This is a genomic window from Deinococcus sp. AJ005 (assembly GCF_009017495.1).
Classification (GTDB): Bacteria; Deinococcota; Deinococci; order Deinococcales; family Deinococcaceae; genus Deinococcus.
Genome location: NZ_CP044990.1, coordinates 1 through 57,003 on the forward strand (window position 1 = coordinate 1; position 57,003 = coordinate 57,003).

The window sequence follows — 57,003 nt, forward strand, 5'->3', positions numbered from 1 at the left end:
ATCTCGCAGGAAATCTGGTCGGACGTGCTGGGGTACGTCCGCAAAAATATCTCGGAAGTCGAGTACCACACCTGGTTTGCCCCAGTCAAAAACCTGGGGGTCAAGGAAGGTTCGCTGGTGCTGGGCGTCCGCAACTCGTTTGCTCAGGAGTGGTTCCGCAAGCACTATCTGGAACTGCTCGAAGACGCCCTGCGCTCGCTGGGCGCGCAGAATCCGCAGGTCAGCTTTCAGGTGCTGCCCGCCTCGCAGGACACCCTCTTTTCACCCGCCGACCCGCCGCCTCCACCCAGCAGGCCGCCGCCCAGCGCACCCGGCGGCCCCTCAGCGCAGGATCAGGCCGAGAACCGCAAGCGGCTGAATCCCAAATACACCTTCGAGAATTTCGTGGTGGGGCCGAACAACAACCTGGCGCACGCGGCGGCGATGGGCGTGGCCGAATCTCCTGGCAAGGCGTACAACCCTCTGTTCATCTACGGCGACGTGGGTCTGGGCAAAACCCACCTGATGCACGCAGTGGGGCACTACATGTCCGAACGCTTTCCCGACAAGCGCATCGAATACGTGTCCACCGAGTCGTTCACCAATGACCTGATCAACGCCATTCGCGACGATAAGATGACTCTGTTCCGTAACCGCTACCGCAGCGTGGACCTGCTGCTGGTGGATGACATCCAGTTTCTGGCAGGCAAGGAGCGCACGCAGGAGGAGTTCTTCCATACCTTCAACGCGCTCTACGAAAACCACAAGCAGATCATCCTCAGCTCGGACCGTCCGCCCAAGGACATCCAGACGCTGGAAGGCCGTCTACGAAGCCGTTTCGAGTGGGGTCTGATCACCGATATCCAGTCGCCGGAGTATGAAACGCGCGTGGCGATTCTCAAGATGAACGCCGAGCACAACCGCATCGACATCCCGCAGGAAGTGCTGGAGCTTATTGCCCGACAGGTCACCAAGAACATCCGTGAACTGGAGGGGGCTTTGATGCGCGTGGTGGCCTTTTCCAGCCTGAACAACGTGCCGTTCTCGCGCGCCGTGGCCGCCAAGGCGCTGAGCAACGTCTTTGCGCCGCAGGAAGTCAAGGTGGAGATGATTGACGTGCTGCGTCAGGTGGCGGCCCATTACAACATGCCCCCAGACGTGATCCGTGGCGCGGGCCGGGTGCGCGAGGTGGTGGTGCCGCGTCAGGTGGCCCAGTACCTGATCCGCGACCTGACGGACCACTCGCTGCCGGAAATCGGGCAGTTTTTCGGCAAGGACCACTCCACGATCATGCACGGCATCAACAAGGTTACGGAGCAACTGGGCAAGGATCAGGAGGTCACGGCCTCCGTGGAGTTGCTGCGCCGCAAAATGCAAGGGCTGGATGAGGACGATTTTGATACATAATCCCGCCATCAGATTCTCCTGCCACTTAAATAAGTTCCAAAACCCGTTCCAAAATGGTGTGCGGAGTTTCACAAGCTGTGGATAAACCTGTGGATAACCTGTGGATAACCCCGTTTTTTCTGTGGATAAAATTGTGGATAACTCGGGCTTTTTCCACCCCTGTGGATAACCCCCCTTTTTATCCACAGGTTATCCACAGGCAAGTGCCACTTATCCACAATTTTATCCACAGGCCAAACGCGCGCCCAGTGCAGCCGCAAGGCACTTTTCCACAGTTTCCACAGGCCCTATTACTACTACTACTATCTTTTATAGTTATTTAAAGACAGGTAAGAGATAGGAGTTGGAAGCCAATCCAGAAAATCTTAGACCGAGACCAAAAAGTGAGACGTTGAAATGAGTCAGAATCCCCAGATGAAATCCGCGCAGAAAAAAGTCAAACTGCAAAAAACCAAAGCTCAAAAAATTGAGTTAGTCCCCCAAGAGGTCAGGGCATGAAAGCGCACGTCACTAAAAAAACCTTGAGCGAGGGCCTGGGTCTGCTGGAACGGGTGGTCCCCAGCCGCAGCAGCAACCCCCTCCTGACCTCGCTGAAGGTCGAGGCCAGTGAGGCCGGACTGACTCTAAGCGGCACGAATCTGGAAATTGACCTGTCGTGCTTCGTGCCCGCCGAGGTGCAAGAGCCGAAGGATTTTGTTGTCCCGGCGCATCTTTTCGCGCAAATTGTCCGCAACCTAGGCGGCGAACTGGTGGAGTTGGAACTGGTGGGGCAGGAGCTGGCGGTGCGTTCGGGCGGCTCGGATTTCAAGTTGCAGACCGGCGACACCGAGGCGTACCCGCCCCTGAGCTTCCCCAGCAACGCGGACCTGAGCTTGAACGCCGAGGAACTGGCCCGTGCCCTGGGCAGCGTGCGTTACGCCGCCAGCAACGAGGCTTTTCAGGCGGTCTTCCGGGGCATCAAGCTCGAACACCACGCGGATACCGGCTCGGCGCGCGTCGTTGCCTCGGACGGCTACCGGGTGGCAATCCGCGACTTTCCGGTCAGCGGTGACGGCAGAAACCTGATCATCCCGGCCCGCAGCGTCGATGAGCTGATCCGCGTGCTGAAGGACGGCGAGGTCCGCTTCACCTACGGCGAAGGCATGCTCAGCGTGACCACGGACCGCGTGCGGATGAACCTCAAACTGCTGGACGGCGACTTCCCCGATTACGAGCGCGTAATCCCCAAGGACATCAAGTTGCAGGTCACGCTGCCCGCCACCGCCCTCAAGGAAGCCGTGAACCGTGTGGCTGTGCTGGCCGACAAAAACGCCAATAACCGCGTGGAATTTCTGGTTTCCGAAGGGCAGTTGCGTCTGGCTGCCGAGGGGGACTATGGCCGCGCGCAGGACACCCTGACCGTCACGCAGGGCGGCGTGGAACCGGCCATGAGCCTGGCTTTCAACGCCCGGCATGTCCTCGACGCCCTGGGTCCGATCGAGGGTGAAGCCGAGCTTCTCTTCTCCGGCTCCACAAGCCCCGCCATCTTCCGTGCGAGTGGTGGAGGTGGCTATATGGCTGTCATGGTCACGCTGCGCGTTTAAGGGGCCAGTGGGGGCCGTTACGGGGCATGTCTGGATAGTCGTTGGAGGACAAAATGATTTAGCAGAGCAAAAGAGCATGGGCGATCCGCCTTCCGCCAAGAATCAGGATCGCCCAACAAGTCAGAAGATAAAGTGGTTTTGCGCCACGCCCTCTTCCGTGCGCCTACGTTACTCGCCTCCAGCTTTCATCTCAATGGCTGGGGCGAAGATTCGGGTGCGGATGCCGATTGGGAGAAGATTTTTGAATTCGTTTCTCTATCGCCTGTTGCTCGCTACTATCGCTCTAATCGCCTTGACTCTGGTCATTGTTGCCATCCCGACAACGGACAGGGGGGTTGAGGTCTGGACTGGGAGAAGCGCCCTGTTTGCCGCTGTAAGCGGCTTTTTCCTCTTGCTGCAAAAATTGAAATAGTTCAATTCTTAGCTGTCCACAAAGTTATCCACAGATATTTCGCCTGTGGATAACTTTTGTGGATAACTCTCGGTCCAGTGCGGGTTTTTTCAATTTTAAGTCCCGTCGATCCGGGTGGCCTGTGACCACACCACCTGCCAGCCGCCTGCGCGCCGTTCGTACAAATCCGTGTGCCAGTAGATGCCGGGCGGCCCGGCAGGAAGATCGTTAGCGACTTCCTGCGGCTCGCCTGAAATTACATCCAGCCTGGAGCGGTAACGGATGAATGCCGCGTCGCCGTAATAGCGGACTTCAATCTCTGAAATGGGTTCCCAGACGAGGTATTTCAACCGTCCGGCGGCGAGGGCATTCAGGTACTCATCCCTGGTCAGGCGTGAGCCGCTGGGCGTGATGAGTTCAAAGTCCGGGGCGTGAAGCTGGAACGCGGTTTTCATGTCGCCATAGACCAGCGCCTTAAGTCGGGTGCGTTCCAGTGCGCGAATTTCATCGGACATGAATCACTCTACGGACCGTTTGCCTGGAGTGTCCACCCGATTTAGACCGCCCTTACCCCTGCTGGCGTCTGGCGCTTATAGTGTCCGAGATACACCTACTCGCCCCGTGGATTCCAGATCGGGTGCAGGGGTGGCGTTCGGGAGGACTCGTCATGAACATTGAAAAAGTGATCGCCCGTGAAGTGCTGGACTCGCGCGGAAACCCCACCGTGGAAGCCGAAGTTCATCTGGACAGCGGTTACGTAGGCCGCGCCATCGTTCCCAGTGGGGCCAGCACCGGCACCCACGAGGCGCTGGAGTTGCGTGACGGCGGCAGTCGCTACGGCGGCAAGGGCGTGCAGAAGGCCGTCAAGAACGTCAACGAGGCGCTGGGGCCAGCCGTGGTGGGCCTGGACGCCAGCGATCAGGGCGCGGTGGACGCGGCCATGATGGAACTGGACGGCACCCCTAACAAGGGCAACATGGGCGGCAACGCCATTTTGGCCGTCAGCCTGGCCACTGCCCGCGCCGCCGCCGAGGAACTGGGCGTGCCGCTGTACCGCTACCTGGGCGGCAGCAACGCCAAGACGCTGCCCGTGCCGATGATGAACCTGATCAACGGTGGGATGCACGCCGACAACTCGGTGGATTTTCAGGAATTCATGGTCATGCCGGTGGGTGCGCCCAGCTTCCGCGAGGCGCTGCGCTACGGCACTGAGACCTTCCACAGCCTCAAGAAAGTCCTGAGCGGGCGCGGCTACAACACCAACGTCGGTGACGAGGGCGGCTTCGCGCCGGATCTCAAGAGCAACGAGGAAGCCCTGGAAGTGCTGCTGGAGGCCATCGAGAAGGCCGGGTACGAGGCGGGCAAGGACATCTGCATCGCGCTGGACCCCGCCGTCACCGAGCTTTACAAGGATGGCAAATACCACCTGGAAAGCGAGGGCCGCGTGCTGTCCACCGCCGAGTTGGTGGATTTCTGGGCCGACTGGGCTTCCCGTTACCCCATCGTGAGCATCGAGGACGGACTGGCCGAGGACGACTGGGACGGCTGGCAGGCGCTGACTGCCAAGATTGGCGACAAAGTGCAACTGGTGGGCGACGATCTGTTCGTGACCAATCCCGAACGCCTCCAGCGCGGCATCGATACCGGGGTGGGCAATGCGATTCTGGTCAAGGTCAACCAGATCGGCTCTCTAACTGAGAGTATGGACGCCATCGAGCTGGCCAAGCGTAACCGCTACGGCACCATCATCAGTCACCGTAGCGGCGAGTCCGAGGATTCGTTCATCGCCGATCTGGCGGTGGCCACTAATGCCGGGCAGATCAAGACCGGGTCGGCCAGCCGCTCGGACCGCATCGCCAAGTACAACCAGTTGCTGCGAATCGAGGACATGCTGGGTGACCGCGCGGTGTATCCGGGCCGCAAGGCGCTCAGGTAAGGCGAAAACACAGGCGGCGGACGCTGGAAGATCGAGAAAACTCCAGGGTCCGCTGCTTTCTTGAAATTCAATCCTCCAACTCTGACTGGAATCACTTCCAATTTCACCCGCACACTGGTTCGCTGAGGGTGCGGCAAAACGAGGCAATCACATGAAACATTTTGACCGAGCCACCAAGATCGTCGCCACCGTTGGGCCAGCCAGCCGCAGCCCGGAAGTGCTGGGCCGCATGATGGACGCCGGGATGAACGTCGTCCGCATGAACTTCAGTCACGGCGATCCCGAGGACCACCGCCAGACCTACAACATGGTCCGCGAGTTGGCCGCCCAGAAGGGCATCACTGTGGGCATTTTGCAGGATTTGCAGGGTCCCAAGATTCGCGTCGGGCGCTTTGCCGAAGGGTCCGTGACGCTGGCGGCGGGCGATCACTTCACCATCACGATGGACGATGTAGAGGGCGACGCCACGCGCGTTTCCACCACCTACAAAGACCTGATCCGCGACGTGCATCCCGGTATGGCCCTGCTGCTGGACGACGGCAACATGGCCCTGCGCGTGGAGAGCGTGCGCGGCAACGACATCCTGACCAGCGTGGTGATCGGCGGCGTCCTGAAGAACAACAAGGGCATCAACGTCCCCGAGGCCGATCTGAGCGTGCCTGCCCTGTCCGACAAGGACGTGTCCGACATGGAATTTGGCGCGGAACTGGGCGTGGACTGGGTGGCCCTGAGCTTCGTGCGTTCGCGTGACGATCTGCTGCTGGCCCGCCACTACCTGTCGCGCTTCGGCAGCCGCGCCAAGCTGATGGCCAAGATCGAGAAGCCGCAGGCGGTGGACCGTTTCGAGGACATCCTCAAGGAAGTGGACGGCATCATGGTGGCACGCGGCGACCTGGGTGTGGAAATGCGCGCCGAGCAGGTGCCGACCATCCAGAAACGCCTGATCCGGTTGTGCCGCGAGGCAGGCAAGCCAGTGATCACCGCCACGCAGATGCTGGAAAGCATGATCAGCCTGCCACGCCCCACCCGCGCCGAGGCCAGCGACGTGGCGAACGCCATCTACGATGGTACCGACGCCGTGATGCTCTCGGCAGAGTCTGCGGCGGGGCTGTACCCCGTGGAATCGGTGGCGATGATGGACCGCATTGCCCGCGAGGCCGAGTCCAGCGAGCATTACAGCATGCTCCAGCGCCAACTGGTGATCGACACCACGCTGGCTCAGGACTCGATTGCCTACTCGGCCTGCAACATTGGGGCCAAGCTGGGAGCGTCCGCCGTGGTGGCTTTTACCAGCACCGGGGGCGCGGCCCTGCGGATCGCCAAGAACCGTCCGCCGATGGCGATTCTGGCGCTGACCCCCAACGAGGTCACCCGCAACCAGTTGGCCCTGAGCTGGGGCGTCGTGCCCATGCTCAGCGAGGACCCGCGCAGCACCGACGACATGGTTCGCATTGCCAACAAGGAACTGAAGAAGAGCAGTCTGGCCGACATCGGGGACCGTTACGTGATCACGGCGGGCGTGCCCTTCGGCGTGCAGGGCACCACCAACATGCTGCGCGTGGAAGCCTTGCGAGATGAGGGCGTGGTTTCTCAGTTCTGATCGCTACTTTTAGCAACTGACTTCAAAGACCGACCCGCCCCGACTTCAAACGTCAGGGGCGGGTCAGATTTTTTATCCACAGGCACAGGGTTTATCCACACCTTGCCTGTGGATAAGTCCAGAACAGAACAAATACTTTTGATTGTCCAGGACATTCTCTACAGGGCCTGTGGTTATCCACACCAGCCTGTGCATAACTTTTAGATTTCTCCCCGATCCGCCTGACGTACAAGAGGTCCGTGAAGGCCCCGTGGAGCCTTCAGGTGAGTCAGGACTCCAGAATCAGTCGCGTGAACTTGTCTTTGCCCTTCTGAATGACCGCGCCGCCCTCTGCCGCCAGCTCGGCCCGCGTCAGTTGCCCCTGCGGATCGGTGTAGGTCTCGCCGTTCAGCTTCAGCCCCCTGTTCTGAATCAGCTTTTTGGCCGCGCCGTTGCTGGGTTCCAGGCCAGCCAGGACGACCAGTTTCGCCATGCTGATGCGGTCTGCGTCGATGCTGTCGTTCAGGCCCGCCGTGACGTTAATGGTGGGGATGTTGTCGGGGATGCCGCCCTTCGCCACACTCTTGAAGCGTTCCTCTGCTGCGTCCAGATCGGCGTCGGGAGAGAACCACGGCACCACGGCGCGGGCCAGTTCGCGGTGGGCGGCGACTGGATGTCCGGCCAGAAGCTCTGAAATCTCGGTCTTAGGCAGGTCAGTCAGCAACGTAAAGTAATTTTCTAGCAGTGCGTCCGGCACCTTCATCAGCTTAGCGAACATGACGTGCGGTTCGTCGGTCAGGCCGATGTAGTTGTCCAGACTCTTGGACATTTTCTCGGTGCCGTCCAAGCCCACCAGCAGCGGCAGGGTCATGACCACCTGCGCTTCCTGGCCGTAATCGCGTTGCAGGGCGCGGCCCACCAGATTGTTGAACAGTTGATCGGTGCCGCCCAGCTCCACATCGGCCTCCAGCGCCACCGAGTCGTAGCCCTGCGTGACCGGGTACAGCAGCTCGTGCAGGCTGATCGGGGTCTGGGCTTGCAGGCGTTTGGTGAAGTCGTCGCGCTCCAGAATGCGGGCCACGGTGTACTTGCTGGCGAGGCGGATCACGTCGGCGTAGCCCATCGGCTCCAGCCACTCGCCGTTGTAGCGGATTTCCAGCACCTCCGGCTCGCCGCGCAGGATCAGGCGGCACTGTTCCAGGTAGCTCTGTGCGTTGGCGCGGGTTTCTTCCAGCGTCAGCGGCGGGCGCGTTTTGCTCTTGCCGCTGGGATCACCGATCATGGCGGTGAAATCGCCGATCAGCATGATGACCTGATGGCCCAGATCCTGGAACTGGCGCATCTTGCGGAGGATCACCGCGTGGCCCAGATGCAGGTCCGGGCGGGTGGGATCCGCGCCCAGCTTGACGCGCAAGGGCTTGCCCGTTTTTAAACTCTGCTCCAGCTTGCGGCGCAGATCGTCTTCGGTCACCAGATCGACCACGCCGCGTTTGAGGATTTCAATCTGCTCGTCTACAGGTACATTCCGGCGAATTTCGTTCATATCGACTCCACAAAGAAAAGGCGGCGCAAACCGTTCTGGCTGCGCCGCTTGGGGATTTGGATTTCAGGCTAAGACTGACCTCCTACCGCTAGCGGCAGGGTGGATAGTGTTCTTCCAAAGGGGCACGTCGGGTCAAACGCCTCATGCTGGGCAGTGTAGCGGATAGCATGAGGGGCGTGAAGACCATTCAGGACCTCCGCACGACGTTTCCCCGCCCCGGACGGGTGGAGTGGCTTGGATTGCGCCCGGCCCGCCGCGTGACGCCTGTGCGTGTGCTGGAGGTAGAGGCTCATCCGCTCGTCGGCCTGATCGGGGACCACGGCAAAATGGCTCCTGCCCGTCTGACTGCGCTGTCTGGTGAGATAGAAGCGACGCCCAGACCCTCCAACCCATCCGTCCCCGGCGGTCCCGGCAAGCGGCAGGTCACGCTGATTCAGGCTGAACATCTGCCCGTGATTGCCGCGCTGGCCGGATTGGACGAGGTCACGCCGGAGCTGCTGCGCCGCAACATCGTCGTCTCTGGCGTGTCGCTGCTGGCCCTCAAGGACGCCCGTTTTCAGATCGGCGAGGTGGTGCTGGAAGGCACGGGCGAGTGCCATCCCTGCTCCCGCATGGAAGAGAATCTGGGCGAGGGCGGCTACAACGCGGTGCGTGGCCACGGCGGTCTGACGGCGCGCGTGATCGTCGGTGGCATGATCCGGGAGGGGGATACCGTGACCGCGCTGCTTCCCGAACCCACGGAAAAGGACTGATGGCGCAGAAGCAGGCAGCCCGCGCGGCCCGGATGCTGGGGCGGGCCTTCGGATTCACGCGGCTGATCGTGGAACTGGGCGTGTTCAGCTCGCTGGCCTTCAGTCTGGCGCTGTTCATCGTGGCGATTGTCCAGGCGTATCACACCATCGGCGACGCCTTCCGGCATCTGGGCGAACCCGAGACCACCAAGCACCTTCTGGTGGCCGCCGTGGAACAGGCCGACACGTTGCTGGTGGGGGTGGCCCTGCTGATCATCGGGCTGGGCTTGCAGGGGCTGTTCGTCGGGCGGCTCCAGAACGTGCCGGAGTGGCTGCACGTGGATTCGTTTGATGACCTGAAGCAAAAGCTGCTGGGCGTGGTGGTCACGGCGCTGGCGGTCAATTTCTTCGCGGTGGCGCTGGAGTGGACGGGCGACAACAGCATTCTGGTTTACGGCGCTGCCATTGCCGCCGTGATTCTGGCGGTGGGGGTCTACAGTTCGGTCCTGAGCCGTATTCACGGGCCACCTGCACACGCTGGGCCAGAGAAGCCAGATGCCGATGCCCACCCTTGACGCCCGTCTGGAAGCGGTGTTGGAGCTGATTCGCACGGACGTTCACGCCGACATCGGCAGCGATCACGCCCGCCTGCCTGTGCGCCTAATCCGCGAGGGCCGTGCCAGCCGCTGTATCGCCGTGGAACTGAATCCCGGCCCGCTGGAACAGGCGAGGCGCAGTGTCGCGCGGTCCAGACTGGAAGCCCAGATTGAAGTCCGCGAGGGCGATGGCTTCGGCCCCATTCTTCCCGGCGAAGTGGGCAGCGCCAGCCTGTGTGGCATGGGCGCGTACACCATTCGGGGCATTCTGGAGCGGGCGGGGGAGAGGTTGCCCCCAGCGCTAATCCTGCAACCCAATGACTCCGCCCTCCTAATCCGCCTGTGGGCGCGTGGGGCGGGCTATCACGTCCGTGCCGAACGCCTGATCGCCGGATACTGGCCTTACCCCGTGCTGCGGTTGGAGCGGGCCAATGGTGCAGACCCGGCATACGAGGGTGTGCCGCTGGACGCCGCGCTGAAATACGGGCCGCTGTTGCTACGTCTGGACGGTGAGGTGATTCGCCGTCAGATCAAGGCCGACGTCGCACGCCTGCAAATAGTCGCCGCGCCGGGGCGGGAATCCTGGGGCGAACTAGAAACAGCGAAAACGGCTCTGGCGGTGCTGGACAACGGGGTAAAATAAAAAGCCCGCCTTTCGGCGGTGATGTGAATAAGATAGCGCGGTATTCGGCAATTGTCAAATTTATGCGGCGGGTTTAAAAAATCGCCTGCTAGACGCTCTTTTTTAGCGTAGAGCTTGAAGGCAGATGTATAGCTGGGACTTTCGCAGTTTGATCCCGCTACCCAAAATACAAGGCAATAAAAAAGCCGCCTCGTTCGGCGGTGTTGATAAGAACTATAGCGCTCTATTCGGGTTTTGTCAATTTCATGCGCCTGATAAAAAAAATCCTGTCTGGGGCGGCGTTTTCCGGGTGACTGCAAGAAGCCATTTGCATAGCCCGAAGAGAAGCGGCGAACAGGAACAATCCCATTCGCCGCTCTTCCTGCCGCATCTTTACTCGCGTTCGCGCTCGCGCTCGGCGTTCAACTGGGCCTGAAGCTGGGCCTGACGCTGACGCACGTAGTCCTGATGAAAACGGCTCTCGTCCAGCAGATCGGTGCCCACCGTCAGTTGGCCGGTGGCCAGCTCGCGCATGGCCTGGGTGACCAGATTGCGGGTCCGCACGCGCTGCTCGACGGGCAATACGCTGGGCGCTCCAGCGCGCAGTTGCAGGGCGCGCTTGGCCGTGACGACGCTCAAGCGGTACTTGCTGTCCGTCATCGCGAGCAACTTGTCAATGTCTTTTTCTGCCATAATTCTTAAACCTCCAGTTCTGGCCCATGTTGCCCGGCCTCTTCAATGAGTCAGCTTAACCCCTGTACGTGGGCAGGAGGGGGCATCAGCTTGCAAATGTCGCTTCAGGCCAGCTTCTGCGCCGACTCAGCCGCTGCAAAGGCCGGAAGCCTCCATCGCTGGAAACCCCGGCCTGTGTGGGTGAAGGAGTTTAGGACTGCTCTTCTTCGGTCTTGGCGTCGTCGCTGCTCTCGGCGGCAGTGTCGTCGCCCGCATCGGAGACAGCGTCGGCCTTGGCTTCTTCCAGGGTGGCGTCGCCTTCCAGCACGGCAGCGGCAGCTTCCTCGGTCAGCTCGCCCGCAGCAACCAGACCGGCGATCTGGGCGGCCTGGGTTTCGGCCTCGGCTTCCTCGGTGGTCATGCGCGGAGGCAGCAGGCTAATGACAACCTGATCAGCGTCCACGTTCAGCTTGACGCCTTCGGGCAGGTTGATCTGTCCAGCGGTCACGTGGTCACCGATCTGGAGCTTGGACACGTCCACGATCAGTTCCTGCGGAATGCGGCGCGGGCCGGGGGCGATGATGGCGAGGTTGTGGATGACGGTATCCAGCAGGCCGCCCATGATCTCGCCCTGGCTCTTGCCCTTGGTATGCACGGGCACGGACACTTCAATGGCCTCGCCGTAAGTGACCATGTAGAAGTCCACATGGATTGGCACGCGGCGGCGCTTGTCCATCTGGATGGCCTTAACCAGTGCGGGAAAGGTTTCCTGGCCTTCGACGGTGATGTCGTACAGGCCGGTGGTGCTGGTCTGGCGGAAAGCCCGGTCGAACGCCTTGAGGTCCAGGGCGAAAGAAACGTTGTTTTCCTTGTTGTAGGCGACGGCGGGGATCATGCCTTCGGCCAGCTTTTCGCGGCTCTTGCGGGGTTGGGCGTTCAGTTCCATGTGCGTCTTTTCTCCTTGGCGCTTTCCGTCTTCTGCTTGAGCTTCCCCGCCGCTCGTCGGACCTTTTTTACAGGGACCGGGGGCGGGGGTGGACGGGCAACCCTAGCAGCATAGCAAACCCCAGCCTGAGAGGGGAAGGGCTGCGGGCACGGTCACATTCCACTTCTGCTAAACTGCTGGGCGGCACCGAGCGGCCCCCGCCACTTCTGGACACCAGAGGGGCAGAGGCGGCCCCGGTTGGCACAGCGTCTGAATCGCGCTTTCCAAAGCATTCAGACCTTCAAGGAGCAGACATGATCAGCGTTACCGAACTGAGAAACGGCACCAAGGTGGAAATGGACGGCGGGTTGTGGGAGTGCCTGGATTACTCTCACCTGAAGATGGGACGCGGTGGCGCAAAAGTGGTCACCAAGTTCCGCAACATGGAATCTGGCAGCATCGTGGACCGCACGTTTAACAGCACCGAAAAGTTGCAGGACATCTACGTGGAAGGCAAGACCATGCAGTACCTGTACAGGGACGGCGACGACTACATGTTCATGGACATGGAAACCTTCGAGCAGGTCACGCTGCCCCCCAGTCTGGTGGGCGACGCTTCCAAGTTCATGAAGGAAAACACCGAGGTCGACGTCGCCATGTACGGCGAGAAGGCCCTGAGCATCACCCTGCCCAATCAGGTGATTCTGAAGATCGTGGAAACTGATCCCGGCCTGCGCGGTGACACCGCGTCGGGCGGCACCAAGCCTGCCAAGCTGGAAACCGGCGCGATGGTGCAGGTGCCGCTGTTCGTAGAGCAGGACATCGACATCAAGGTGGATACCCGCACCGGCCAGTACCTCAGCCGCGCCTGAGCTTTGAATTAGGGTCGTCTCTGCCTCTGGGTGGGGGCGGCTTTTTTGATGGAAGAGATGTGCTGATGGGGGAGACATGCTGATCTGTACGGACGTGGATTACCGCCCAGATGGCACAGCGCGGGCTGCTGGCGTGCTGTTTCGGGAATGGACAGACGCTACCCCGACGTGGGAATTGGTCGTCCCTGTCCCGCAGGTGGAGCCGTATCAGCCCGGCGAGTTCTACAGACGGGAACTGCCGTGTCTGCTTGCGCTGCTGGAGGGGGCGGCCCAGGTACATACGCTGGACGCGGTGGTGATCGACGGGTACGTGACCCTGGACGCGGGCGGACGCGCTGGCCTGGGCGCACACCTGTTCGCGGCGCTGAACCAGCAAGTCCCGGTCATTGGCGTGGCGAAAACGGCCTTTCAAGGTTCGGGCCATGCGCTGGCCGTGACGCGTGGCGGCAGCCTCAATCCCCTGTTCGTCACGGCGGCGGGGACCGATATTGCCCAGGCGGCGGCACAGATCGCCCGGATGGCCGGGCCGCACCGCCTTCCTACACTGCTTAAACGCGCCGATACCCTTTGCCGCAGCAAGAAACTGCTGGAAAATGCCGGGGAAAGGTAGAGTTGATCCAATGCTTGCGCGACTCCTGCCCCCTGATCAGTTCTTGAATGCCCCATGCTCTGTGGTGGTCCGCGCTCCACTGGACCCCGCATGATTCCCTGGGTACCGCTGGCCCGCGCCGCCATTCCCGGCACCGATCAGGAGCTTTGCCTCTACCGCCGGGGCGAACAACTGGAGTTTTCCATCCAGATCTCGGGCTATATCAGCGAGCTGATGAACAGCCGCCAGCACGCTTCCGAGGACGCGCTGGCCGAGCTGGGCTGCGCGCCCATCGCGGGCCGCCCTGCGCCGCATGTGCTGGTGGGCGGCCTGGGCATGGGCTTTACGCTGGCCGCCGCCCTGAAGGCGTTGGGGCCGAGGGGCGTGGTCACGGTGGCCGAACTGGTGCCGGAGGTCGTGGAATGGAACAAAGGCCCGCTGGGCGCGTGCGCGGCCTTCCCCATTCGGGATTCCCGTACCCGCGTCCATGTGGGCGACGTGGCCGAGCTGCTGCGCCGTGGGCACGCCAACTACGACGCCGTGCTGCTGGACGTGGACAACGGCCCTGAGGGCATGACGCACCATGGCAACGACTGGCTGTACTCGCCGTCCGGGCTGGCGGCGGCACAACGGACCCTGCGCCCCGGCGGCGTGCTGGCCATCTGGTCCGCCACACCGGACACCCGCTTTACCCGGCGGCTGCAACAGGCCGGCTTCCGGGTAGAGGTCCAGACGGTGCGGGCGCGGCCCGGCAAGGGGACCCGCCACACCATCTGGCTGGCCCACCGCACGCAGGCGGCAGCCGTCGTCCCGGCCCGTGCCCCACAGCAGGAACGTCGGCAGCGACGCACCCAGCGCTGATGTACCTGTGATGAGGAATCGCCAGGCTCGTCCACCAGTCGGGGCATCCTGTTCTGTCGCTGTTCTGCCAGGTCAACGAATCTCAATGCCCGTCAAGAGTGTCTGGCACTGTGAGTTAGGCAGGAAGCCCGTTCCTTTTCTGCTAGATTAATGACGAGATTAAGGTCTTTCCATGAGATGGAGTTCAACGGTTCCCTGGCCCGAGCCGTAACTTCCCCGATTGACCTGCTGACATTGTGTGTCCGAATTCTGGGTCTGGAAAATAAAAAATAATATGAACGGAAAACGATGACAAGTGCCACGGGTAAATTCCTGCTCGATCTGCTCGCCTTCACACTGGCGGCGGTCCTGGCTTACGTTCTGCGCCTGGACGACGCGCTGGGAAGCGTGGACTTCTCAATTCTGATCTATGCCCTGGTCGGGTTGCCGCTGAAATGGCTGGCCCTGCGGTATTTCCGGGTCTCGCGGCACATCTGGCGCTACGTAACCTTCGAGGATCTCAGCCAGTTGGCGTATATGACCGGGCTGGTGACATTGGCCATGCTGTTGCTGACGCCTGTGCTGCGGCTGTGGATCTTCGTGCCGTGGTCTATTCCGCTGATCGAGGGTGTGCTGGCGCTGGGGTTGCTGTCTGGTCTGCGGCTGCTGATCCGCTGGCGGCTGGGTCGCCGCCGCCGCCGTCTGTCCACCCACGCGCAGGCTCCAGACCGGGTGCTGATCGCTGGAGCCGGGGATGCGGGCCGCCTGATGGCCGCCGAGCTGCTGAGATCGCCGGAAAAAGGCATGGAGCCGGTGGGCTTCATCGACGATTCGGCGGAGAAGACGGGCATGGTGCTGGTGGGGTTGCCTGTGCTGGGCACACTGTCACACCTGGGTCAGGCTGTGCAGGATACAGGGGCCACCCTGCTGGTGATTGCCATGCCCTCGGCGGGGGGGCAGGTCATCCGGCAATACGTCAACGCAGCGCGCACGGCGGGTTTGCAGGCGCGCACGGTGCCCGGGCTGTACGAGTTGATGGGCGGTCAGGTCACCACCAATCAGCTCCGCAGCGTCAGCGTCGAGGATCTGCTGCGCCGTGCCCCGGTGGACATCGATCAGGACAGTATTTCCCACTATCTCAATGGTCAGACGGTGCTGGTCACGGGTGCGGGCGGTTCCATCGGCTCGGAGCTGGTGCGGCAGCTCTCGCGCTTTCGCCCGGCCCGGCTGGTGCTGGTGGGGCGCGGTGAGAACAGTATTTTTGCTATCGAGCAGGAGATGAGGCGCGAACGGCCCGACATCCAGGTCACGGCCCTGATCGCCGACGTGCGGAATCCGTCGCGTCTGGAATTCATCTTCGAGACGTACCGGCCCGATGTGGTCTTTCACGCTGCTGCCCACAAACACGTTCCGTTGATGGAAGCCGCGCCCAGCGAGGCGGTTCATAACAATATCCTGGGCACCCGCAACGTGGCCGAACTGTGCCTGAAATACGGGGTCACGCGGCTGGTGAACATCTCCACCGACAAGGCGGTCAACCCCACATCGGTGATGGGGGCCAGCAAACGCATTGCCGAGATGGTGATTGCCGACGCCGCCTCACGCGCAGCAGCGGGGCAGGCGTTCGTATCGGTGCGCTTCGGCAACGTGCTGGGCAGCCGGGGCAGCGTGGTTCCCACCTTCTTGCAACAGATTCAACTGGGCGGCCCGGTGACCATCACCCACCCGGACATGACCCGTTATTTCATGACCATCCCGGAGGCCAGCCGTCTGGTGTTGCAGGCGGGCGGGCTGGCTGACAACGGCAGCGTCTATCTCTTGAACATGGGCGAGCCGGTCAAGATCGCCGATCTGGCCCGCGACGTGATCCGCCTGACCGGCGCGCAGGATATCGAGGTGGTCTTTAGCGGCATGCGCCCCGGCGAGAAGCTGTACGAGGAACTGCTGACGAGTGGGGAGGACGTGATTCCTACCCGCCACACCGAGATCTTCTCGGCCCGCTTGCAGCAGGTCCAGCCGGGACAGCTCGGGGGCCTGCTCGCGGATCTGAGCGCCGCCGCTGGACACGAGGATGCCCGCGCCATCCGCACCCTGCTGCATGGGGCCATCCACGAAAGTCAGATGCAGGTCTGAAGCGTGGAAGAGGCGGCGTGCCGGGCCAGCCCCCGAATCTGATTTCTGGGCCTGATACAAACTTCCGATTTGAGGATTTGGCATGGGCAGATATGACCCCCAGAACCTGTCCTTCTCTTTCTCGCATCCGCTTGGATTTCATCGTTTTTGCAAACGATTCAATCGGAGTCCGTATCGCCTCATCCACCGTGCGGTTCGCCCTGTTGGGCCGTGCATTCCACTCCAGTCCCAGCGGCAGCAGGACGTGCACATCCGCCCCTGTGACTCCAGAGTGGCACCGCTGAGGCTGCTGGTCCTGACACCAGTGCTGGAGTAAACAGCTAGGTCTACGCCGCGCGCGGGCAGCGGACGGTCGGCGGCGCGTCCCCGGTTCGCCAAGGCCAGCTTCATCAGTTCGCTCGCGTCGTCCATGCACATGGGGCAGATCGCGCACGCGCCCTGGGCCAGGGTCTCCAGGATGCCAGTTGAGCAGGCCCGGGTGGACCGGGCAACGCCGGCGCTGATCGCTAGATCCCAGGTGCCGAGCAGCATGTTTAGGTTGCCACGCAGCGCGCAGGTCCCGGCACTCTGGGCTTCCAGGCCGTACCACGCGCCCAAACGCTCCAGAAAAGCCGTGCGGGTGTCCAGCACCCGGCTGCGGGCGAAGTTGCGGTAGGCTCGGCGCGTCGCCGCGCATGGCCCGCAGCACAGCGTGGCTGCGCTGCGTCACGCCGAGGACTTCGGCGGCACTGGCCCCGTTCAGGGTGTCGATCAGCTCAGGGGTGGGCAGTGCGCCGGCAGCCAGGATCTCTCCCAGGACGCGGGTGGTGGGTACCAGAATTTGGCCTGGGGCCGTGTTGGGTCCCCTGGGCTTCATTGGCGGGCCTTGCAGTCAGGACAAAGACACCCTTGGCCACCCTCCACGCGTCTCTACCTCCAACGTTGCCTCTTCCTGCAAACTGCGCCACGCCACCTTGCCGGTCGCGCCGCGTGGCAAAGCGTCCACGAACCGGACCTCGCGGGGGGCCTTGTAGTGGGCCATGTGTTCGCGTGCCCAGCCGATCAGGGCTGCCTCGTCCGGGTGCTGGCCGGGGCGCGGCACGATGACCGCGCAGACCCGCTCGCCGGTCCGCGTGTCCGGCACCGCGATCACGCAGGCTTCCTGCACGGCGGGGTGGGCGTGCAGCAGCGCCTCCACCTCGGCGGGCCAGACCTTCATACCGCCCACGTTGACCATCCGCTTGAGCCGGTCGACGAAGAAGAAATACCCCTCGGCGTCTACATATCCCAAGTCCCCGGTGCGGAAAAAGTGCTGGCCGCCCAGCTCCAGAAACGCCTCCGCTGTCGCCTCCGGGCGGTTCCAGTAGCCCTGGAATACCTGCGGTCCGCGCGTCACGATCTCCCCCACCTCGCCCTGTGGGACTTCCTGTCCTGACTCCGGGTCCACGATGCGGGAGTCAACGTCGAAGACCGGCAGGCCCAGGCATTGCAGTTTGGGGCGGTTCATGGGATTGAAATGGCTCTGCGAGATGGTCTCGGTCAGGCCGTAGCCCTCCACGAAGGTCAGGCCGATCAGGTCACGCAGTTGCCGGGCCAGGGCTTCGGGCATGGCCGCGCCGCCGCCCACGATCATCCGCAGCGTGGGCATGTCGGCAGCCGACAAATCAGGCAGGCTCAGCAGGTCCACCACCAGCGTCGTGATGGCGAACCACACGGTCACGCCCTGGGTGCGCGTCAGCTCGCGGGCCAGCGCCTTGTCCCAGCGGGCCATCATGACCACCCGGTTGCCCAGGTACAGGCCCATCAGCATGTCGTGGACGAACGCCGAGACGTGAAACAATGGCAGGGTCATCAGCAACACGTCGGCGGGGTTCGCGCCGCGCATGACCGCGCTGCCGGTCACGTTGGCCTGCACGCTGCCGTGCGTGTGCATGGCCCCCTTGGGTTTGCCGGTGGTGCCGCTGGTGTAGGGCAGCGCCGCCAGATCCTGCGTACCCACTTCAGCCTCAGGTGCGGGGGAAGCGCGCAGGGCGGTCTGCCAGCTCACGTCCCCGGGCTGGAGTTCGGGACGGGTGTCCAGTCCGGTGGGCAGGGGCAGAGTGGTGCCTTCCGAGAGATCCGCGACGACGGCGTGTGCCAGCCCCGCTGCCTTGACGTCTGCGTACTGTTCGCCCCCCACCACACCAACGGTGACGCCTGCGTCCTCCAGAAAGTAGCGGTACTCGTCTGGTCTGAGCATGGGCGGCAGTGGCACCAGCACCGCGCCCAGCCGCCAGGTAGCGTGCGCCGCCGCCACCCACTGTGGGCTGTTCTGCATGGCGATCAGCACGCGGTCACCATGCCCGACGCCCGCTGCCGCCAGATGACCGCTCAGCGCATCGGCCTCGGCCAGCAGTTCGCGGTACAGCACCTCGCGTCCGTAGTACCACAGGGCCACCTTGTCGGGATAACGCTGGGCCGACACCCGCAGGTTGTCGTACAGACTGGTCTGCGGCACGTCCAGACTGAAGGGCTGTCCGGGCGGCCAGGAGCGGGTGCTGGGGCTGAGCGGCTGAGTAGGGCGGGCGGATGAGGACTGGGTCATGTGCTGTTCCCCCTGAACGGCCAGCGCGGACGGCAGCCGCTGCCACGAATTTTTGACGTTGAAGACGGTGTTCAATCTACCCTATGCCAGCAGAGAAGTTTGACGTGGGGGCGCGTGCCCGGCCATGATGGGTCATCTTCAATCCAGCTTCCCGCCAGATGGACGCGTCTGTCTGGCCGGTTCCTTCCCACCCTGTATCTCTGCCGCGCAAAGGAGTTCTGCATGACCGCACAGACCGTGACTGGCCCCATTTCCGCCGATCAGTTGGGCTTCACCCTGCCGCACGAACACGTCATCTTCGGCTATCCCGGCTATCAGGGGGACGTGACCCTGGGCGTGTTTGACCACGCCGCCGCGCTGGACGAGTGTGTGCGGGTGGCCGGGACCCTGCGCTCGCGTGGCGTGCAGACCGTCGTGGACGCCACGCCCAACGAGTGCGGACGCAACCCCGCCTTTCTGCGCGAGGTCAGTGAAAGATCCGGCCTGAATATCCTGTGTTCCAGCGGCTTTTACTATGAGGGCGAGGGGGCCACCGCCTATTTCAAGTTCCGTTTTTCGCTGACCGACGGCTTCTCTGAAGTCTACGAGATGATGCTGCGTGAGGTCACGGACGGCATCGGGACGACGGGCATCCGGGCGGGGGTTCTCAAGCTGGCCAGCAGCCGCGACGAGATCAGTCCATACGAGCGGGTCTTTTTCCGGGCGGCAGCCCGCGTACAGCGCGAGACGGGCGTGCCGATCATCACCCACACCCAGGAGGGCCGCCAGGGACCGCAGCAGGCCGAACTGCTGGTGGGCGAGGGCGCTGATCCGGGGCGCGTCATGATCGGCCACATGGATGGCAACACGGACCCGGATTACCACCGCGAAACCCTGAAACACGGCGTCAACATCGCCTTTGACCGGCTTGGGTTGCAGGGTCTGGTGGGCACGCCGATGGACACGGACCGCCTGCGGGTGCTGGAGGCGCTGCTGGGCGACGGGCACGCCGGGCACATCCTGCTGTCGCACGACACCATCTGGCACTGGCTGGGCCGCCCGCTCCCGATGCCGGAAGCCATCCTGCCCGCCATCAAGGACTGGCATCCCCTGCACCTAATGGATGACATCCTGCCCGAACTGCTGCGGCGCGGCATTTCACAGCAGCAGATCGACCAGATGACGGTCAAAAACCCCGCACGCGTCTTCGGATAGGCGGCATGGGGAGACACACCAGGCGGGCCAGCTAGGCCAGTGATGGTGGTGCGGGGAGCAAGCCCAGCCGCTGCACGGCCCCCCACGTCTGAGGTCACTGCGCTGGTGCGCGGCGCGGCGGAGTGAGAGACGAGGCCGACAAGCAGACGCTATCAGTCACTGAAGGCTGTTCAGCCCGGTGCTGAGGATGCCGCTCCAGTACGGAGCATTCTCAGCGTGGGACTGAATATCTGTATGCCATTTCATCTGTGGAAAATTCTGTACCTTCAACCTTTGAGCCAGGCGTCCAGGAGTTCGTTGATCAGTGTGCTGGCCTCCTTGCGCTCGTCCAGCAGGCGTTTGCGCGCTTCTAGGTAAGTCTGGCCGTGGAGCAACACAGTCACTTGCTGGTAGTCAGGGTTCGAGCGCTTGCCGGGTGGTCGGCCCACCCGGCGGCGTGGCTCCTCTGGCGCTTTTGGCACTGTGGTCACGGCCTGGTCCGCCGCTTCCTGGGGGTGGCGTTCTCTCATCAACTTCAGCGCCGCATACTTGCTGCTGGTCATGCCTTGCTCCCGACTGCTGCGACGATCTCGTTCGCGGCGCGGTCGTAGTCCAACCATGCCAGTTTCGCTGAGCGCTGCCCTTTGAGGGTGTAGACCGGCACCCTCTGCGCGCTCGCGTGCCGGAACGCCACAGTCTACCGAATGGACGAGCGCATCACTGGCAGGCCATCTGTCTCCAGTAGCGTCCGCCCCTCCCGGGATGGTGATGGCGGCACCAGGGTGAGCAGGATGCGGTACGTTCCGCCGATGCCGTGCAGGGCTTCGGGCGTCTGTAGCAGAGCATCCAGGCTCATGGTTTCAGGACTGATGGGCAGCACCAGCAGGTCACAGCCGCCAACGAGGTCGCGCAGTTCGTCGACACTGGAGCGCGGCCCAGTGTCGATGACGATGTACTCAAACTGCCGCGCGTGCTTCATGGCCTGCCCCTCAGGCGCCACTGTGAAGGGCAGCGTCCTGTGTGCAATCGCGAGCGCGCCACCCTCAGATATGGGGGCGGCGCGCTGTTTATTGATACCTGCGTAATTTGGGAACAGCTTACCCTGCAGCCATGCCACAGATTTGGCAACCTGAAAGGCTGACCCGTTCCCAACTGGAGGAACGGCGTTTGTTCGCGGAACCTTACATCCGAGAGGACAAGCTCAGTTCCGCACAGCTCGCTGAGCTCTGCGGCGTAGGTTCCAGCACCGTCCGAAAATGGCGTCAACGACTGCGTGACCAAGGTTCACTGGAAGCGACCTTTGGCTCAGGCCCGCCCAGACGTCTCCCGGATGAGCAGATCGCGGATGTGATGGCGCTGCTGCAAGCAGGGCCTGATCCACACCTTTCCCCCGACCAACGCTGGACCTGTCCCCGAGTGCGGAAAGCCATCGGCCTGAAATTTGACGTCAGGTACCACGTGGATCACTTGAGTCGCTTGCTCCATGCATGGGGATTCTCACGGCAAAAACCGACGAAGCGGGCAGCAGAACAAGATCAAGAAGTGGTCATCGCTTGGATCGAAACCGTGGTGCCTGAGCTCGAAAAAAAGATGGAAGACGGAGAAACGCTTGCTTTTCTAGACGAAGTGGGTTTCAGCTTGAAACCCACGGTATCGCGGACCTGGGCGCCGTGTGGACAGAGCCCGGTGCTCGACGCCAAAACCAATTGGGACAAGGTTTCGACGATTGGGGCGATCACGACGGCAGGCCAGTTCTTACAGCAGACTCATTAGGCCGCCATCAAAGGCACTCAGGTCATCCAGTTCCTGACCCACCTGCTTCGACATGTGGCTGGGAAGGTCACGGTGATCCTCGACAACGCCAGCATTCACAAAACGAAGGCGCTGAGGTGCGTCTGTCTCAGGAGATGCACCTGCATAACTGACCGCAAAGCGCTCCCAGCCGAGAGAATCTGGGAATGTCAAAGTCACAGATTCCGGGGGAGCGCGTCCGCATTCTGGCAGATGAGTTCCTGGCCGTCCCCGCCACGTCGTATCAGCAGCGCAGCCTGGAGGCTGCGCTCTTCATGTCCCTGGACACGGCGACCAAGACGGCACTCCACCGCGCTGAGTTGGTCAGTAAGAGTGCGCTCAGTCGCCTCTTGAACGAATATTCCTGGGATACCGAGGCGTGCTGGACCCTGCTGGAGCAGGCTCAATGAGACTGCTTGCGGTTGGCCGCCAAGGGACAGCATCGCCCCCTCCTCCGGCTCAGTGTCGATCTGACCAGCGTGGAGAAGTGAGCCGTTCCCAACTCGATTCGCCGACGTTTCCGAATCCGCGTCCTCGCCGACAGCGGCTCCCTGGCCGCTGTGTTCCTGGATGAGGTTCGGCAGCTTGGTTTTGAGTTCGTCGTGGGCGTTCGCACCACTCGGCGCACCCTGCATCCAGGGGAAATCACGGTCTCGGATTGCCCACACGGCGGTTACGTTGAACTCAAGAATTGGCCGTATGAGATGCTGACATTGGGACGCTTTGACCGGGGAGACCGAACCTTTCATGCCGTGTCTTCAGAACTGATGGAGGGAGATGAGGTGATCGCCGAGGGAAAGGCGCGGTGGAACGAGGAGTCCTTTTTCAAGGAAGGGAAGCATTAGTTTGGCCTGGCGCAGTTCGCGTTGCGAACTGCCGTGGGGTTGGATCGTTGGATTCTGCTGGTCTTCCTGGCCTGGACACCATGAATCCTTCATCGGCAAGACGGGCTGACCCTGGAGGAATGTGCATTCCTGGCGCTCGTTACAGTGTTGCCCCAGTTGCATCTCAACCGACTGGTGCACCTGTTCTCGAAGAACGCCGAATTTCTGCACCAGCACGGCTATTTACTTCCCTCTACAAGGTGCAACTCCTGAGTATTGACGTGGACCTGTTGCTGCAGTCGAAATACTGCATTTGCGGACTCAACGGAAAAAACCCCTGTACCGCCTGTCCAAAGGTCTGGAACTCAAGACATGTCAGCTGACCTGGCGAGATGAGCATGGCAAGAAGTACACGGTGTTCGAGTTGCGGACAGGGAATGTGCAGGACCAGCTGCCTCCTAGCATGCACCCCAGCGGCCAGCCGTACACCTAGTCTGACGGGATCCGCCCAGCTATCACGATCTACCCGAGCTGCCCAGGGAACTGGTCATGCTCATGCAAAATTGGGATCGTCTGAAAGCCACAATGGACGCGGCCAACCCGAATACGCCTCAGCCTCAGGCCAGAGCCCTGCCCCAATCCAGAGCCTCCAAGCGCCTGCGTGCAGTCGCCCCCACTGATCGCGTCCGGCAGGTGTTTAACGCCGCAACCTCGCTGTCGGACGTGCTGGGGCGCAACGGGTATAAGGCCCAGGGTATCGACCGCTGGACCGCGCCGACCAGCACCACGGGTACGCCCGGCGTGACCCTGATTCCGGGTGGTGAAAACGACCCGGCGCGGGCGTATTCGTACCACGCTGCCGACACGCTGAATACGGGGGACCCACACGACGCTTTCAGTGTGTGCGCGATACTGGAGCATGCTGGTGACGAGGGCGCCGCGCGCGCCACGTTCGCAGCCACACTTCAGGAGCTCGAAGCGAAAAACGCACCGGACGAAATCTGGGTCAACGACTACGGCCTGCGTGGTGGGCAACTGTTGCGGCTCCATGAAACCAGAATTGGGACCGTCGAGTCCCCTCTGACGACGTTCGCGGCGTTAATCACCTCGGAAATTCGCCGGAGTGACGGTGTCGAGGACGCTGAACTGACCTTTCAGATCACGGGGAGCGTGCCGGGCGGCCATAAGCTGACCACCGTCAATGTGCCAGCCAGTGACTTTTCCAGCATGGGTTGGGTGATTAAACACTGGGGAAGCAGGGCCATCATTTTCGCGGGAGCGCGCAGCATGGATTACACCCGTGACGCCATCATGCAACTGAGTAATCATCTGGGCGTCGTTAACTGCACGGTCTACCTGCACACCGGCTGGACGCAGCACCCTGAGTACGGACCGCTTTATCTGTCCGCCGGCGTGGTGATTGGCCCTCAGGGTGTGATCGACAACATCAAAGTGGAGCTGGAGGGTCGTCTCGCCGACTACGCGTTACCCCAGATACCCCGGAAGGAGATGCTGCGGGGGAATGTTCGCGCCTCTGTGAACCTGCTGAGCCTCGTCCCCGACGAGATTGGGTTTTCCATTCTTGGGGCTGCATTTCGCTCAGTCCTCGGACGTAGAGATTTCACGGTTTTCCCCGTTGGGCGTACCGGCACAAACAAAACAACGTTCCTGGCGCTGGTCCTGAGCCACTTTGGATCTGTCTGGCAACACGATCACATGCCTGAAAACTGGGAAAGCACCGTCAACGCCTTGGAGCGATTCGCGTTTCTGGCGAAGGACGTACTTCTGGTCATCGACGATTACAAGCCAAGCGACGCGCATGACCAAGTGAAGAGCAAGCTTTCCCGGATGGTGCGGGAACAGGCGGACGGCGCAGGTCGGTCACGCGTTAATCGGAGTGGGCGAGGCTTGCACTCCAGCAACTTTCCCCGTGGCACGCTAATGACGTCCGCCGAAACTTGGCCCAGCGGACACAGTGATCAGGCTCGGACGCTGCTCGTCAACATCAGCGCGCCGCTCCTTGGGTACAGACTTCCTGACGGAAGCCGTGAAAAATCTGCTGCTTTCTACGCTGCGGCTGACCTTGGACGGGACGGCGTGTATGCGGGAACGATGGCAGGACTTATTCAGTACATTGCTCAGCACTACAGTGAGGTGGAGACCAGCAGCCCTGAACACAAGATGGCCGTTCGTAGTCTTGCAAGGCTGTTCACAGGTGGCCACGACCGCACGCCCCTTATCTGTGCCGAACTGGCGCGGGGTTGGCAGGTTTTCCTCACCTTCGCGCAGACCACGGGAGAAATCAGCGAGCTTGAGGCTGACACCCTTTGGCAGCGCGCTGTGGTCGCCCTGGGCGTTGTGGCCCGCTCTCAGGCCAGCTATCACAATGAGGTCGATCCGGCACGCCGCTTTATGCACCTGTTGCACGATTTGCTCAGTTCCGGCAGGGCGTATCTGGCAGACGCTGTGTCTGGGGGTGCGCCCAGAGAACACGCTGAGGAAGTGGGGTGGCGCTATTACGGTGACGAGGGCCCCCTGAGTAGAGATGGCAAAGCGGAGCGCCTGGGATGGATCGGCCAGTTGCCCAACGGGGAGATGTGCTTGCTTCTCAATCCGGACATCACAACATCAGCAATTGCCAGACTGGCTGAAGCGACTGGCGTCTCCTTTCCCCTGACGCGGGAACCGCTGGGGGCAGCTTTGAAAGACAGCGGCATCCTGGGACCAGTTGAGAAAGGCAAGACCACCCATAAACGTGCCGTGCACGGCGCAGCCAGACGCGCGAACGTCTGGCATATCAAGTGGCAACTCTTCGTTGCTGATCTGGAGACCGTAGGTACAGAAACAGATTTTTCTTCGACTGAAACGGCCTTACTATCTGTTCCCCTCAATACCCATCTGCAGGGACACGCCGGGACACAACGCGAAGAAGATCTGCCACCAACCCTGTTTTAGACCTGCTCTTGCAGAGAAAGGGAGACAGTTAAGGAGGCTTGCACACGGTTCATTGCCGTGTGCAAGCCATGAAAGCCAGGTTTCCCCAACTGGCTTCGGGGTAAGCCCCGATCTGAGTGCAAAAAGCATGTACTCAGCCAAGCGAGGAGAGAGACGATGACAAAGAAAGTAAAACGCCCGGCCAGAAATGACGCCGCAGCCGTCCTGGACAGCACCCAGAGACAGCGCCGGACCAAGGGGCGCGGCAACGGCAGCGGAACGGTCTGGCTCGACGAGAGCATCGGCAGATACAGGTGGCAGATCACGCTCCAGACGCTGGTCGGCGGGCGGTGCAAGACTCTCAACGGCCGGGCCAGGACGAAGACGGGTGCTGAAAAGGCCATGCGAGCCGCCCTCGTCGCTCACGATGAGGGTGACCTGCAAGCACCGGACACCATTACCGTGGAGCGGCAGGCCGAGATCTGGCTTCGCCGTCGTCAGGCGGTGGAGCCCCGGACCCTGGCCCTTTACCGCCAGGAGCTTGACTACGCACTGGTTGTGATCGGCCAGCAACGGATTCAGAAAGTCTCAACTGCCACCCTCAAAGACCTCGTGGCCGCCCTGAATCGCAAGGAGATGGCTGCTGGGTTGGGCAAGGGTAAGCCCATGTCGCCGCGCACGCACAGCAAGGTCGTGATCCGGCTGCGCGCCGTGTTCGCCGAGGCGGTGCTTGACGGAACCATCAAAGTGTCGCCTATGAATGGCGTCAAACGCGAGCGCGCACCCCAACCTGCCATCGCCGCGAAGGGCCGGGTCCTGGAGTAGGCACAACTGGCGAAATTCCATGCTCTGGGGACGCTGTTGTGGCAGGCTGGAATTTCCCGCCTGTGGCCGGCTCTGTTCGCGGCGGTCAGTGTGGGTCTGCGGCGTGGCGAGGCTCTGGGATTCACCTGGAACGACGTGGACTTTAAAGAAGGCATATTGAATATCCAGCAGCAGGTGACCGGGCACAAGGGGGGAGCCAGGGTCGGTCCTTTGAAAACAGGCAATGCTCTGAGAGAAATTCACATGCCGCCCAGTCTGGTGACTCTTCTGCAAGCACACCAGATACAGCAGCAGGCAGAGCGCAGCGTCCTGGGCCTGCCCTGGATAGTGGACGGCCCGGTGTTTGCGACGGCCGAGGGCAAGATCACGCACCCCGACAATATCAACCGCGCCCTGGGCCGGCTGAACGACTGGAGCCAGAAAGGTGCGAGCGCCGTTCCCGGACACTGGTGGATCTCCTACCCCGAACTGAGGGCGGCGCTTTAGGCGTTGCACGCAGATGGGACCGCGCTGCCCAGGATCGCGCCCCATGATCTGAGGCACACCTACGCCACGCTGGCGCTGCGCCGTGGGGTCCCGCTCGCGGTGGTCAGCAAACGTCTGGGACACGCCAAGGTGTCGATCACCAACGACATCTACCGCCACGTACTGCCCAGCGAGGACCGGGCGCACGTCATCGACCTGTTTGCGACGCCGCCAGATCCTCTGGACTGATCCACTACAGTCGGAGACCCCAGGAGGCCTGTTCAGCCCTGGGGTCTCTTTCTACGCTTGCCGTCCTGGACGGCCTTTTTGTGGTGCACCCCAATGGACTCGAACCATTGACCGACCGCTTAGAAGGCGGTTGCTCTATCCAACTGAGCTAGGGGTGCGTACGGCGCTACAGGTCTGTGAAAGGGCAAAAGCTCCCGCAGGGGGAGCCTTGTATTGGGTGTGGAGCGAGATCACGGATTCGAACCGAGGCCAGAAGCTTGGAAGGCTGCTGTGCTACCACTACACCAATCTCGCCCATTGCGCGTGGCCCGCTGGGAAACGGGAAACATGTGGTCGAGGCGACTGGATTCGAACCAGCGACCCCTTGGTCCCAAACCAAGTGCGCTACCGAGCTGCGCTACGCCTCGACACTTCCACGCGCAGGCGGCACTATAGCAAATGTCAGGCCCACAATGTCCAGAGGTAAGCCAGCAGGCGTATGCTGCCCCCAGCATGAGTGTGGCCCCGCGTCTGAAAACCTATCTGGATCTGGTGAAATTTGAACACACTGTGTTTGCCCTGCCCTTCGCGTATGCGGGGATGTTGCTGGCGAGCATGACGCAAAATGGCACCGGCTGGCCCGGTCTGGGCGTGGTGATCTGGGTCACGGTGGCGATGGCGGCGGCTCGCACGGCGGCGATGGGCGCAAACCGCGTGATCGACCGCGCCATCGACGCCCGCAATCCGCGCACGGCGGGGCGTGAGGTCCCGGCGGGCAAGGTCAGCCCGGCCCAGGCGTGGGCGCTGGTGGGCGTCAGTCTGGCGGTCATGGCCTTCGCGGCGGCGCAGCTCAATCCGCTGTGCCTGGCGCTGCTGCCGCTGGCGGTGGTATTCCTGATCGGCTACCCTTACACCAAGAGATACACCTGGCTGTGCCACGCGTGGCTGGGCGTCACTGACGGCGCGGCGGCGGCAGGAGGATATGTCGCCGTGACTGGCCACTTTGCGCCCACTGCCTGGGTGCTGTGGGCCGTGGTCATTTTCTGGATGATCGGCCTAGATGTGATCTACGGCACGCTGGACCGGGATTTTGACGTGAACAACGGGATCAAGAGCATTCCCGCCCGTTTCGGTATTCCACGCGCCCTGAAGATTGCCGCCGCCAGCCACGCGCTGACCTTCGCGCTGCTGCTGCTGGTGGGCGTGGTGGCCGGGGCCAGTGGCTGGTATTACCTGGCCGCCGTGGCGATGGGCGCGATCTTGCTGTACGAACACCGCATTATCAACCCCAACGATCTGGGTCGGGTCAACGTGGCCTTTTTCGACGCCAACATGTGGCTGGCCCTGACCATGCTGGCCGGGGTAATCGTGGACGTGACGTGGCGCACGCTGACCTGAAATCCGATCTGGGCTTCATTCCTTTAGAGGCTGCACAGGCGTTTGCAGATGGCGACGAGCGGCTGGCGCTGACGCTGCTGGCCCGCGCCCGTGATCTTCAGGCGGGTGGGAGTCGGGGCTGGGCGCTGCTGGAGCGGCTGCACGGCCTAGTCCTCATCCACATTCTGCGCGAGGTGGAGGGAACCTTCGCGCTGGAGCGGGCCGACGCGCTGCTGGACCGGCTGACTGAGAACGAACTGGACGGGAACGCTCCGTACCCCACGCTGGGTCTGCTGGAGGAGCGGCTGGACCCTGGAGAAACGGTCTGTCCGCTAGAATCCCCGGCATGACCGACGCCGCGTTTCCCCTCCGACTGCGCTGGAGGAACCGTTGACGCTGGAAAGCTCCGAGCGGGACTTCGCGGCGCGTTACGCATCCCACGCCGCCCACGGCCTGATCTACCCGCAGCCCGAGGGCAGTCCGCTGCTGGAGTTCGTGGCCGGAGGCCGGGTGCTGTATCTGTTTGACCGCAGCGGCCCCTACTCGGCCCAGCCCGGTAAGGCGCGGGTGGTGGTCCACGGCGTGCTGGAGGCGGACTCGGTAGAACTGCTGGCTGGCACTGAACACCGTGAAGTCCTGAGTGTGCAGGGCGTCTCGGCGCTGGCGGGCTGTGGACAGATCACCCACACTGTGGGCAAGGCATGGGTGGTTCAGGCGCGGCTGCCGCTGGTGCTGGCGGCCTTCGGAGAACTACCCCAGGTCACCCCCGGCCAGTGGATCACCTTTAGAACGCTCGCGCCACTGCATGGGTTTGTGGTCTGATCCATGCAGTGGTGGCCAGCCGTCACAGGCATCAGGGAGTGCTTTTCAGGCTGCGCCGGATCATCCTGGACCGTCTCTAAAGGTTGATGAATTCAGTTGGCTTGGCGGGAGATGTGCTTCTGGCAACTGATCAATCACCAGAGCCGGATGAAAGCCGATTAAGCACCTCTCGCGTATTCTCATGAGAACGCTCCCTAGACTGGCGGTATGGAACGCAAGCCTCTTGTCCTCGTGATCGAGGATGAAAAAGATATCGCCCGCTTTATCGAACTCGAACTGGCCGCAGAAGGCTACGCCACCGAAGTTGCCTTCGACGGCGTGACCGGCCTGTCCAAATTCCGCGAAGTCAACCCCGATCTGGTGATTCTGGACCTGATGCTGCCTGTGCTGGACGGCCTGGAAGTCGCCCGGCGCATTCGCAAGACCAGCAACACCCCGATCATTATCCTGACCGCCAAGGACGGCATTCAGGACAAGGTTGAGGGGCTGGATTCCGGCGCGGACGATTACCTGATCAAGCCCTTTTCCATCGAGGAGCTGCTGGCCCGCGTGCGCGCCCACCTGCGCCGGGTCAATCCTGCCGTGACCGGCGAGGTCCGGGTGGCCGATCTGGTCATGAACCTTGACGGGCGCGAGATCTTTCGGGGCGGGCGGCGTGTGGAATTGTCGGCCAAGGAGTTCGAGCTGCTGGAACTGCTGGCCCGCAACCCCGGCAAGGTCTTCTCCCGCTTCGAGATCGAGGAAAAGGTCTGGCCCGAATACACCGGGGGCAGCAACGTGGTGGACGTCTACATCGGCTACCTGCGCCGCAAATTGGAGGAGGGCGGCGAGCGTCGTCTGATCCATACTGTGCGTGGCGTGGGCTACGTGCTACGCGAGGAATAATCCCGCTTTACCAGAACCTCTCAGCCTCTTATTCTCCTGACCCTCACGCCTGACCGCTACACTGCCGGGCGTGAGGGTTCCTTCGTTGCCACATCCGTCCGTCGGGGCCGCCCGCATGGTCAGGGGGGGAGCTGCGCCCGCCAGTTCGGGAATCCACCGCCGCAAAACCCTGCGCTGGCGGCTGACCCAGTTCTACACGGCGCTGCTGGCTGTGCTGCTGACCACCGTGGCCGCCACCACGCTGCTGATCATGCGGAACAACCTGCTCACTGGCGTCAACCGCGATCTTGTGACCATTTACGGCCAGTTCGTGCAGTTTTTACCGTCTCAGAATCTGTCGCCCTTCAACACCGACAACCGGGACGAGGGGGGTGATCTGCTGGGCGTGCGCTACCAGTTTCCCAATTACGCCTTTCAAGTCGAGCGGCTGACCTTCTATGATCTGCCGGGTCTGGGTGCCCAGCTTGACCAGGCAACCACGTCCGCCCAACGCCAGAGTCTGCTTGATGCCCTCAATTCTCTGCGCGCTCAGACGCGCGATTCCACTGGGATTGACCGCACGAAGCCCATCACGCTGTCTGACGAACAACTGGCCGAGCTGATCAACTCGCCGGACGGCCAGTTGTTGATCGATCAGGACGTGCAGGAGGCGTACCGCGACAAGCCCACGCCCATGCGCGTGCTGGTGCGGCTGGCCCCGCTGTCCCTGCAACCCTCGCCGCTGGGGCTGCCAGGCAGCAACGAGACGCTGACCATCGCGTACGTGGGGCGTAGTCTGGACGACATCCAGCACACGCTGGCGGACCTGCGGAACGTCATTGTGCTGCTCTTTTTAGCGGGCCTGATCACAGCGGGGGTGGGCGCTTACCTGCTGGCGGGGCGGGCGCTGCGACCCCTGGGGCTGGTGCAGCGCGCCGCCGAGGGCATCGGCGGACAGAACCTGACCGAGCGCGTGCCCGAACCCGAAACGGGGGACGAGGTGCAGGCGCTGGCCGGGGCGCTGAACAGCATGCTGGGCCGCCTGGAAGACAGTTTCGAGGCCCAGCGCAGGTTCACCAGTGACGCCAGCCATGAACTGCGAACGCCGGTCACCGCCATCAGCGGCCACGCCAGCTATCTGCTGCGCCGCACCAGTCCCAGCGGACAGCAGCAGGAAAGCCTCAAGATCATCCGCAGCGAGTCCGAGCGGCTGACCAACCTGATCGCCAGCCTGCTGCAACTGGCCCGCAGTGACAGCGGCGCGCTGGTGATGGCCCGCGATCCGATCCTGTCGGGCCTGTTTCTGGCCGAAATTGCCCGTGAGCTGATGCCGCTGGCCCAAGCCCAGAACTCGCGCCTGCCGGTGGCCGGGCAGGACGTGACCTTCGAGGGCGACAGTGACCGCCTCAAGCAGGTGATCATCAATCTGGTCAGCAACGCCCTCAAGGCCGGGGCGCGGACCATCACCCTGAGCAGCCAGCCGGAAGAGGACGGCACCGAGGTGCGCCTGAGCGTGACCGACGACGGCCCCGGTATTCCTGGGGACCAACTGGACCGTCTGTTTGACCGTTTCTACCGTCTGGAAGACAGCCGCAGCCGCGATGTGGGCGGCGCGGGCCTGGGCCTGAGCATCGCGCGCGGCATCGTGGAGGCGCACGGGGGCCGCATCTGGCTGGAGAGCGAGGTGGGCAAGGGGACGGCGGCACACGTACAGTTGCCCGTGGGTGACGTGCCGATTCTGGATGACGAGGACGTGCCGTAGGTGGGCAGATAAGCGGAATGGGGAAGCGAATTGCACTGCTTCCCCATTCCAGTTTTGAAACCCCTACTTCTGCAACTCCCGCAACTTGCGGTACAGTTCCTTTTCCTCATCGCTGGGGGTGGCAGGCACGGTCACGTTCAGACGCACGTACAGATCGCCGCGCGTGCCGTCCTTTTTAGGCCAGCCCTGGCCACGCAATCTCATGCGGCGGCCCCCGCTGCTGCCGGGGGGAATGCTTAGGTTGCCGCGCCCGCCCAGGGTCTGCACGCTGATGTCGCCGCCCAGCGCGGCCAGCGGGGCAGGGACGTCGGTAGTGGTGGTCAGGTGATCGCCGTCCAGATCGAAGCGGGCGTCCTCCAGCACGCGGATGGTCAGCAGCACGTCGCCGCCCCCTGGCCCCTGCCCGGCCAGCCGTAGCCGTGCGCCGTCGCGCGTGCCCGCCGGAACGCGCAGGCTCAGGCGCTTGCCGTCCACGTTGATCACCTCGTCGCTGCCTGTAAACGCCTCTGCCAGCGTGACCTGCAACTCGCCTTCCACGTTCTGCACAAATCTCCGCCCCTGCCCTACCCCGCCCAGACCGCCCAGCAGGTCTTCAATATTGACCTGCTGCCCGCCGGGCATGCCGCCCATCCCCCCGGCACCCGCGCGCCCGCGCGCTGCCTGACCGAACAAGCCCTGGAAGAAGTCGCTGAACTGCCCCGGATCGAATCCGGCGAAGTCGCCGCCCTGAAAATTGCCGCCGCCGGGAAAGCCGCCGCCCTCGCCGTAGCCCGGCGGCACCTGCCCAGTGTGGCCGAACTGGTCATAGACCTTGCGCTTCTCAGGGTCACTCAGGACGGCATACGCCTCGCCGATTTCCTTGAAACGGTCAGCGGATTTCTCGTCTCCTGCATTCTTGTCGGGGTGATACTGCTTGGCCCCCTTGCGGTAGGCCGACTTGATATCCGCATCGGACGCCCCACGGGAGACGCCCAGCACATCGTAATAATCTTTGTAGGCCATAGCGCCTCCGGCGTGTCTAAGGGTCAAGAGTCTGAGGGTCTAAGAGTCAAAGAAGCTGGGCGGGGAGATAGTCTTTTAACTCTCAGACCCTTTGACCTTCAGACCTTAGACACTCACAAGTTCCAGATACAGCCCCTCCACCTTCGCCCGCGCCCAGGGTGTGCGGCGCAGAAATTTCAAGCTGCTCTGAATGCTGGGGTTGGACGAAAAGCAGTTGATCGGGACGCGGTGGGCCAGTTCCTCCCAGCCGTAAGCGTCGTGCAGGCGCTCCAGCATGAGCTGCAACGTGACGCCGTGCAGGGGATCGGAGGAGGTCACGCGCTCAACCCTTGCGGCTCACGACGACGCGGGCCGGGCGTACCAGCCGGTCACCCATGCGGAAGCCTGCCTGAAACACCTGCACGATCCTGTCATCCTCGTCGCCGGGGACGGCCTGAAGCGCCTCGTGCCACTGGGGGTCAAAGTGTTCGCCTTCCTGGCCGGTCAGTTCCAGACCCAGCTTGGAAAAGATGGTCAGCACCTTGCTCTGCACGGCCTTGACGCCAGGAATCAGCTTGGCGGGGTCTTCCGATCCCATCGTGAGGGCACGTTCCAGATCGTCATAGACGGGCATCAGTTGCTCGGCAGCCTTGGAAACGCCCTTGTCTTCGGCGACTTCGAGGTCCTGGCCCGTGCGGGTGCGGTAGCCGTCAAAGTCGGCGGCCAGACGCCCCAGCTTGAATTTCAGATCGGCGTTTTCCTTTTCCAGAACTTCCACGCGCTCCAGCTTGCCCATCATTTCCTGCACCTGGGCCATCATGCCCTCGTCCATGCCGGGAAAGCCCGCGAAGTCGGTGGCCTCGCCGTCTTCATCCAGCAGGTCAGCGTCCACAATGTCGCCATCCATGTCGATGGTCTTGTCGTCCTTGACGGGGGTGAATTTCAGGTTCTCGGCAGTATCCATTTCGGTTTCGGGCGTCGCGCCGTTCTTAGTGTCGTTGTCTGTCATCTTGGGACCTCGTTTTCTGAACATCGGTTTAAGGATAAGGGAGAGGGGCTGCTTTAGCCGCCCTCTCCCTGATTGTTTGTGGGGTTATTGCCTGGGGTGCGCTCAGGGCGCGGGCTTGAAATCCGCGTCGATCACGTCGTCATCCTCGGCCTTGTCCTTGCCCATATTCACGCCGCCGTCCTGACCCTCGGGCTGGCCCTGAGCCGCGTTCTGGTTGGCAGTCATGAACTCGCGCAGTTCCTCTTCCAGCTTCTTCTGGGCGTCGGCAATCTGGGTGTCGTCGTCGTTGCGGACGGCTTCCTCGGCCTGATCGGCGGCAGCCTTCAGCTTGTCCTTGGCATCCTGCGGGGCAGAGGCATTTTCCTCGATCTGTCCCAGCGCCTGAACACGCAGGCTGTCGAGGTTGTTGCGCTTCTCGACCTTCTCGCGGCGGGCCTTGTCGGCCACGGCGTTTTCCTCAGCTTCCTTGACCATCTTCTCCACATCGCTCTTGTCCAGCGTGGTGGTGTTCTCGATGCGGATGCTGGATTCCTTGCCGCTGTTCTTTTCCTTGGCGGTCACATGCAGGATGCCGTTGGCGTCAATGTCGAAGGTCACTTCGATCTGTGCACGTCCAGCGGGCATGGGGGGGATACCTTCCAGCTTGAAGCGGCCCAGGCTCTTGTTGTCGTTCGCCATCGGGCGCTCGCCCTGCAACACGTTGATTTCCACGCCCGGCTGGTTGTTCTCGGCGGTGGTGTAGATCTCGGTCTTCTTGGCGGGAACGGTGGTGTTGCGGGTGATCATCGGCGCGATCATGCCGCCCTTGACTTCCACGCCCAGCGTCAGCGGGGTCACGTCCACCAGCACGATGTCGCCCAGGCTGGAGTCGCCCTGGATGATGCCTGCCTGCACCGCAGCGCCCAGCGCCACCGCTTCGTCAGGGTTGACGGACTCGTTGGGGGTCTTGCCGATCAGTTCCTGCACGATGCGCTTGACGGCGGGGGTGCGGGTGCTGCCGCCCACCAGAATCACCTCGTCGATCTTGCTGGCGTCCAGCTTGGCGTCCTTGAGGGCCTGCTCGACGGGCTGGCGCACGCGGCGCAGCAGGTCGGCGGTCAGTTCCTCGAACTTGGCGCGGGTCAGCGTGCGCTCCAGGTGCATCGGGGTGCGCGTTTCCGGGTCAAAGGTGATGAAGGGCAGGCTGATGGCCGTTTCGGTGGCGTTGGACAGCTCGATCTTGCCCTTCTCGGCGGCCTCGATCAGACGCTGGAGGGCCTGCTTGTCCTTGCGGAGATCGAACTTATGCTCCTTCTCGAACTCCCCGGCCAGCCAGTCCACAATTCGGTGATCGAAGTCCGCGCCGCCTAGGTGGGTGTCCCCGGCGGTGGATTTCACTTCAAACACGCCGTCGCCCAGTTCCAGGATGGTCACGTCAAACGTGCCGCCCCCCAGGTCAAAGACCAGCACGGTCTCGTTGCCCTTGCGCTCCAGGCCGTAGGCCAGTGCGGCGGCGGTGGGTTCGTTGATCACGCGCAGCACGTTCAGGCCCGCGATTTCCCCGGCCTGCTTGGTGGCTTCACGCTGGCTGTTGTCAAAGTAAGCGGGCACCGTGATCACGGCGTCGGTGATCTTCTGGCCCAGCTTGGCGCTGGCGTCGGCCACCAGCTTCCGCAGCACTTCCGCGCTGACCTGCTCGGGGGCGTAGTCCTTGCCGTTCACTTCAATCCGCACCGAGCCGCCCTCGCCTTCCTTGACGTGAAAGGGGCTGCGTCCGGCTTCTTCCTTGACCTCATCCCAGCGGCGGCCAATGAAGCGCTTGACTTCAAACAACGTTGCGGCGGGGTTCAGCGCGGCCTGACGGCGGGCAATCTGGCCCACCAGACGCTCGTCGCCCTTGTAGGCCACGACGGACGGCGTGGTGCGCGCGCCCTCAGAGTTCACGATCACTTCGGGGCGTCCGCCCTCCATGACAGAAATAACGGAATTGGTGGTGCCCAGGTCGATCCCAACAGCTTTAGCCATGTGTTTGACTCCTTGGATGTATTTCTACAAAGTGTAAGATTCTGCCGCCGCAGGGGCAACAGTTCTGAAACTTCCAACAGCATAACGCTACAGTTGATCAGAGTCAATAGACTTGAGTGCTATACGCTCAAGTTTAAGACAGACTGAAGGGCGGCTGCCGGGAAATCGGCGGCAGTGACAGCAGGAAGATGCCAGCCAAGGCGGGGCGCAGTCCTCTTCTGGGTGGAGGCACATATCCAATTCAGGAGTTGAGTCGAACTCGCTGCCATCGTCTGCTTGCAGCCAGAGCAGGGGAAAGACTGGTCCCGCGCCCCGTTACCTTCACTCCACCTGGCGCACGCTACGCTCGCTCCAGACAGGAGATTCACATGCAAATACAGCACAAGTCCATTCGCCGCTGGAACAACCTCAGCGCCCTCCAGAAAACCGCCATTGTCGTCGCCGGAACCGTGCAGGCAGGGCTGTTCGCCGCTGCGTGGCTGGACCTCAGCCGCCGTCAGCCGGATCAGCTCAACGGCACACAGGCGGGCTGGCGCGCGGTGCTGTTCCTCAATTTCATCGGCCCGCTGGCCTATTTCGCCCGTGGCCGCAAACAGAGTGACTGGTCCGAGACCGACATGCCCGATCAGAGTGGCAGGGTTGCCATCGTCACTGGGGCCAACAGTGGACTGGGCTACGAAACGGCCCGCGCGCTGGCCCAGCACGGCGCAACCGTGGTCATGGCCTGCCGCAACGCGCAGAAGGCCGAGGCCGCTGCTACCCGCATTCTGGCGACAGGTCCGCTTGGCAAGGTGATCCCCATGTCCTTGGACCTAGGCGATCTGGATTCGGTGCGGGTGTTTGCCGACGACTTCAAGAGCAGGTTCGAGCGCCTGGATTTGCTGGTCAACAACGCGGGCATCATGGTGCCGCCGCAGGGCGAGACCGCGCAGGGCTTCGAGACGCAGTTCGGTGTCAATCACCTAGGCCACTTTGCCCTGACCGCGCAGCTCATCGACGTGCTGAACGCCACCCCTGACGCGCGGGTGGTCAACCTGAGCAGCATCGCGCACCGCTTCGGGAAGATCGATTTTGATGACTTGAACTGGAAAGAGCGCGACTACAAACCCATGCCCGCTTACGGCCAGAGCAAGCTTGCCAATCTGCTGTTTACCTACGAGTTGCAGCGGCGGTTGCAGGCGGCGGGGAAATCCACGGTGGCGGTGGCGGCCCATCCCGGCTACGCGGCCACGGGTTTGCAGGGTGAGGGCGGCAACGACGGTCTGATGGGCAAATTGGCTCAGACGCAGGAAATGGGCGCGCTGCCCAGCATGTACGCGGCGACTGCGCTGGGGGTGGAGGGCGGCGAGTTCTTCGGGCCGTCCGGGCTGGCCGAGATCGCGGGCCATCCGCAGCTCGTACAGTCCAACGCCCGCTCGCACGACACCGAGACCGCCCGGCAGTTGTGGAAGGCTTCCGAGGAACTGACCGGGGTGACGTTCCGGGTCTGAAGGTGCGGCGTGCGGCAGGAGGAATCCAGGGCTAAATTTCGGAACTGTGGGTGCCGTCCCTCAGCCCTGGCCCACCAGCCGCCGCACCAGCTTGTCGTACCCCTCTGGGTAGACCGGGAACATCTGCCGCGACTGGGTGTTCCATAGGGCGTTGAAGCTGTGGTAGCTCAGGTAGGCCAGCGGTCCCACCATGCTGTCGCTGACCCACACCAGCCCGGCCTGCTCGTCGTAGCCGCGCACCACGCGGAAGTGCGGGACCTCGCCGGGGCGTTCGTACCATTGCAGCACGATCACCGGAATGCCCAGCGCCAGTAGCCGCTTGATCTGTGACAGATGGCCGCCGCGCACCGTCAGCGTGCGGAGTTTGAATTTCTGGAGTTCCGGGGCGATGGCGCTGATCTGCATGTATCCGCCGTCCGGGCGCGCGGTGCGCTGGATGATATTTTGGCCGATCTGCACCTTGTAAAAACCCAGCACCGAGGACAGCGCGCTGGGGCCGCAGTTGTTGTACGTCTGCAAACTGAAGCCCAGGCCCGGCAGGTAGGTGCGGATCGGCAGCGCGTCTCCCAGCGGGGAATCCAGACCGGGCAGTGCCCAGCCGATGAAACTGGTCACGGTGGCCGGGGGAGGGGTCTGCCATTTCGAGGGACCCCTAACCTTGGCTTGATCGGGGCGCGGCGTGGCGGGTGGCAGCGGCGGCAGCTTGGGAACGACTGCTTTCTGGACTACCGCATTCTGAGACGGCTTCACGGGCGCACTTGAGGCCGGACGTAATTTCAGCACCTGCCCTGGCCGCAGCGCCGTCCCGCTCAGCCCGTTGAGTTTCAGCAATGCCGGAACCGAGGTGCCCGCCTTCTGGGCCACACCGAACAGCGTGTCACCGCTTTTCACCGTGTAGGTCTGTGTCGAGGCGGCCCCAGCCGGGGTGACCGCCAGCCCAAGCAGAACCGCGCCCAGCAGCCAGCGCCGCAGCAGGGGAGAGGGCCTGGACGCTGGCCTGTGCAGTTGCTCGATCATTCCCCGCCACCATAAACCGTGGCGGGTTAAGGGCATGTGAAGAACTCTGCCGGATGGGGCATTGGACCATCAAATTTCCCGCATCTGACGGTCAGACCTGTTCTATAGTTTATCTCCCACATGAATGGCCGCAATGCCAAAACTCAGCAGGCGGAAGCGCGTGCGGAAGCCCGTGGCACGCATCAGATCGGCCAAGCGTTCGGGCGGCGGAAAGGCCAGCACGCTCTCGGGCAGGTAGGTGTACGCACCCGCGTTGCCGCTGATCAGGCCGCCGATGCGCGGCAGGACATGCTGAAAGTAAAAACGGAAGAGGCTGCCGAACAGCCCGGCGCGGGGCGGTGGAAACTCCAGAATCACGGCCCGCCCGCCCGGAGCCAGCACCCGCCAGAATTCCGAGAGGCCGCGCGCATAGTCGGCGAAATTGCGGAAGCCGAAGGCGCAGGTCACGCTGTCGAAACTGCCGTCCGGGTAGGGTAGGTTCAGGGCGTCGCCTTCCTCTAAACGAATGTCGAGGTGCCGTGAGGCCGCCTTGGTCCGCCCGATTTCCAGCATCTGCGGCACGAAATCGCTGCCGATCACTTCCGACTGGGGCGCGCGGTGCTTGAGTTCCAGCGCAAAGTCCGCCGTTCCCGTCGCCACGTCCAACACCCGTGCAGGGGCAAACGCCAGCGCCTCACGCGCGGCCTCACGCCGCCAGCCCCGGTCCACGCCCAGACTGAGAACGCGGTTGAGCAGGTCATAGCGTGGAGCGATGTCGGCAAACATGGCCTGCACGTCGCCGCCCTTGTCCTGTTTGTCACCCACGGAGGGTTTTTTCGGCGCAGCGGTCATGTCAAGGATGATAGCCGGGCGGGAAGGGGAGAAAGGGGAAGGGTCAATTCAGTTTCAGCAGTCCTGCTGGCGTGGAAGCGAAACCGCAACCCTCGTAAAAGCCGGTCAGATGGGGTGTGTAGTCCACATGCAGCCATTCCAGCCCGCCGTGTTCGCGCGCCGCTGCCGCTGCCCGCCGCACCAGCTCCGTGCCAATCCCGCGCCTCGCCCACTCCGGGTGAACGGTGGTGTCCAGCAAAAAGGCGTGGACGCCGCCGTCCCACGCCATATTGACGAAGCCCACTAAAGTCTCGCCGTCGAAAGCGGTGATCCAGGTCAAACTGCGTTCGAGGACGGGTTGCCACCGCTGACCATCATCCTGGCCGCCCCAGGCTGCCTGCCGAAGCTGACCCAGCGCGGTAAAGTCAGGCGTTTGGCGCACGCGGTAGTCGGTCAGATCCCGACCACCTTCAGCTTGCGGCCCACCTTCTCGTAGGCCGACAGCGCCTGATCCAGATCGGCGCGCGTATGCTCGGCGGTCACGATGTTGCGGATGCGGGCGCTGCCGCGCGGCACGGTGGGAAAGCCCAGACCCACGGCAAAAACACCTTCCTCGAACAGCAGGCGGCTGGCCTCGAACGCTGCTTCCGGTTCACCAAAGAGAACGGGCGTGATGGGCGTGACGCTGCCCATGGTGTCGAAGCCCAGTCCGGCCAGCTCGGCCTTGAAGTAGTGCGTGTTGTCCCACAGCCGCCGCATCAGCGTGGGGTCGCGCTGCACCTCTTCTATGGCGGCCACCAGACCGCCCACCACCGCAGGGGGCTGCGCGGTGGAGAACAGGTAGGGGCGGGCGCGGTTGATCAGCAGTTCGCGCAGGTCCGCGTGCCCGGCGGCGTACCCGCCCACGCCGCCCCAGGCTTTGGACAGGGTGCCCACCTGAATCACGTCGTCGGCGTTCTCAAAACCGAAGTGATGCACCGTGCCGCGCCCGTCCTTGCCCATCACGCCGCTGCCGTGGGCGTCGTCTACATAGGTCACCGCGCCGTACTTGCGGGCCACCGCGATCAACTTATCCAGCGGGGCCAGATCGCCGTCCATGCTGAAGACGCCGTCGGTGACCACCAGTTTCAGGCCGTCCGTCTCATTTTCCTGCAACAGCCGCTCCAGATCGTCCGCATCGGCGTGCTGGTAGACCTTCTTGGTGGCCTTGGTCAGCCGCAGCCCGTCGATGATGCTGGCATGGTTCAGTGCGTCGCTGATCACCAGATCGCCCTCTTTAAGAAGGGTGCCCAGCACTCCCTGATTGGTGGTAAAGCCGCTGTGCAGCACCAGCGCGCTGCCGGTGTGCTTAAAAGCAGCCAGTTGCTGCTCCAGTTCCTCGTGAATCCGCAGCGTTCCAGCAATGGTCCGCACTGCCCCGGCCCCCACACCCCACTCGCGCAGGTAGGCGGCGGCCTTTTCCTTGAGACGGGGGTGATCGGCAAAGCCCAGGTAGTTGTTGCTCGCCAGATTCACCACCTCGCGGCCATCTACGCGCGTGCGGGCGCGGTTGGCCCTGTCCAGCACACGTGGCTTGATCAGGAGTCCGCTGTCGCGCAGACCCGAGAGTTCGGCGCTTAGCCGCTCGGAAAGTGAAATGGTCATACCCCGGAGTCTAGAGGGCTGCCCACATCCCTGTCCGTATGCAGGGCACGGAGGGCCAGCGTCAGTCTCCTTGAGATTCCTCGCCCTGACCGGCCAGAGTCGGCATGAGGAATACAAAATTTCATACATCCAGGAGGGGTGAAGCCCTGATCCCCCACACTTTTAAAGCAACGGCGTGAAAAACTCATCTTTATTTTATGCTTCGTAAATCTCTGTCATAAACTGGTCAGCCGTCAGGCTGCACAGTGACGCATGACCCTGTTGATGCTCGCGCTGTTGCCCGCCGCTGTTGCGCTGTGCCTGCTGGTGGCGCTGGCCGTCTCGGTCCTCATCAGGAGTATCAGGGGTGAACGCTGGACTGTGCCGTTCGAGGGCACCGTGGTTCCCAGAGTCAGCCCCAACCTTCAGGTCAATGCCTGGATGGGCGACGCTGCTGTGGACGGTATGACTCGTAAGTCTGTGGCCTGAAGCCCAGACCGCGCTTCAGCGCACTCCGACTGTCCCAGCCAATCTTGCCCATCAGGGTCCAGAGATCGGCTGGGACAGTCCATTTGTTTGAACGACTTGCTTGAAGGTTGCATCTTTCCTGGCTGCCAGGCTGGTTCTGGCTTCAGCTTCTGGTGGTCTGGTTGGCAGATGGCCATTCCTGGACGCCCAGATGAGAAGGCTTCACCCATCATGCAGTCTGACCCGGCACTCATGCTGCCCCATGAAATCAGCGAATCCAGTGCCCGGAAACACAGTGCCACCACGTCTGTTTGTGAATATTTTGCACTTGCCTGTCGGCTTTTGAAATGGTGCGTTTCAGGGGCCGCCCTGAGTGCATGAGTGACATGAGAGTGGATTTAAGAGACTGGTTTGCAGATTCCTCTAATAAGATTTGGTTAAGGTAACTGTGCAAGCACGGCGGCAGCCCTCCAGTAAGCCGATTCAACTTCTATTTTCTGGTAGCTCGCCGCCCACGCCCGGCCCGACTTTGGTCTCCAGAGACAGCTTGTTCAGGACCAACAGCACCTTTCCTGAACCTGAATCGATCAAGTCACCCGCCCCCCAACGTCTTCACAGAGGAAAACCACCATGTCTCACTCCCCCCGCTCAACCCTGTCTCTGACCGCCCTCGCCCTGACCCTGACCCTGGCTGCCTGTTCGCAGCAGACCGCCGCGCCCCAGGCCGACGAGCAAAGCGGCAGCCAGTTCGTCTATGACGGCACGGATCACTCCTGGGTTTCTCCTGACAACGGTCTGGTGGGCATGGAAGCCGAGGTGGCCAGGATGAAGGCGCTGACGATCAACACCGGCAACAACATGCTGAGCGGCGAGGCGTGGACGGCGGCCACCAGCGGGTACGGACCGATCGAGCGCAACATGAGCAATGGTGAATCCGGGGCCAGAGACGGGCGCATGCTGGCCGTGAACGGCAAGAAGTATGACAGTGGGTTTGGGGTGCATGCCAATTCCTCGATGACCTTCAATCTGGGTGGTAAATGCAAGCGCTTTATCAGCGACGTGGGTATTGATGACGAGGTGGGCAACCAGGGCAGCGTGGTGTTCCAGGTGTACGCAGACGGCGTCAAACTGTTCGACAGTGGGAAGATGACCGGCGCGGACGGTACAAAGACCGTCAACGTCGACATCGCGGGCCGTAAGGAACTCAAGCTGATGGTCACCGACGCGGGCGACAACAACTACTACGATCACGCCGACTGGGGCGGAGCCATTCTGGTGGATTGCAACGCAGCCGGGGCCGTTGTTCCTGCGCCCGTCCCGACGCCGACTCCCCCCGCACCTGCGCCCGCACCTGCAACTTGGACCAGGATCGCCGGCGAGGGTGAGTCTTTCTCTGTCAGCGGAACGCAAAGGGTCAGATACGGCGCTGGCACCGCGTGGATCGTAAAAGACGTCACCTCCAGTGGCCAATGCACCAACGGGTTCTTCGGCAACGATCCGGCCTATGGCACGACGAAATCTTGCGAGATCAATGCACCTGCATCTGCACCCACTCCAGTCCCTGCACCCACTCCGCCTGCGCCCACACCTCCGTCCGGCAACGTGAATTACAGCGGTCCGTTTGTGATTACCAAGGGCGGCACCTACCGGGGCAACTGGGAAAGCATGAATCCCAATGTGCCTGCGGTCCTCATCCAGACTTCAGACCCCGTGGTGATCGAAGGCTCCAACCTGCGCGGACGCGGCGAGTTGATTCGCGGCTGGAAGGTCAACCTGACGGTCCGCAACTCCAACGGCTACGGCATGAACCCTAATGTCTACGGCGGACATGCTGGGCGCTTCATCGCTGCCGAGGAAGTCTATAACCTCCGTGTGGAGAACAATTACCTGGAAGGCACCTCGGGGATCTACGTTAATCAGTTCTACGGCAAGGGCGATGGGCAGACCATCAAGATCCTGCGTAACAAGGCCAAGAATATCGATGGCCGCAAGAGTGACGGCAACGGTGGGTACAACGGCGATCGGTATTATGTCCAGTTCGCGCAGATCGCCAAGGTGCAAAATGTGCCGGGCATGGAGATCGCCTGGAACCAGGTCATCAACGAGCCGGGCCTCAGCTCTCTGGAAGAGAACATCAACCTGTATTCCACCAGCGGCACTGCCGGAAGCCGGATGCAGATCCACGACAACTACATCCAGGGGGCGTTCGCCATCAAGGCGGCCACGGACGGTGCTTATTCCGGCGGCGGCATCATGCTGGGTGACGGTCCGGTGGGCAATTTGGGCGAGGCGGGCGGTTACGTCGATGTCTACAACAACCAGATCGTCAGCACCTCCAACCAGGGGATTGGCATCGCGGGCGGGCATGATCACAACGTGTTTAACAACCGTATCCTGTCGAGTGGACGCCTGCCTACCGGCGAGATCAACAAGGCCCAGAACGTCGGGATCTACGTCTGGGACGTCATGAACGGCAAGGGCAGCAACACCTGGTTTAACAACACGGTTCACGACAACGTGATCGGCTGGACCCGCGTCAATGCCAACAACAGCACCTGGCTCAACAACACCTGGTTCGCCGACTGCTCCAACACCTGTTACAACAACGCCTCCTGGTCCGGCGCAGTGACGATGGACACCGAGAAGCAGGAGTTCCAGATGTGGCAGAACAAGTTCCGCGCCGCTGGCATGAGCATGGGACCCAACTGAGCCGTTATCTCAGCCAACTCTCTGCCTGATTGGAGAGGCCAATAGAGGAGACCTGCCATGCCCGGCAGGTCTCCTTTTTGTTCTGGCTGACTGCCCTGATCCTGACCCTTCATGCGGCGCGTCCTCAGCTACATTCCAGGTGAATCAGGGCCAGTGATCAGGACGTTCAGTTCCGCGTCATCTCCAGCGGCACCACCCAGGCGTCAAACTCCTCGTCCGTCACGTAGCCCAGGCCCACCGCCGCCTCTTTCAGGCTGCTGCCGTCCTTGTGCGCCTTCTTGGCAATAGCCGCTGCCCTGTCGTAGCCGATGTGCTTGTTCAGGGCCGTGACCTGCATCAGGTTGATGTCCAGATTGTGTTTGATCTTCTCCAAATTCGGCTCGATCCCCACCGCGCAGTTGTCGTTGAAGGCCAGCGAGGCGTCGCTGATCAGGCGGATGCTTTCCAGTACGGCGTGGACCATCACCGGCTTGAACACGTTGAGCTGAAAGTTGCCCTGCGATCCGGCGAAGGCAACCGTGGCGTCGTTGCCGAACACACGCGTCGCCACCATTGTCAGCGCTTCACTCTGCGTGGGGTTGACCTTGCCGGGCATGATGCTGCTGCCCGGCTCGTTCTCGGGAATGGTGATCTCGCCGATGCCGTTGCGCGGGCCGCTGGCCAGCCAGCGCACGTCGTTGGCCATCTTCATCAGCGCCCCGGCCAGCGTCCGCAGCGCGGCGGAGGTCTGTACCAAGGCGTCGTGGGCGCTCAGGGCGGCGAACTTGTTCTCGGCGCTGCGGAAGGCAAAGCCCGTCTCGGCCTCGTACTTCTTCGCGGCCAGATCGCCAAACTGTGGGTGAGCGTTCAGGCCCGTGCCCACCGCTGTTCCACCAATCGCCAGATCCAGCAAGCCTTCCCCGGCGTGGCGCACTTCGGCCAGGGCGTAATCCAGTTGCGCCACCCAGCCGCCGATTTCCTGGCCCAGCGTGATGGGGGTGGCGTCTTGCAGATGCGTGCGGCCCACTTTGACCAGCCCGGCATACTCCTCGGCCTTGGCGTGCAGCGTGTCCCGTAGCTTGCCCACGTCGCCGTACAGCCGCTCATTCAGTTCCAGCACCACAGCGATGTGCATGGCGGTGGGAAAGGTGTCGTTGCTGCTCTGGCCCCGGTTGACGTGATCGTTGGGATGCACCGGCTTTTTGCTGCCCATCTCGCCGCCCGCGATCTCGATGGCGCGGTTGCTGATGACCTCGTTGGAGTTCATGTTGCTCTGGGTGCCCGATCCGGTCTGGAAGACCACCAGCGGAAAGTGATCGTCCAGTTTCCCGGCGATCACTTCATCGGCGGCCTGCACGATCAGATCGGCCACGTCCTGCGGCAGTTCGCCCAGTTCGGCGTTGGCCTGCGCCGCGCCCTTTTTCAGGATGCCCAGCGCGCGGATGATTGGGCGGCCCCAGATGAAGGTGTCGCGGCCAATTGGGAAGTTGTGGATGCTGCGCTCGGTTTGCGCGCCCCAGTAGCGGTCTGCGGTGACGTCCAGCGTGCCCATCGTGTCGGATTCCTTGCGGGTTTGGGTCATGAGGGCAGTTTAGAGCAGCCTGTGCATCAGGCGCAGCGGATGAGAATCTCCTCCTCGTTTGTTTCGCGCCGCCCCCTCTTTACCAGCGTTTGATCGACTTCACAGCAATGTGGTGGCCAAAAAATCCCCTCAATGAAGAGGGGGACGAATGCAGGCCCATGTTCAGGAGAACCGCTCTACTCCTTTAGCCACTGCTCCAGCCAGCCCAGGTATTCCTCCAGTCGCTTGATCCGGCGGTCCGGGCGGCCCGCGCGGGACAGCTCGTGGTTTTCCTCCGGGAAGCGCACGAAGCGCGCCGGGACGCCATGCAGGGTCAGCGCGGCGTACCACTGCTCAGCCTGCTCGATGGGGCAGCGGTGGTCTAGCACGCTATGCACGATCAGCGTGGGGGTTTTCACGTCCTCTACGTATTGCAGCGGGCTGAGGTCCCACAGCTTCAGGGCGTCGGCGCGGCGGTGGAAGTTCAGACCCAGTTCGTCGTCCCAGAAACGCAGCCCGATGTCTGAAGTGCCGCCAAAGGACAGCAGATTGCAGATGCTGCGGTCTGTAATCGCCGCCTGAAAGCGCGTGGTGTGCCCTGTGATCCAGTTGGTCATGAATCCGCCGTAGCTGCCGCCCATCACGGCGCTGCGGCTGCCGTCCAGGCGCGGGCAGGCTTCCAGGCAGCGGTCAAAGAAGTTGATCAGATCGTCCATGTCAGGGCCGCCCCAGCGCCCGTGAATCTCATCCACCCACGCCTGCCCATAGCCTGCGCTGCCGCGTGGATTGCTGTAGCACACGCCATAACCCCGTGCCGCGAACAGTTGGAATTCGTGCATGAAGGCGTGGCCGTAATCGGTGTGCGGGCCGCCGTGAATGGTCAGGATGGCGGGAACCTTCGCCTCGCCCTCCGGCAGCAGCGCCCAGCCCTCGCCCTCGCCCAGTTCGTTCTGGAAGGTCACGCGCTCTGGTGTGCGGACCGGGAAGGTCAGGCGGTCATGCAGGGCCGTCACCGTCTTGCCGTTCAACTCCACTTCGGGGAAACGGTCAGCCCGCTCACGAATCAGCGCCACGCTGCTGCCAGATGCCGTGAAGGACGGAATGACGGCCTGAGCGTCATGGTCCTGCGCCGTGACCTTGCCGTCCAGCGTGACCCGGAACAGGCCGCAACTGCCACGCACCGTGCTGGAGAACAGCAAAGTCTTGTCGTCCAACCAGACGGGTTTTTCGGGCAGCGCCCCCACATGGCAGTCGCCGCCCACCATGTTGCCCACGCCGTGATCGTGCTGCTCGTCCAGGCGTCGCCACGAGCCGTCTGCCTCCACCAGAAACAGGTGGCTGTTTTCCGGGCTGCCCTTGCCTTCGGGGCGGCCCACCAGCACGAATCGTCCCCCGTCCGGGTGCAGAATCAGCGTCCCGATGCCCGAATTCCAGTGTGTGACCTGTTCGGGTGTGCCGTTCAGGGGCAGGCGGTAGACCTCCTGCTGGCCCTGGGTGGCCCTCAGTTCGTCGGTGCTGGAGACGAACAGCACGCCGCCCGAATCTGGCTGCCAGGCGTAACTGTTGATCTCAGTTTCGGGCGCATGCCATTCGCTCAATTTGTCGGCTCCGATGTCGTAGTGCCACAACCGGGCCGGGCGTTCGGGCAGCCAGTCGCGCCCATTGAAGCGGTAGCGCGGGCGGGTGATCACGCGGGCCTCGCCGCGTTCGTCGCGTTTGTCCTCGTCGTCGCCCGTGCTGAGAAAGGCTAGAGAACGCCCGTCGGGGCTGAATTGCAGGTCCTGCACGGCCCCCTTGAATTCGGTCACGGGCCGGGCCTCGCCGCCGTTCACTGGCAGCAGATGAAGCTGTCCACCCTGTCCCTTACTGGCACGCACGAAGGCCAGCGTTGCCCCGTCCGGGGACCAGCGCGGCGAGCTGTCGCGGCCCTCGCCCTGGGTGAGCTGCGTTGCCGGGCCGCCGTCACTGAGCCACAGGTGGGTCTTGTAGCGCGGCTTCGCAAATTCCTTATCCGGTTTCTGGGGGTCTTCCTCTTCCACCCGCGCCAGCACGAAGGCGACGCGCTGTCCGTCCGGGCTGATCTGTGGATCGGAGGGAAAGGCCAGGGCGAGCAGGCTATCGGGGCCGGGTATTGGATTGGACATGGGCTTCAGGATAGCCCCTTCCACGGCTGCGACACGCGATTTTTACTCTCGCTCAGGGAGTATTCATGACGAAATGGTCAAGACCAATTGGGACAAAGCTCCTGGCGGTCAGAAGGTCATCAGTTAGACTAGACATACCGGCACCACCGGCTCCACCTGTTCAGACACGGCCCCGTTTTGCGACGTGGCGTCACACCGTTGACGTTGTTTCTCGTCATTCGTGGCAGGTCATCCCGGAGCCAGGGCCGCTGCCAGCAGGTCAAGGCACCCCACATTGATCCTCGTTTTTTCCGGAGGCCCACCATGACTGCCCCTCAACCCCTTTCCAACCGAGTCCAGAAGCCCACACCCAATGCCGCGTTGCCATCGGCCCGCCCCCAGACCAAATCCATCCAGTCCAGACCCGTCCAGACGCCCGCCGCGTTACAGGACATGCTGTGTACCTGGGTTCCCGGCACCACCAGCATCGTCCGGCTCAAAATCGGTACCGAGCCGGGCCGCGAACGCACCCTGGAAGTGACCAGCACGCACCTGAGCCGCATCTTCGGCAAGGAAGTGGTGCATGACCTGTACCTCAAAGGCCGCTCGAAGGTCATGGTCACGGCCCAGCAACTCGCCCTGCTGACCTGAGGCGCAGGCCAGCAAGCCCAAGCTGGCCGTCACAGTTCAGCGAGAACGGATCAGACCTCCAACCCAAGGTTGGAGGTTTTTTCCTGGCGTGGCTATGGCATACGGTTTTTTTGTGTCCGCCTGGGCCGGGGTAGCATGAGGGCATGTCATCCCCATCTGCTCGATCTGACCTGCAACCTGACCTTAAGGCCATGCTCAGCGACCTGCGAACCCTGGTGGACATCGAGTCGCCGTCCACCGATCTGGCGGCGATCTGCCGAGTCATGGACGTAGTCGAACACTGGGCACTCGATCTGGGCGCGGAAACGCACGCGCTGCCCGGCGGCACCCGCCTGTTCAACTTCGGGACCGTCTATGACGAACAGCCGATTCTGGTGCTGGCCCACGCCGATACCGTCTGGCCGCACGGCACGCTGCAAACGATGCCCTGGCGCGAGGATGGAGACCGCCTGTACGGCCCCGGAACCTATGACATGAAGGCCGGAATCGTCGGCCTGTTTCATGCGCTGCGTGCCCTGAACCACCAGTGGCCCAGGGGCGGCGTGCAGGTGCTGCTCTCGCCGGACGAGGAAACGGGCAGTGCCAGCAGCCGCGCGTACATCGAGACCGCCGCCCGCAATGCCCGCGCCGTGCTGGTGGTGGAACCCCCGGTGGCCGACAGCCACAACCTCAAGACCGGGCGCAAGGGCACCGGCCACTTCTCGCTGCACTTCCAGGGCGTCGCCAGCCACGCTGGAAACAAGCCGGAGGAGGGAGCCAGCGCCATTACGGCAGCCGCGAAGGCCGTGCTGGAAGTTCAGGCCCTGGCTCGCCCGGAGATCGGCACCACCATCAGCGTCGGGCTGATCCGGGGGGGCAGCGCCGTCAACGTGGTGCCCGCCGAGTGCGTGCTGGACATTGATCTGCGGGTTTCCACACTGGCCGAGGCCGAGCGCATCACGGCGGCGGTGCAGGCCCTGACCCCGGACGATCCACGCGTCAAGCTGACCATTCTGGGCGGCCTGAACCGTCCCCCTTTCGAGCAGGGCGACGGCAGCCTGGGGCTGTTCGAGCAGGCGCAGACCGCTGCGCAGAGCCTGGGCTTCACGCTGGGCCACGAATCTGTGGGCGGCGGCAGCGACGGCAACTTCACCGCGCCGCTCTCGCCCACGCTGGATGGCCTGGGCGCACCCGGCGACGGCGCGCACGCCAGCCACGAACACATCCGTCTGGACCGCTGGCCGGACCATGTGCGCCTGCTGACCCGCCTGCTGCAAGAGGTCTGATACGGATTCCGATTGAAAGGTTTGCAAAAACATTGCAATCCGAGCGGACGCGAGCAGCAAAGAAGACGGGTTCTACGTATGGATTAAATCTTCGGCGCTTTCCCGAAGGTTTAAGGAATTAAGCGGAATCCGTATGAGCTGAGGTTGTCTGCCGTCCCCTTTCCGCCTATGCCAGGAGGTTACATGTTCAACCTGTTCCGCAAACCGCCCGCCAACCCCAACGTCAAGCAGGACGATGCCCAGACCTTCCGCGTCCGTGTGCGTACCGTCCGGCACGGCGAGATCGTCGAATTCCGCTTTACCAAGGGCGCGCACATCGGCATCGACGACGACGGCAACTATGTGTTCCGCAAGCCGGTGATCTCGCCGCAGCATTTGGACCGGGGCGAACTGGTGGTGCAGTTCAACAACCGCTATCAGGTGCTGTCCACCACCGGGGACGGCGTGGAATTTGTGCCCGTGAGCGAGTGGGAAGACTGACGACCTGACCGCTGGACCTCAGCCGCTGGATCAGGCCAGCAACCCGTCGGTCTTGCCAATGGGCGGTTTCGAGCGGTTGAACAGTGTGATCTCTAACAGTGAGGTGACGCTGTTTCAGAAGAGAGGCTGGGTGCAGGGGGTGTGAACTACACCTGAGAGTACTTGCGCCCTGCGACGTGTCACTGCCATCTAGATCGGCGTGTCCACAGAGAAAGCAGGTGAATGATTGGAGGGGAGCGTGAATGCTCTCCTCCCTGCGCCTGTCTGATTGTAGGTGGAAATGCCGTGTGGAAGGAGGATGCGCGGGAACGTTGCTTTTTTAGAAGCACAGGTGTACAGTGAATTCAATCGTTAATAAAGTTTCTTATCTAGGAGATGCAATGGGTCAGCCGCGTGAGCTTCGGCGTCTTAACCGCCGTGCCGTCACACAATTGTTGTTTTCAGGAAGTGGGCTGACACGCCCGCAGCTTGCCGATCAGACAGGTCTCTCTAAGGTCACCGTCAACGTCGTGGTCCAGGAGTTGCTGAATCACGGCATCGCCCAGTTGTCCATGTCATCCGATCAGGGCGTGGGCCGCACCCCCCAGCGGGTAGAGTTGCGCCCGCAGGTGGGCGCGATCCTGGCCGTCGATCTCCAGCCCACCCAGATCTACACCCAGCTCAGCGGTCTGGCGGGCGGCGCTCCCAGAAAACAGCAGGTCGATTGCGCTGAAGCGGATCTCACCGACGCGCTTCTGGACGTCTTTGCTGGGGCACTGGCCGATGCGGCTTACGGGCCGCTCTGCCACGTCCTGATCGGCCTTCCAGCGCCCGTCGATCCGCAGGGCCGCGTTCGGGAACCCAATGTCACACACCACCTCGACGTGCAGCGTGTCACGGCTTTCCTGGACGCCGCCGGGGTGACCTACGCCTTTGCAAACGATGCGAACCTCGTTGCGCTGGCTGCCACCCGCGAGACTCCTGGCTGGAGTCACGTTGCGGTGCTGGTCGAGCGGCCCAGCGGCACAGGGATGGGCCTGCTGCTGGGCGGCGAACTCTACCGGGGGATGCACGGACGCGCCGGAGAAATCGGGCGCTCGCGCTGGCCCGGCCCCCTTGGTGCGGAGCCGCTGGAAAGCCTGCCCAGCCCCGAACGCCTGGAGGCCACGGCGTTCATGCTGGCCGGACTCGTCCATACCCTCGACTTGCAACACGTCGTTCTCGGCATGCCGAAAGACCGTGCTACTGCGTTGCAGGACAAGCTGAGCGTGCTGCTGGACCTGTCGATTACCATCCATCTGCTGCCGGATGTGGGGGACGCCGTCCTGCGCGGCGCGGCCCTGCTGGCCCGGCAACAGGCGCACGAACACCTGCTGGCGCGTGTGGAAGACTTGGGAAGGGAGAAACCCGATGTGGCATGACACGTACCTGAGGGTGGTCTTGCAGCCCGATTACGACTACGCCAGCGAACACCTGTTGCCCCACCTCTTCGATGCCCTGAGCGCGCACGCCCTGATGCTGGACGGCTGCGGGGTGGCCCACGCGGGCAAGGCGGCCAGCCTGCTGCGCGAGATCCGCCGTCAGCCTTTTCCGGCCTACGATCCCAGCGTCGAGGACGTGTTCTTCACGCTGGACCGTGAGCTGGCCGCCCGCGACGTGGATGCGGCGGGGGCGCTGCGAACGGCGCTGTCCCGCAACGATCTGGACATGACCATCTACCGCCTGAGTGCCCGGCTGCGCCTGATGCGGGCGATGGAGCGGGTGCTGCGGCTGCGGCGCACCCTGCTGGACCTCGCCGCACGCGAGATCAACACCGTGATCGTCGCGTACACGCATCACCAGCCCGCCCAGCCCACCACGCTGGCGCACTACCTGACGGCGGTGGAAAACGTGCTGGCCCGCGACACCATGCGGATGCTGGGGGCCATGACGCACCTGAACATCAGTCCGATGGGCGCGGTGGCGCTGGGCGGCACCAGCTTCCCAATTGACCGGACACGAACATCAGAGTTGCTGGCCTTTGACCGGCCCATTGAGAACACCTACGACGCTGTGAGTGCCAGCGACTGGCAGGTGGAGATCGCCAGCGTGATCACGGTGGTGTCCACCACGCTGTCGCGCGTGTTGTATGACCTGCTGTTCTGGGCCTCGCGTGGGCTGCTGTCACTGGCCGATGGTCTGGTGCAGGGCAGCAGCGTGATGCCGCAGAAACGCAATCCGGTAGCGCTGGAACACGCCCGCACCAAGTTCAGTAAGGCCATCGGCGTGACCCAGAGCGTGATCATCTCCAGCCACAATGTTCCGTTTGGGGACATCAACGATCCCGGCCCGGACATGCAGCCCCCGCTGACCAGCATGTGGCACGACTTCCGCGACGGTCTGGAACTGCTGATCGCCTCGCTGACCAACCCCACCCTCAACCGCGAGGAATGGTTGAGGGAAGCGCAACAGGGCGAATCGGTGGTCACCGAACTGGCCGACGTGATCGCCCGGCATACGGAATGTGGGTTCCGCGAAGCCCACGCCCATGTCAAGACGCTGCTGGACCACCTGCATACCCAGGGCCGCGCCGTCAGCACCCTGACCGCCGCCGATCTGGCCGCAGTTGGACTGGACTTGCCGGAAGCCGAGGTACGAAGTGCCCTGAACCCGGCAGAATTCATCGCCCGGCGTACCACCTTTGGCGGCCCTGCCCCCTCGGTGATGGCCGGGGAAATTGCGGCGGCCCGTGAACGGCTTGACATTGATTACACCCACCACGCCAGCCTCACTACCCGATTTATGAATGCCCGCACACACCTTGAAGGAGGTTCTTTATGAAGAAACGGTACTTATCCAGCTTGATGCTTTCCCTGCTCATTGGTGCGGCCAGCGCGCAGACCACCTCTGCGCCTGCCGCCCCCAACCCCATCCAGAGTGGCCCTGGCAGCTACGGCGGCACGGTCAGCGGCATGGACCTGATGGACGTCGACCTGATGTTCATCGGCGCGCACCCGGACGACGATGGTGGCGTGGGCGGCATCCTGGCTCGCTACCTGCTGGACGGCGGTTACAAGGGCACGGTGGTCACCCTGACCGGCGGCGAGGGCGGCGGCAACGCCACGGGCCGTGAAACAGGCCGCGCCCTGGGTCTGATCCGCGAGGAGGAGGAACGCCGCTCGCTGGCGATGCTGGGCGTCAACAGCCCGCATTTCCTGGGCTTGCGCGACTTCTATTTCACGCTGTCCGCCGAGGAAACCCTGGCCAAGTGGGGCGGCCCGGCCTTCGTGTGCGATGTGGTGCGGCTGGTGCGCCTGCGCCGTCCCGAAGTTCTCGTGACCATGTGGCCTGGCCCCGGCACGCACGGCCAGCACCAGATGGCTGCCCGCGCCGCCACGCTGGCCTACGCCACGGCGGGCGATCCGGCCACCTGCCCGGAACAGCTTAAAGAGGGCTTGCAGGTCTTCACGCCTCTCAAGCTGTACTACTACCCCAACAGCGCTGAGGACGCCACCGTCAAGATTCCCACCGACGACGTGTCGCGCACCGCCCGGATTCGCTACTCGGACCTCAAGAACGTCGCGCAGTTCAACTACCGCTCGCAGGGCTGGGACACCTTCTCCACGCTGCCCGCCAAGACCTCTAACCCGGAATCGTTCATGCTGGTGGCCTCGCGCGTGCCCACCCCGGCCCAGGAAACCTCATTGATGGGCGGCGCACTCACGGCCAGCGGTTCCTCTCCTGCTGGTGTGAAGCTGGAAGTGCAGCCCGCCGCCTATGACATCGGTGCGGGACAGGCCGCCCCCGTGACCGTCAAACTGACCAACACCACCAGCAAGGACATGACCGGCGTCACGCTGGCCCTGAACGCGCCGGACGGCTGGAAAGTTTCAGCGGCCCCAGCGGCCAGGACCCTGAAGCCCGGCGAGTCGGCCAGCGCCACCTTCCAGGTCACGGCTCCGGCGAATGCGGCGGCCCAGCGCAGTGAAGTGACGGGCAGCTACCGCGCCGCGCAGGACGGCCAGGCCATCACGGGTCGCGCCGGTAATTTCGTGCGCCCGCTGCCCGCCGTTGTCGCCACCTTCGCCCCCACCTTTGATGTCGCCGCGTATCAGGACTTCGCCCGACAGACCGGCACCGACTGGGTCATCGGCTCGCTGCCCACCCGACTGGCACTGGCGCTGGGGCAGAAGACCCCCGTGAACGTGACGGTGACCAACCGCAGCAAGGCCGCCGTGAACGGCAAGGTGGACCTGAAGATGCCCGCTGGCGTCACGCTGTCGGGCGATACGGCCTATCAACTGGCCGCCGGACAGAGCAAGACGCTGACCTTCCAGATGGAAGCTGTGGCCGCCGCGCTGCCCGCCGGACGCCAGAGTGCCCTGCTGCCCGTCAGCCTCAGCACTGGTAACTTCACCGACACGGCCAATGCCTACGTCCTGCCCAGTCTGACCATCCCGCGCCTGAGCAAAGCGCCCGTGATCGACGGTGATCTGGGCGACATGTCGGCGGGCGCAGACGGCCAGATCGGCCCGGAAGACCTGTGGTGGCGGACCAAGCCCGACAACGCGGCGGACGCCAGCGCCAAGTTCAAACTCGGTTATGACGACACGTACCTGTACGTGGGCATGAACGTCAAGGATGAGCTGGTGGCCTGCAACATCGCCCCGGACGACATCAAGGCTCAGCTCCGCTCGGATGCGATTGGCATCACCGTCGATCCCAGCGGCGACAGCAAGGACACCGGCACCACCATGCAGGCGGCGGCCTTTCCCTGCACCACGGACGGCTTCGGAGCGCGCGGCTTCCGCGACGCCGACGCCAACCAGGGCGTGATGGAAGAAACGGCCCCCGGTATGCAGGTGGCCTCCAAGAAGGTGGACGGCGGCTATGACATCGAGTTCCGCCTGCCCTGGGCCGCCATGCCCAAGGTGCCCAAAGCGGGCGACACGATTGGCCTGAATCTGGTGATGTACGACGGCGATCAGGCCGACGCCCGCGTGGGCGCCAACATCAGCCAGAGCGGGCTGGCATGGGCCTCGTTCTCGTGGGGCGGCAAGCAGGCGCTGCCTTACCTGTGGCCACGCGTCACGCTGGGTAAGTAAACGCTAGGCAAGTCAATACCCTCCACCCCCTTCCCAACCTCTCCATCTCAAAACAACAGGAGTTCACCATGAAAAAGTTACTGACACTGGCCCTCGGCCTCTCGCTCGCTTCCGCCTCCGCCGCGCCCGTCACGTTGACCTACTGGCAGTACGACTATGCCAGTAAGGTCAGCGCCATGAACGATCTGATCAAGAAGTTCGAGGCCGCCAACCCCGACATCAAGATCAAGCAGGAAACCTTCCCGTACGACGCCTATAGTCAGAAAGTCGCTTCCAGCGTTCCTGCCGGACAGGGACCGGATGTGGTCAACCTGTATTATGGCTGGCTCCCCCAGTATGTGGACGCTGGGTACCTTCAGCAGCTTCCAGTCAAGGATTTCCCGACGGCCACCATCGACAGCACCTACGCACCGATGGTGAAGACTTCCAAGATGAACGGCAAGTATTACGCCCTGCCCACCTCTGTCCGCACGCTGGCCATCTTTTACAACAAAGACCTCTTCAAGCAGGCTGGAATCGCCCAGCCGCCCAAAACCTGGGAAGAACTGATCGCAGACGGTCAGAAGATCGTCAAGGGCACGCCCCCCCGCTACACCACGCTGGGCTTCGGCATCCAGCCCGACGGCCAGGATTACCACGTCCTGCGTGAAGTGCTGGTGCGTCAGTTTGGCGGCCAGCCCTACAGCAAGGACGGCAAGACCGCCACCTATGACAGCGCGGCGGGGGCCAAGGCCATGACCTTCTACACCGATCTGCAAACCAAGTACAAGCTGGGCGTGCCCAATTTCTTCCCTGGCAACAACAGCTACCGCGACGCCTTCATCGCGGGCAAGGTGGGCATGATCATCGACGGCTCATTTGCCATCAACACCATCAAGGATGGCGCGAAGTTCGACTGGGGCGTGACGACGCTGCCCGTGCTGGCCAGCAATCCCAATGAGAAAGACAACTTCGGGTCTTACTGGGTCAACGGCATCACCAAGAACGCCAAGGGTGACAAGCTCGACGCCTCGGTGAAGTTTCTGAAGTTCCTGACCAGCGCTGAAACCCAGCGCTACTGGTTGGCAAACGTGGGAGAGATTCCCGCCAGCCGCAGTCTGGCTGCCGATCCCAGCCTGCTCAAAGACCCGGTCTATGGGCCGTTCATTGCCAGCCTGCCCTACGCGTCTTCCACCGTATTCGTGGATGAGGCCGGACAGCGCAAAGCCTGGGTGGACGCGATCAACACCGTTCTGCTGAAGGGGGCCAAGCCTGCCGACGCCGTCAAGCAGGCCGCCGCCGACGAGCAGAAGATTCTCAACAGCTACTACAAGTAAGTCCTGAGTTCCGCGCGTCTGCAATACTTTCCAGAGAAGCGGAAGTGATGTGGAGGCGCGGAAATTTTTGGCTCTCCGTCGACTTCGTTTCTTACGGATTCCGTCTGTTTCGGACAGGAATTGGGACAGCGCCGATTCCTGTCCTCCACGTCCGGAACCCGTTTTTCTCCTTCTCGCTCCGCTCGGATTACAGGTGTTCCCAACACCTTTTAATCGGAGTCCGTATCAGAGGTAAAGATGACCAGATCCACTGGCCCACGAGGCCATTTATGACCGTGACCGCGCCTCCCAAAGCGCGGCGGGGCGGCTCGATGCGGCGGCACCAGACCCGCACGGCCTACACCTTCCTGCTGGTCCCCCTGATCTTCTACCTGATCGTGCGTTTCCTGCCCACCCTCTCTGCCCTGCGGCTGAGCCTGTTCGACTGG

General features: G+C 62.7%; 50 protein-coding genes, 3 tRNA genes and 2 pseudogenes (1 of these 55 only partly in view). 35 read left to right on the forward strand and 20 right to left on the reverse strand.

What is annotated here, in order from left to right; translation table 11 throughout:
* Positions 1–24 precede the first annotated feature (24 nt).
* From dnaA to DAAJ005_RS02080, 3 genes are all read left to right on the forward strand, one after another.
* Positions 25–1,386 carry a chromosomal replication initiator protein DnaA gene (gene dnaA / locus DAAJ005_RS02070; RefSeq protein ID WP_370519747.1) on the forward strand — a complete coding sequence of 454 codons (1,362 nt, stop codon included), beginning with the start codon at positions 25–27 and terminating at the stop codon, positions 1,384–1,386.
* 494 nt (positions 1,387–1,880) lie between these two features.
* Positions 1,881–2,969 carry a DNA polymerase III subunit beta gene (gene dnaN / locus DAAJ005_RS02075; RefSeq protein ID WP_151845688.1) on the forward strand — a complete coding sequence of 363 codons (1,089 nt, stop codon included), beginning with the start codon at positions 1,881–1,883 and terminating at the stop codon, positions 2,967–2,969.
* A 76-nt stretch (positions 2,970–3,045) separates the two neighbouring features.
* A complete protein-coding gene (locus DAAJ005_RS02080) occupies positions 3,046–3,381 on the forward strand; it encodes a hypothetical protein (protein WP_151845689.1) in 336 nt (111 codons plus the stop codon).
* A gap of 95 nt (positions 3,382–3,476) precedes the next feature.
* On the opposite strand, the gene DAAJ005_RS02085 is transcribed toward DAAJ005_RS02080, so the two are convergent.
* Positions 3,477–3,875, reverse strand: a complete 399-nt coding sequence (locus tag DAAJ005_RS02085) for a nuclear transport factor 2 family protein (RefSeq protein WP_151845690.1) — start codon at positions 3,873–3,875, stop codon at positions 3,477–3,479.
* Positions 3,876–4,027: 152 nt separating this feature from the next.
* Between DAAJ005_RS02085 and eno the strand changes: the two genes are divergently transcribed.
* Together eno and pyk are read left to right on the forward strand one after the other, a co-directional pair.
* A complete protein-coding gene (gene eno / locus DAAJ005_RS02090; protein ID WP_151845691.1) occupies positions 4,028–5,296 on the forward strand; it encodes a phosphopyruvate hydratase in 1,269 nt (422 codons plus the stop codon).
* Positions 5,297–5,447: 151 nt separating this feature from the next.
* The gene (gene pyk / locus DAAJ005_RS02095; protein WP_151845692.1) at positions 5,448–6,896 is read left to right on the forward strand and encodes a pyruvate kinase; all 1,449 of its coding nucleotides are present in this window, start codon (positions 5,448–5,450) and stop codon (positions 6,894–6,896) included.
* Positions 6,897–7,164: 268 nt separating this feature from the next.
* Here pyk and tyrS read toward each other — a convergent pair whose 3' ends face one another.
* Complete coding sequence (gene tyrS, locus DAAJ005_RS02100; protein WP_151845693.1) at positions 7,165–8,418, reverse strand: tyrosine--tRNA ligase; 1,254 nt, start codon at positions 8,416–8,418, stop codon at positions 7,165–7,167.
* A gap of 176 nt (positions 8,419–8,594) precedes the next feature.
* Here tyrS and DAAJ005_RS02105 point away from each other — a divergent pair, with 176 nt between their 5' ends.
* The 3 genes from DAAJ005_RS02105 to DAAJ005_RS02115 are packed head-to-tail and all read left to right on the forward strand — an operon-like array spanning position 8,595 to position 10,388.
* A complete protein-coding gene (locus DAAJ005_RS02105) occupies positions 8,595–9,170 on the forward strand; it encodes an MOSC domain-containing protein (protein ID WP_370519748.1) in 576 nt (191 codons plus the stop codon).
* The gene (locus tag DAAJ005_RS02110; RefSeq protein WP_151845695.1) at positions 9,170–9,724 is read left to right on the forward strand and encodes a YqhA family protein; all 555 of its coding nucleotides are present in this window, start codon (positions 9,170–9,172) and stop codon (positions 9,722–9,724) included. Before DAAJ005_RS02105 ends, DAAJ005_RS02110 begins: the two co-directional genes overlap by 1 nt.
* A complete protein-coding gene (locus tag DAAJ005_RS02115) occupies positions 9,705–10,388 on the forward strand; it encodes a tRNA (adenine(22)-N(1))-methyltransferase TrmK (protein ID WP_151845696.1) in 684 nt (227 codons plus the stop codon). The genes DAAJ005_RS02110 and DAAJ005_RS02115 overlap by 20 nt, the downstream gene beginning before the upstream one ends.
* 372 nt (positions 10,389–10,760) lie before the next feature.
* On the opposite strand, the gene rpoZ is transcribed toward DAAJ005_RS02115, so the two are convergent.
* Both rpoZ and DAAJ005_RS02125 read right to left on the reverse strand, forming a co-directional pair.
* Positions 10,761–11,060, reverse strand: a complete 300-nt coding sequence (gene rpoZ, locus DAAJ005_RS02120) for a DNA-directed RNA polymerase subunit omega (RefSeq protein WP_151845697.1) — start codon at positions 11,058–11,060, stop codon at positions 10,761–10,763.
* 190 nt (positions 11,061–11,250) lie between these two features.
* Positions 11,251–11,985, reverse strand: coding sequence for a 50S ribosomal protein L25/general stress protein Ctc (locus DAAJ005_RS02125; protein ID WP_151845698.1), 735 nt, complete (start codon positions 11,983–11,985; stop codon positions 11,251–11,253).
* Positions 11,986–12,278: 293 nt separating this feature from the next.
* Between DAAJ005_RS02125 and efp the strand changes: the two genes are divergently transcribed.
* The 4 genes from efp to DAAJ005_RS02145 all read left to right on the forward strand — a co-directional run bounded on the left by efp (position 12,279) and on the right by DAAJ005_RS02145 (position 16,398).
* Entirely contained in the window at positions 12,279–12,836 is a 558-nt protein-coding gene (gene efp, locus DAAJ005_RS02130; RefSeq protein ID WP_075835541.1) for an elongation factor P, read from the forward strand.
* A gap of 76 nt (positions 12,837–12,912) precedes the next feature.
* Positions 12,913–13,446, forward strand: coding sequence for an endonuclease V (locus DAAJ005_RS02135; protein ID WP_151845699.1), 534 nt, complete (start codon positions 12,913–12,915; stop codon positions 13,444–13,446).
* Positions 13,447–13,536: 90 nt separating this feature from the next.
* Positions 13,537–14,286 (forward strand): spermidine synthase, encoded by a 750-nt coding sequence (locus tag DAAJ005_RS02140; protein ID WP_226342525.1) that lies wholly within the window; start codon positions 13,537–13,539, stop codon positions 14,284–14,286.
* Between the two features lie 288 nt (positions 14,287–14,574).
* Positions 14,575–16,398, forward strand: coding sequence for a nucleoside-diphosphate sugar epimerase/dehydratase (locus DAAJ005_RS02145; protein WP_151845700.1), 1,824 nt, complete (start codon positions 14,575–14,577; stop codon positions 16,396–16,398).
* 871 nt (positions 16,399–17,269) lie between these two features.
* On the opposite strand, the gene DAAJ005_RS02150 is transcribed toward DAAJ005_RS02145, so the two are convergent.
* A complete protein-coding gene (locus DAAJ005_RS02150; RefSeq protein ID WP_151845701.1) occupies positions 17,270–18,961 on the reverse strand; it encodes a long-chain-fatty-acid--CoA ligase in 1,692 nt (563 codons plus the stop codon).
* Positions 18,962–19,183: 222 nt separating this feature from the next.
* Here DAAJ005_RS02150 and DAAJ005_RS02155 point away from each other — a divergent pair, with 222 nt between their 5' ends.
* Positions 19,184–20,155: a phosphotriesterase gene (locus DAAJ005_RS02155; protein ID WP_151845702.1), complete on the forward strand. Its 972-nt coding sequence runs from the start codon at positions 19,184–19,186 to the stop codon at positions 20,153–20,155.
* A 266-nt stretch (positions 20,156–20,421) separates the two neighbouring features.
* Here DAAJ005_RS02155 and DAAJ005_RS02160 read toward each other — a convergent pair whose 3' ends face one another.
* Complete coding sequence (locus tag DAAJ005_RS02160; protein ID WP_151845703.1) at positions 20,422–20,697, reverse strand: hypothetical protein; 276 nt, start codon at positions 20,695–20,697, stop codon at positions 20,422–20,424.
* Positions 20,698–20,831: 134 nt separating this feature from the next.
* Positions 20,832–21,113 carry a hypothetical protein gene (locus DAAJ005_RS02165; RefSeq protein WP_151845704.1) on the reverse strand — a complete coding sequence of 94 codons (282 nt, stop codon included), beginning with the start codon at positions 21,111–21,113 and terminating at the stop codon, positions 20,832–20,834.
* 140 nt (positions 21,114–21,253) lie between these two features.
* Here DAAJ005_RS02165 and DAAJ005_RS02170 point away from each other — a divergent pair.
* The 6 genes and pseudogenes from DAAJ005_RS02170 to DAAJ005_RS02195 form a co-directional block, all read left to right on the forward strand.
* Positions 21,254–22,174: pseudogene (locus DAAJ005_RS02170) on the forward strand (IS630 family transposase); the annotation flags it as partial.
* Positions 22,093–23,022: pseudogene (locus tag DAAJ005_RS02175) on the forward strand (transposase). The pseudogenes DAAJ005_RS02170 and DAAJ005_RS02175, both read left to right, overlap by 82 nt.
* 276 nt (positions 23,023–23,298) lie before the next feature.
* Entirely contained in the window at positions 23,299–25,704 is a 2,406-nt protein-coding gene (locus DAAJ005_RS02180) for a DUF927 domain-containing protein (RefSeq protein WP_151845705.1), read from the forward strand.
* Positions 25,705–25,860: 156 nt separating this feature from the next.
* A complete protein-coding gene (locus DAAJ005_RS02185) occupies positions 25,861–26,508 on the forward strand; it encodes a hypothetical protein (RefSeq protein ID WP_151845706.1) in 648 nt (215 codons plus the stop codon).
* Positions 26,509–26,544: 36 nt separating this feature from the next.
* Positions 26,545–26,994: a hypothetical protein gene (locus DAAJ005_RS02190; protein ID WP_192930828.1), complete on the forward strand. Its 450-nt coding sequence runs from the start codon at positions 26,545–26,547 to the stop codon at positions 26,992–26,994.
* Between the two features lie 3 nt (positions 26,995–26,997).
* Positions 26,998–27,222, forward strand: a complete 225-nt coding sequence (locus DAAJ005_RS02195) for a tyrosine-type recombinase/integrase (RefSeq protein WP_151845708.1) — start codon at positions 26,998–27,000, stop codon at positions 27,220–27,222.
* Positions 27,223–27,303: 81 nt separating this feature from the next.
* Here DAAJ005_RS02195 and DAAJ005_RS02200 read toward each other — a convergent pair.
* From DAAJ005_RS02200 to DAAJ005_RS02210, 3 genes are all read right to left on the reverse strand, one after another.
* A tRNA-Arg gene (locus tag DAAJ005_RS02200) sits at positions 27,304–27,380 on the reverse strand.
* A gap of 62 nt (positions 27,381–27,442) precedes the next feature.
* Positions 27,443–27,516, reverse strand: a tRNA-Gly gene (locus DAAJ005_RS02205).
* Between the two features lie 36 nt (positions 27,517–27,552).
* A tRNA-Pro gene (locus tag DAAJ005_RS02210) sits at positions 27,553–27,629 on the reverse strand.
* Positions 27,630–27,714: 85 nt separating this feature from the next.
* Between DAAJ005_RS02210 and mqnP the strand changes: the two genes are divergently transcribed.
* From mqnP to DAAJ005_RS02235, 5 genes are all read left to right on the forward strand, one after another.
* Positions 27,715–28,599: a menaquinone biosynthesis prenyltransferase MqnP gene (gene mqnP / locus DAAJ005_RS02215; RefSeq protein WP_192930829.1), complete on the forward strand. Its 885-nt coding sequence runs from the start codon at positions 27,715–27,717 to the stop codon at positions 28,597–28,599.
* Complete coding sequence (locus DAAJ005_RS02220; RefSeq protein WP_151845710.1) at positions 28,581–28,928, forward strand: hypothetical protein; 348 nt, start codon at positions 28,581–28,583, stop codon at positions 28,926–28,928. Before mqnP ends, DAAJ005_RS02220 begins: the two co-directional genes overlap by 19 nt.
* Before the next feature lie 40 nt (positions 28,929–28,968).
* Complete coding sequence (locus DAAJ005_RS02225; RefSeq protein ID WP_192930830.1) at positions 28,969–29,400, forward strand: hypothetical protein; 432 nt, start codon at positions 28,969–28,971, stop codon at positions 29,398–29,400.
* A gap of 207 nt (positions 29,401–29,607) precedes the next feature.
* Positions 29,608–30,285 carry a response regulator transcription factor gene (locus DAAJ005_RS02230; protein ID WP_010887388.1) on the forward strand — a complete coding sequence of 226 codons (678 nt, stop codon included), beginning with the start codon at positions 29,608–29,610 and terminating at the stop codon, positions 30,283–30,285.
* 70 nt (positions 30,286–30,355) lie between these two features.
* The gene (locus tag DAAJ005_RS02235; RefSeq protein WP_370519750.1) at positions 30,356–32,026 is read left to right on the forward strand and encodes a sensor histidine kinase; all 1,671 of its coding nucleotides are present in this window, start codon (positions 30,356–30,358) and stop codon (positions 32,024–32,026) included.
* A gap of 63 nt (positions 32,027–32,089) precedes the next feature.
* Here DAAJ005_RS02235 and DAAJ005_RS02240 read toward each other — a convergent pair whose 3' ends face one another.
* The 4 genes from DAAJ005_RS02240 to dnaK form a co-directional block, all read right to left on the reverse strand.
* Positions 32,090–33,028 carry a DnaJ C-terminal domain-containing protein gene (locus DAAJ005_RS02240; protein WP_151845712.1) on the reverse strand — a complete coding sequence of 313 codons (939 nt, stop codon included), beginning with the start codon at positions 33,026–33,028 and terminating at the stop codon, positions 32,090–32,092.
* Between the two features lie 105 nt (positions 33,029–33,133).
* Positions 33,134–33,304, reverse strand: coding sequence for a VF530 family protein (locus DAAJ005_RS02245; protein ID WP_051655237.1), 171 nt, complete (start codon positions 33,302–33,304; stop codon positions 33,134–33,136).
* A 46-nt stretch (positions 33,305–33,350) separates the two neighbouring features.
* A complete protein-coding gene (locus DAAJ005_RS02250; protein ID WP_151845713.1) occupies positions 33,351–34,016 on the reverse strand; it encodes a nucleotide exchange factor GrpE in 666 nt (221 codons plus the stop codon).
* A 102-nt stretch (positions 34,017–34,118) separates the two neighbouring features.
* Complete coding sequence (dnaK, locus tag DAAJ005_RS02255) at positions 34,119–36,020, reverse strand: molecular chaperone DnaK (protein WP_151845714.1); 1,902 nt, start codon at positions 36,018–36,020, stop codon at positions 34,119–34,121.
* 368 nt (positions 36,021–36,388) lie between these two features.
* Between dnaK and DAAJ005_RS02260 the strand changes: the two genes are divergently transcribed.
* On the forward strand, positions 36,389–37,510 hold the full coding sequence (locus DAAJ005_RS02260) for an oxidoreductase (protein ID WP_151845715.1): 1,122 nt from the start codon (positions 36,389–36,391) through the stop codon (positions 37,508–37,510).
* 60 nt (positions 37,511–37,570) lie between these two features.
* Here DAAJ005_RS02260 and DAAJ005_RS02265 read toward each other — a convergent pair whose 3' ends face one another.
* From DAAJ005_RS02265 to DAAJ005_RS02280, 4 genes are all read right to left on the reverse strand, one after another.
* Entirely contained in the window at positions 37,571–38,563 is a 993-nt protein-coding gene (locus tag DAAJ005_RS02265) for a LysM peptidoglycan-binding domain-containing protein (RefSeq protein ID WP_226342526.1), read from the reverse strand.
* Between the two features lie 66 nt (positions 38,564–38,629).
* Positions 38,630–39,358 (reverse strand): bifunctional demethylmenaquinone methyltransferase/2-methoxy-6-polyprenyl-1,4-benzoquinol methylase UbiE, encoded by a 729-nt coding sequence (gene ubiE / locus DAAJ005_RS02270; protein WP_151845716.1) that lies wholly within the window; start codon positions 39,356–39,358, stop codon positions 38,630–38,632.
* Between the two features lie 43 nt (positions 39,359–39,401).
* The gene (locus tag DAAJ005_RS02275; protein ID WP_151845717.1) at positions 39,402–39,779 is read right to left on the reverse strand and encodes a GNAT family N-acetyltransferase; all 378 of its coding nucleotides are present in this window, start codon (positions 39,777–39,779) and stop codon (positions 39,402–39,404) included.
* 11 nt (positions 39,780–39,790) lie between these two features.
* Entirely contained in the window at positions 39,791–40,981 is a 1,191-nt protein-coding gene (locus tag DAAJ005_RS02280; RefSeq protein ID WP_151845718.1) for a glycine C-acetyltransferase, read from the reverse strand.
* A gap of 252 nt (positions 40,982–41,233) precedes the next feature.
* Between DAAJ005_RS02280 and DAAJ005_RS02285 the strand changes: the two genes are divergently transcribed.
* Together DAAJ005_RS02285 and DAAJ005_RS02290 are read left to right on the forward strand one after the other, a co-directional pair.
* The gene (locus tag DAAJ005_RS02285) at positions 41,234–41,449 is read left to right on the forward strand and encodes a hypothetical protein (RefSeq protein ID WP_151845719.1); all 216 of its coding nucleotides are present in this window, start codon (positions 41,234–41,236) and stop codon (positions 41,447–41,449) included.
* A 609-nt stretch (positions 41,450–42,058) separates the two neighbouring features.
* On the forward strand, positions 42,059–44,137 hold the full coding sequence (locus DAAJ005_RS02290) for an NPCBM/NEW2 domain-containing protein (protein ID WP_151845720.1): 2,079 nt from the start codon (positions 42,059–42,061) through the stop codon (positions 44,135–44,137).
* Between the two features lie 166 nt (positions 44,138–44,303).
* Here the strand turns inward: DAAJ005_RS02290 and fumC are convergent, their stop codons facing one another.
* Positions 44,304–45,698 (reverse strand): class II fumarate hydratase, encoded by a 1,395-nt coding sequence (fumC, locus tag DAAJ005_RS02295; RefSeq protein ID WP_151845721.1) that lies wholly within the window; start codon positions 45,696–45,698, stop codon positions 44,304–44,306.
* Positions 45,699–45,874: 176 nt separating this feature from the next.
* Positions 45,875–47,821 carry a S9 family peptidase gene (locus DAAJ005_RS02300; RefSeq protein WP_151845722.1) on the reverse strand — a complete coding sequence of 649 codons (1,947 nt, stop codon included), beginning with the start codon at positions 47,819–47,821 and terminating at the stop codon, positions 45,875–45,877.
* Between the two features lie 303 nt (positions 47,822–48,124).
* On the opposite strand from DAAJ005_RS02300, the gene DAAJ005_RS19060 reads away from it, so the two are divergent.
* The 8 genes from DAAJ005_RS19060 to DAAJ005_RS02340 all read left to right on the forward strand — a co-directional run.
* Positions 48,125–48,451, forward strand: a complete 327-nt coding sequence (locus tag DAAJ005_RS19060; protein ID WP_226342527.1) for a hypothetical protein — start codon at positions 48,125–48,127, stop codon at positions 48,449–48,451.
* Between the two features lie 143 nt (positions 48,452–48,594).
* On the forward strand, positions 48,595–49,716 hold the full coding sequence (locus DAAJ005_RS02310) for a M20 family metallopeptidase (protein ID WP_151845723.1): 1,122 nt from the start codon (positions 48,595–48,597) through the stop codon (positions 49,714–49,716).
* Positions 49,717–49,899: 183 nt separating this feature from the next.
* Entirely contained in the window at positions 49,900–50,196 is a 297-nt protein-coding gene (locus DAAJ005_RS02315) for a hypothetical protein (protein WP_151845724.1), read from the forward strand.
* 380 nt (positions 50,197–50,576) lie between these two features.
* The gene (locus DAAJ005_RS02320) at positions 50,577–51,596 is read left to right on the forward strand and encodes an ROK family protein (protein WP_151845725.1); all 1,020 of its coding nucleotides are present in this window, start codon (positions 50,577–50,579) and stop codon (positions 51,594–51,596) included.
* Positions 51,586–52,995 carry a lyase family protein gene (locus DAAJ005_RS02325; protein WP_151845726.1) on the forward strand — a complete coding sequence of 470 codons (1,410 nt, stop codon included), beginning with the start codon at positions 51,586–51,588 and terminating at the stop codon, positions 52,993–52,995. Before DAAJ005_RS02320 ends, DAAJ005_RS02325 begins: the two co-directional genes overlap by 11 nt.
* Complete coding sequence (locus tag DAAJ005_RS02330; protein WP_151845727.1) at positions 52,992–55,259, forward strand: NEW3 domain-containing protein; 2,268 nt, start codon at positions 52,992–52,994, stop codon at positions 55,257–55,259. Before DAAJ005_RS02325 ends, DAAJ005_RS02330 begins: the two co-directional genes overlap by 4 nt.
* 68 nt (positions 55,260–55,327) lie before the next feature.
* Positions 55,328–56,575, forward strand: coding sequence for an extracellular solute-binding protein (locus tag DAAJ005_RS02335; protein WP_151845728.1), 1,248 nt, complete (start codon positions 55,328–55,330; stop codon positions 56,573–56,575).
* A 269-nt stretch (positions 56,576–56,844) separates the two neighbouring features.
* Positions 56,845–57,003, forward strand: the start of a protein-coding gene (locus DAAJ005_RS02340) for a carbohydrate ABC transporter permease (protein WP_075836886.1). 762 nt of this gene lie beyond the right edge of the window; 159 of the gene's 921 nt are visible here — the first part of the coding sequence; the start codon lies at positions 56,845–56,847; its stop codon lies off the right edge, out of view.

Coding starts and splice junctions, on each gene's coding strand:
- DAAJ005_RS02080 (WP_151845689.1), top strand. CDS start 3,046: ATGGGCGATCCGCCTTCCGCCAAGAATCAGGATCGCCCAACAAGTCAG.
- DAAJ005_RS02165 (WP_151845704.1), bottom strand. CDS start 21,113: ATGAAGCACGCGCGGCAGTTTGAGTACATCGTCATCGACACTGGGCCG.
- DAAJ005_RS02250 (WP_151845713.1), bottom strand. CDS start 34,016: ATGACAGACAACGACACTAAGAACGGCGCGACGCCCGAAACCGAAATG.
- DAAJ005_RS02300 (WP_151845722.1), bottom strand. CDS start 47,821: ATGTCCAATCCAATACCCGGCCCCGATAGCCTGCTCGCCCTGGCCTTT.
- DAAJ005_RS02320 (WP_151845725.1), top strand. CDS start 50,577: ATGGGTCAGCCGCGTGAGCTTCGGCGTCTTAACCGCCGTGCCGTCACA.
- DAAJ005_RS02155 (WP_151845702.1), top strand. CDS start 19,184: ATGACCGCACAGACCGTGACTGGCCCCATTTCCGCCGATCAGTTGGGC.
- DAAJ005_RS02325 (WP_151845726.1), top strand. CDS start 51,586: ATGTGGCATGACACGTACCTGAGGGTGGTCTTGCAGCCCGATTACGAC.
- DAAJ005_RS02330 (WP_151845727.1), top strand. CDS start 52,992: ATGAAGAAACGGTACTTATCCAGCTTGATGCTTTCCCTGCTCATTGGT.
- DAAJ005_RS02085 (WP_151845690.1), bottom strand. CDS start 3,875: ATGTCCGATGAAATTCGCGCACTGGAACGCACCCGACTTAAGGCGCTG.
- DAAJ005_RS02110 (WP_151845695.1), top strand. CDS start 9,170: ATGGCGCAGAAGCAGGCAGCCCGCGCGGCCCGGATGCTGGGGCGGGCC.
- DAAJ005_RS02160 (WP_151845703.1), bottom strand. CDS start 20,697: ATGACCAGCAGCAAGTATGCGGCGCTGAAGTTGATGAGAGAACGCCAC.
- DAAJ005_RS02260 (WP_151845715.1), top strand. CDS start 36,389: ATGCAAATACAGCACAAGTCCATTCGCCGCTGGAACAACCTCAGCGCC.
- dnaK (WP_151845714.1), bottom strand. CDS start 36,020: ATGGCTAAAGCTGTTGGGATCGACCTGGGCACCACCAATTCCGTTATT.
- tyrS (WP_151845693.1), bottom strand. CDS start 8,418: ATGAACGAAATTCGCCGGAATGTACCTGTAGACGAGCAGATTGAAATC.
- fumC (WP_151845721.1), bottom strand. CDS start 45,698: ATGACCCAAACCCGCAAGGAATCCGACACGATGGGCACGCTGGACGTC.
- DAAJ005_RS02315 (WP_151845724.1), top strand. CDS start 49,900: ATGTTCAACCTGTTCCGCAAACCGCCCGCCAACCCCAACGTCAAGCAG.
- DAAJ005_RS02335 (WP_151845728.1), top strand. CDS start 55,328: ATGAAAAAGTTACTGACACTGGCCCTCGGCCTCTCGCTCGCTTCCGCC.
- DAAJ005_RS02125 (WP_151845698.1), bottom strand. CDS start 11,985: ATGGAACTGAACGCCCAACCCCGCAAGAGCCGCGAAAAGCTGGCCGAA.
- DAAJ005_RS02140 (WP_226342525.1), top strand. CDS start 13,537: ATGATTCCCTGGGTACCGCTGGCCCGCGCCGCCATTCCCGGCACCGAT.
- DAAJ005_RS02180 (WP_151845705.1), top strand. CDS start 23,299: ATGCTCATGCAAAATTGGGATCGTCTGAAAGCCACAATGGACGCGGCC.
- rpoZ (WP_151845697.1), bottom strand. CDS start 11,060: ATGGCAGAAAAAGACATTGACAAGTTGCTCGCGATGACGGACAGCAAG.
- DAAJ005_RS02280 (WP_151845718.1), bottom strand. CDS start 40,981: ATGACCATTTCACTTTCCGAGCGGCTAAGCGCCGAACTCTCGGGTCTG.
- DAAJ005_RS02265 (WP_226342526.1), bottom strand. CDS start 38,563: ATGCCCTTAACCCGCCACGGTTTATGGTGGCGGGGAATGATCGAGCAA.
- DAAJ005_RS02115 (WP_151845696.1), top strand. CDS start 9,705: ATGCCGATGCCCACCCTTGACGCCCGTCTGGAAGCGGTGTTGGAGCTG.
- DAAJ005_RS02185 (WP_151845706.1), top strand. CDS start 25,861: ATGACAAAGAAAGTAAAACGCCCGGCCAGAAATGACGCCGCAGCCGTC.
- pyk (WP_151845692.1), top strand. CDS start 5,448: ATGAAACATTTTGACCGAGCCACCAAGATCGTCGCCACCGTTGGGCCA.
- dnaN (WP_151845688.1), top strand. CDS start 1,881: ATGAAAGCGCACGTCACTAAAAAAACCTTGAGCGAGGGCCTGGGTCTG.
- ubiE (WP_151845716.1), bottom strand. CDS start 39,358: ATGACCGCTGCGCCGAAAAAACCCTCCGTGGGTGACAAACAGGACAAG.
- efp (WP_075835541.1), top strand. CDS start 12,279: ATGATCAGCGTTACCGAACTGAGAAACGGCACCAAGGTGGAAATGGAC.
- DAAJ005_RS02230 (WP_010887388.1), top strand. CDS start 29,608: ATGGAACGCAAGCCTCTTGTCCTCGTGATCGAGGATGAAAAAGATATC.
- DAAJ005_RS02310 (WP_151845723.1), top strand. CDS start 48,595: ATGTCATCCCCATCTGCTCGATCTGACCTGCAACCTGACCTTAAGGCC.
- eno (WP_151845691.1), top strand. CDS start 4,028: ATGAACATTGAAAAAGTGATCGCCCGTGAAGTGCTGGACTCGCGCGGA.
- DAAJ005_RS02245 (WP_051655237.1), bottom strand. CDS start 33,304: ATGCTGGAGCGCCTGCACGACGCTTACGGCTGGGAGGAACTGGCCCAC.
- DAAJ005_RS02150 (WP_151845701.1), bottom strand. CDS start 18,961: ATGACCCAGTCCTCATCCGCCCGCCCTACTCAGCCGCTCAGCCCCAGC.
- DAAJ005_RS02285 (WP_151845719.1), top strand. CDS start 41,234: ATGACCCTGTTGATGCTCGCGCTGTTGCCCGCCGCTGTTGCGCTGTGC.
- DAAJ005_RS02240 (WP_151845712.1), bottom strand. CDS start 33,028: ATGGCCTACAAAGATTATTACGATGTGCTGGGCGTCTCCCGTGGGGCG.
- mqnP (WP_192930829.1), top strand. CDS start 27,715: ATGAGTGTGGCCCCGCGTCTGAAAACCTATCTGGATCTGGTGAAATTT.
- DAAJ005_RS02135 (WP_151845699.1), top strand. CDS start 12,913: ATGCTGATCTGTACGGACGTGGATTACCGCCCAGATGGCACAGCGCGG.
- DAAJ005_RS02145 (WP_151845700.1), top strand. CDS start 14,575: ATGACAAGTGCCACGGGTAAATTCCTGCTCGATCTGCTCGCCTTCACA.
- DAAJ005_RS02290 (WP_151845720.1), top strand. CDS start 42,059: ATGTCTCACTCCCCCCGCTCAACCCTGTCTCTGACCGCCCTCGCCCTG.
- DAAJ005_RS19060 (WP_226342527.1), top strand. CDS start 48,125: ATGACTGCCCCTCAACCCCTTTCCAACCGAGTCCAGAAGCCCACACCC.